General features: G+C 42.9%; 45 protein-coding genes and 3 pseudogenes (1 of these 48 running past the window's edge). 19 read left to right on the forward strand and 29 right to left on the reverse strand.

The window, feature by feature from the left end:
* Positions 1-309: GTPase family protein (locus YWE_RS0104445; protein ID WP_029093430.1), on the reverse strand; the 309-nt coding region annotated here is incomplete at its 3' end.
* Positions 310-505: 196 nt separating this feature from the next.
* On the opposite strand from YWE_RS0104445, the gene YWE_RS30330 reads away from it, so the two are divergent.
* The 8 genes and pseudogenes from YWE_RS30330 to YWE_RS30340 all read left to right on the forward strand — a co-directional run.
* Entirely contained in the window at positions 506-649 is a 144-nt protein-coding gene (locus YWE_RS30330; protein WP_154661402.1) for a hypothetical protein, read from the forward strand.
* 513 nt (positions 650-1,162) lie between these two features.
* Positions 1,163-1,891: a DUF4123 domain-containing protein gene (locus YWE_RS26615; RefSeq protein WP_051323195.1), complete on the forward strand. Its 729-nt coding sequence runs from the start codon at positions 1,163-1,165 to the stop codon at positions 1,889-1,891.
* A gap of 71 nt (positions 1,892-1,962) precedes the next feature.
* Entirely contained in the window at positions 1,963-3,246 is a 1,284-nt protein-coding gene (locus YWE_RS0104455) for a hypothetical protein (protein WP_029093431.1), read from the forward strand.
* Positions 3,236-7,120 carry an RHS repeat-associated core domain-containing protein gene (locus YWE_RS26620; RefSeq protein ID WP_029093432.1) on the forward strand — a complete coding sequence of 1,295 codons (3,885 nt, stop codon included), beginning with the start codon at positions 3,236-3,238 and terminating at the stop codon, positions 7,118-7,120. The genes YWE_RS0104455 and YWE_RS26620 overlap by 11 nt, the downstream gene beginning before the upstream one ends.
* Before the next feature lie 4 nt (positions 7,121-7,124).
* Positions 7,125-7,649 (forward strand): SMI1/KNR4 family protein, encoded by a 525-nt coding sequence (locus YWE_RS0104465; RefSeq protein WP_161628763.1) that lies wholly within the window; start codon positions 7,125-7,127, stop codon positions 7,647-7,649.
* Between the two features lie 397 nt (positions 7,650-8,046).
* Positions 8,047-8,583, forward strand: a complete 537-nt coding sequence (locus YWE_RS0104475; RefSeq protein ID WP_029093434.1) for an SMI1/KNR4 family protein — start codon at positions 8,047-8,049, stop codon at positions 8,581-8,583.
* A gap of 181 nt (positions 8,584-8,764) precedes the next feature.
* Positions 8,765-8,908, forward strand: coding sequence for an RHS domain-containing protein (locus YWE_RS30335; RefSeq protein WP_154661403.1), 144 nt, complete (start codon positions 8,765-8,767; stop codon positions 8,906-8,908).
* Positions 8,893-8,964: pseudogene (locus YWE_RS30340) on the forward strand (transposase domain-containing protein); the annotation flags it as partial. The gene YWE_RS30335 and the pseudogene YWE_RS30340, both read left to right, overlap by 16 nt.
* Positions 8,965-9,081: 117 nt before the next feature.
* Here the strand turns inward: YWE_RS30340 and YWE_RS0104480 are convergent.
* The 8 genes and pseudogenes from YWE_RS0104480 to YWE_RS29475 all read right to left on the reverse strand — a co-directional run bounded on the left by YWE_RS0104480 (position 9,082) and on the right by YWE_RS29475 (position 12,806).
* Positions 9,082-9,591, reverse strand: a complete 510-nt coding sequence (locus YWE_RS0104480; RefSeq protein ID WP_036015104.1) for a hypothetical protein — start codon at positions 9,589-9,591, stop codon at positions 9,082-9,084.
* 26 nt (positions 9,592-9,617) lie between these two features.
* Positions 9,618-9,941 carry an STAS-like domain-containing protein gene (locus YWE_RS0104485; protein ID WP_036015107.1) on the reverse strand — a complete coding sequence of 108 codons (324 nt, stop codon included), beginning with the start codon at positions 9,939-9,941 and terminating at the stop codon, positions 9,618-9,620.
* A complete protein-coding gene (locus tag YWE_RS0104490) occupies positions 9,931-10,794 on the reverse strand; it encodes a hypothetical protein (protein ID WP_227659961.1) in 864 nt (287 codons plus the stop codon). Before YWE_RS0104490 ends, YWE_RS0104485 begins: the two co-directional genes overlap by 11 nt.
* 254 nt (positions 10,795-11,048) lie before the next feature.
* On the reverse strand, positions 11,049-11,213 hold the full coding sequence (locus tag YWE_RS30345) for a hypothetical protein (RefSeq protein ID WP_154661404.1): 165 nt from the start codon (positions 11,211-11,213) through the stop codon (positions 11,049-11,051).
* Positions 11,210-11,473, reverse strand: a complete 264-nt coding sequence (locus YWE_RS31845; protein ID WP_029093438.1) for a phage antirepressor KilAC domain-containing protein — start codon at positions 11,471-11,473, stop codon at positions 11,210-11,212. The genes YWE_RS30345 and YWE_RS31845 overlap by 4 nt, the downstream gene beginning before the upstream one ends.
* Positions 11,460-11,657: pseudogene (locus YWE_RS26625) on the reverse strand (single-stranded DNA-binding protein); the annotation flags it as partial. The pseudogene YWE_RS26625 and the gene YWE_RS31845, both read right to left, overlap by 14 nt.
* 399 nt (positions 11,658-12,056) lie before the next feature.
* Entirely contained in the window at positions 12,057-12,506 is a 450-nt protein-coding gene (locus YWE_RS0104510; RefSeq protein WP_051323197.1) for a DUF2787 family protein, read from the reverse strand.
* A 90-nt stretch (positions 12,507-12,596) separates the two neighbouring features.
* Positions 12,597-12,806, reverse strand: a complete 210-nt coding sequence (locus YWE_RS29475; RefSeq protein ID WP_071605826.1) for a helix-turn-helix transcriptional regulator — start codon at positions 12,804-12,806, stop codon at positions 12,597-12,599.
* 127 nt (positions 12,807-12,933) lie between these two features.
* Between YWE_RS29475 and YWE_RS0104515 the strand changes: the two genes are divergently transcribed.
* On the forward strand, positions 12,934-13,674 hold the full coding sequence (locus YWE_RS0104515) for a hypothetical protein (protein WP_029093440.1): 741 nt from the start codon (positions 12,934-12,936) through the stop codon (positions 13,672-13,674).
* Positions 13,675-13,702: 28 nt separating this feature from the next.
* Here YWE_RS0104515 and YWE_RS0104520 read toward each other — a convergent pair whose 3' ends face one another.
* Together YWE_RS0104520 and YWE_RS31850 are read right to left on the reverse strand one after the other, a co-directional pair.
* Complete coding sequence (locus tag YWE_RS0104520; protein ID WP_029093441.1) at positions 13,703-14,905, reverse strand: tyrosine-type recombinase/integrase; 1,203 nt, start codon at positions 14,903-14,905, stop codon at positions 13,703-13,705.
* Between the two features lie 649 nt (positions 14,906-15,554).
* Entirely contained in the window at positions 15,555-15,770 is a 216-nt protein-coding gene (locus tag YWE_RS31850; protein ID WP_084166990.1) for a SapC family protein, read from the reverse strand.
* A 979-nt stretch (positions 15,771-16,749) separates the two neighbouring features.
* Between YWE_RS31850 and adiA the strand changes: the two genes are divergently transcribed.
* Positions 16,750-19,023 carry an arginine decarboxylase gene (gene adiA / locus YWE_RS0104525; RefSeq protein WP_029093442.1) on the forward strand — a complete coding sequence of 758 codons (2,274 nt, stop codon included), beginning with the start codon at positions 16,750-16,752 and terminating at the stop codon, positions 19,021-19,023.
* A 17-nt stretch (positions 19,024-19,040) separates the two neighbouring features.
* On the forward strand, positions 19,041-20,378 hold the full coding sequence (adiC, locus tag YWE_RS0104530) for an arginine/agmatine antiporter (protein ID WP_029093443.1): 1,338 nt from the start codon (positions 19,041-19,043) through the stop codon (positions 20,376-20,378).
* Between the two features lie 136 nt (positions 20,379-20,514).
* Here the strand turns inward: adiC and YWE_RS0104535 are convergent, their stop codons facing one another.
* Together YWE_RS0104535 and YWE_RS0104540 are read right to left on the reverse strand one after the other, a co-directional pair.
* A complete protein-coding gene (locus tag YWE_RS0104535) occupies positions 20,515-21,912 on the reverse strand; it encodes a sugar porter family MFS transporter (RefSeq protein WP_036015110.1) in 1,398 nt (465 codons plus the stop codon).
* Positions 21,913-22,517: 605 nt separating this feature from the next.
* Positions 22,518-23,420, reverse strand: a complete 903-nt coding sequence (locus YWE_RS0104540; protein WP_029093445.1) for a LysR family transcriptional regulator — start codon at positions 23,418-23,420, stop codon at positions 22,518-22,520.
* A gap of 113 nt (positions 23,421-23,533) precedes the next feature.
* Here YWE_RS0104540 and YWE_RS0104545 point away from each other — a divergent pair, with 113 nt between their 5' ends.
* A complete protein-coding gene (locus YWE_RS0104545; RefSeq protein WP_029093446.1) occupies positions 23,534-24,721 on the forward strand; it encodes an MFS transporter in 1,188 nt (395 codons plus the stop codon).
* Positions 24,722-25,362: 641 nt separating this feature from the next.
* On the opposite strand, the gene YWE_RS31175 is transcribed toward YWE_RS0104545, so the two are convergent.
* Positions 25,363-25,608, reverse strand: a complete 246-nt coding sequence (locus YWE_RS31175) for a hypothetical protein (protein ID WP_029093447.1) — start codon at positions 25,606-25,608, stop codon at positions 25,363-25,365.
* 214 nt (positions 25,609-25,822) lie between these two features.
* Here YWE_RS31175 and YWE_RS30050 point away from each other — a divergent pair.
* Positions 25,823-26,593, forward strand: a pseudogene (locus YWE_RS30050) (transposase).
* Between the two features lie 162 nt (positions 26,594-26,755).
* On the opposite strand, the gene YWE_RS28900 reads toward YWE_RS30050, so the two are convergent.
* From YWE_RS28900 to YWE_RS0104625, 12 genes are all read right to left on the reverse strand, one after another.
* Positions 26,756-27,862: a glycosyltransferase family 4 protein gene (locus YWE_RS28900; protein ID WP_051323198.1), complete on the reverse strand. Its 1,107-nt coding sequence runs from the start codon at positions 27,860-27,862 to the stop codon at positions 26,756-26,758.
* Positions 27,863-28,290: 428 nt separating this feature from the next.
* Positions 28,291-28,536: an IS1/IS1595 family N-terminal zinc-binding domain-containing protein gene (locus YWE_RS26645; protein ID WP_036015112.1), complete on the reverse strand. Its 246-nt coding sequence runs from the start codon at positions 28,534-28,536 to the stop codon at positions 28,291-28,293.
* 430 nt (positions 28,537-28,966) lie between these two features.
* Positions 28,967-29,770, reverse strand: coding sequence for a transcriptional regulator (locus tag YWE_RS28905; RefSeq protein WP_161628764.1), 804 nt, complete (start codon positions 29,768-29,770; stop codon positions 28,967-28,969).
* Positions 29,771-30,403: 633 nt separating this feature from the next.
* Positions 30,404-32,482 (reverse strand): ATP-binding cassette domain-containing protein, encoded by a 2,079-nt coding sequence (locus YWE_RS0104580; RefSeq protein ID WP_029093448.1) that lies wholly within the window; start codon positions 32,480-32,482, stop codon positions 30,404-30,406.
* A 37-nt stretch (positions 32,483-32,519) separates the two neighbouring features.
* On the reverse strand, positions 32,520-36,590 hold the full coding sequence (locus YWE_RS0104585; RefSeq protein WP_029093449.1) for a beta strand repeat-containing protein: 4,071 nt from the start codon (positions 36,588-36,590) through the stop codon (positions 32,520-32,522).
* A gap of 51 nt (positions 36,591-36,641) precedes the next feature.
* Positions 36,642-40,721, reverse strand: a complete 4,080-nt coding sequence (locus YWE_RS0104590) for a beta strand repeat-containing protein (protein ID WP_029093450.1) — start codon at positions 40,719-40,721, stop codon at positions 36,642-36,644.
* A gap of 39 nt (positions 40,722-40,760) precedes the next feature.
* Positions 40,761-42,053 (reverse strand): HlyD family type I secretion periplasmic adaptor subunit, encoded by a 1,293-nt coding sequence (locus YWE_RS0104595; RefSeq protein WP_029093451.1) that lies wholly within the window; start codon positions 42,051-42,053, stop codon positions 40,761-40,763.
* Positions 42,053-42,646 carry a hypothetical protein gene (locus tag YWE_RS0104600; protein WP_029093452.1) on the reverse strand — a complete coding sequence of 198 codons (594 nt, stop codon included), beginning with the start codon at positions 42,644-42,646 and terminating at the stop codon, positions 42,053-42,055. Before YWE_RS0104600 ends, YWE_RS0104595 begins: the two co-directional genes overlap by 1 nt.
* Before the next feature lie 14 nt (positions 42,647-42,660).
* Complete coding sequence (locus YWE_RS0104605) at positions 42,661-44,133, reverse strand: TolC family protein (protein WP_029093453.1); 1,473 nt, start codon at positions 44,131-44,133, stop codon at positions 42,661-42,663.
* Between the two features lie 91 nt (positions 44,134-44,224).
* Entirely contained in the window at positions 44,225-45,805 is a 1,581-nt protein-coding gene (locus YWE_RS28910; RefSeq protein WP_051323200.1) for a MotA/TolQ/ExbB proton channel family protein, read from the reverse strand.
* A 660-nt stretch (positions 45,806-46,465) separates the two neighbouring features.
* Entirely contained in the window at positions 46,466-46,942 is a 477-nt protein-coding gene (locus YWE_RS0104615; RefSeq protein ID WP_029093454.1) for a hypothetical protein, read from the reverse strand.
* Positions 46,943-47,504: 562 nt separating this feature from the next.
* Complete coding sequence (locus YWE_RS0104625) at positions 47,505-47,924, reverse strand: CoA-binding protein (protein ID WP_029093455.1); 420 nt, start codon at positions 47,922-47,924, stop codon at positions 47,505-47,507.
* A 184-nt stretch (positions 47,925-48,108) separates the two neighbouring features.
* Here YWE_RS0104625 and YWE_RS0104630 point away from each other — a divergent pair, with 184 nt between their 5' ends.
* Positions 48,109-48,567: a methylglyoxal synthase gene (locus tag YWE_RS0104630; protein WP_029093456.1), complete on the forward strand. Its 459-nt coding sequence runs from the start codon at positions 48,109-48,111 to the stop codon at positions 48,565-48,567.
* A 39-nt stretch (positions 48,568-48,606) separates the two neighbouring features.
* Here YWE_RS0104630 and helD read toward each other — a convergent pair whose 3' ends face one another.
* Complete coding sequence (gene helD, locus YWE_RS0104635) at positions 48,607-50,661, reverse strand: DNA helicase IV (RefSeq protein ID WP_029093457.1); 2,055 nt, start codon at positions 50,659-50,661, stop codon at positions 48,607-48,609.
* A 211-nt stretch (positions 50,662-50,872) separates the two neighbouring features.
* Between helD and YWE_RS0104640 the strand changes: the two genes are divergently transcribed.
* On the forward strand, positions 50,873-51,325 hold the full coding sequence (locus tag YWE_RS0104640; RefSeq protein WP_029093458.1) for a YccF domain-containing protein: 453 nt from the start codon (positions 50,873-50,875) through the stop codon (positions 51,323-51,325).
* A 41-nt stretch (positions 51,326-51,366) separates the two neighbouring features.
* Positions 51,367-53,550, forward strand: a complete 2,184-nt coding sequence (gene yccS, locus YWE_RS26660; protein WP_051323201.1) for a YccS family putative transporter — start codon at positions 51,367-51,369, stop codon at positions 53,548-53,550.
* A 51-nt stretch (positions 53,551-53,601) separates the two neighbouring features.
* On the opposite strand, the gene YWE_RS0104650 is transcribed toward yccS, so the two are convergent.
* A complete protein-coding gene (locus YWE_RS0104650; RefSeq protein ID WP_036015116.1) occupies positions 53,602-54,207 on the reverse strand; it encodes a TfoX/Sxy family DNA transformation protein in 606 nt (201 codons plus the stop codon).
* A 211-nt stretch (positions 54,208-54,418) separates the two neighbouring features.
* Between YWE_RS0104650 and sulA the strand changes: the two genes are divergently transcribed.
* Together sulA and ompA are read left to right on the forward strand one after the other, a co-directional pair.
* Positions 54,419-54,907 carry an SOS-induced cell division inhibitor SulA gene (sulA, locus tag YWE_RS26665; protein ID WP_051323202.1) on the forward strand — a complete coding sequence of 163 codons (489 nt, stop codon included), beginning with the start codon at positions 54,419-54,421 and terminating at the stop codon, positions 54,905-54,907.
* Positions 54,908-55,711: 804 nt separating this feature from the next.
* A complete protein-coding gene (gene ompA, locus YWE_RS0104660; protein ID WP_029093460.1) occupies positions 55,712-56,782 on the forward strand; it encodes a porin OmpA in 1,071 nt (356 codons plus the stop codon).
* Between the two features lie 106 nt (positions 56,783-56,888).
* Here ompA and matP read toward each other — a convergent pair whose 3' ends face one another.
* On the reverse strand, positions 56,889-57,353 hold the full coding sequence (gene matP / locus YWE_RS0104665) for a macrodomain Ter protein MatP (protein WP_029093461.1): 465 nt from the start codon (positions 57,351-57,353) through the stop codon (positions 56,889-56,891).
* A 198-nt stretch (positions 57,354-57,551) separates the two neighbouring features.
* Between matP and YWE_RS0104670 the strand changes: the two genes are divergently transcribed.
* Positions 57,552-57,671, forward strand: the beginning of a protein-coding gene (locus YWE_RS0104670; protein ID WP_029093462.1) for an AAA family ATPase. It continues 1,632 nt past the right edge of the window; the window shows 120 of its 1,752 coding nt (coding positions 1-120); the start codon lies at positions 57,552-57,554; the stop codon falls past the right edge of the window.

Genomic DNA, 57,671 nt, shown 5'->3' on the forward strand with positions numbered 1-57,671 from the left:
GTCATCACGAGACTGGCTTTCACCCACGCCAGGCAAGTCAATCAACGTTAAGGTTCGATGACCCCATGTTAAGTTGAAGCGTTGGGCTTCCCGAGTACATGATTCGATATCGCTAACGGGCGACAATTCTGCTTTAAACAGCGCATTACACAGGCTGGATTTACCCACCCCGGTTTTACCCATAATGCCAATAACGGGGTCATAATCGATAATGGACTCCAGACGTTTTAGGATACGTTGGGTAATGTCATGCGGAAGTGCGGTCAGTTGCTTTTCAATCAAGCGTAAGCCGGTGTGATATATTTTCATAAATAACCTTTCGNGTATTCAANATTTCATTAATAAAAACATATTCCTACAGAAATACGTTTCTCATGGGGGACATACACGTAGGTGATATAGAGCTAAACGCGGTTCCAAGTTAAAACGATAGACGTTTTGTTACCGTTTAAACGTACCGCTATTCATCAGATTGGCTATTCATCAGCCAGATAGCAGGCTCTTGGTGGTAGACGTATTAACGTCATTCGGGTTCTGGGATGAGAAAGGCTGCGGGGGCTGCTATCGTTGGCAAAATGAATGCATTAATGTAGCGTGGTCATTGATGATGGCTGCGTTAGGTTCAGTTATCCGTAATGCAGTACGCTAAACCGATATGATAAAACCCAAAAAACAGAAGATTACGGCCAAGAACCTCAGTCATATGATCCAAGGGATTGAATGTCAGGCGATGTATGAGCCTACCGCCTTGATTGATCGTTTGTACCAATGATAATCGTCACCCCCAGTGTCAGGATTGATCGTCGCTGACAATGACTGAAGTAAAAGAAATTTTAATCAATAAAAGTAAGAATAACTCACCAAGTTAACGGCATAATTATAATAAAAGTAGCGTTAAAGGGACATAGATCTCTCTACTGTCATTTATACCAGCTAGACGCCTTGCTCTTATTCTGGTGTTATAGTTAAAAAATCCGCCTCCTTTTTCGCTCGCTATCTTATTGTTGTTGATTTTACTTATTTTCACCCTAGGCATTGAGGGTAGAAATTAAGTGACTGAGCTGGAAACTGACAGGGTTAAGTGATAACTCCCGACGGCCTTCAATTTCATGAAGCTATTTCAGTATAGTCTTAATACGTATCTGTAAACAGGGATCCACAGATGAACCCATTACCGCTTAGCCAATGGATTGACATAACTGCCACATCCAATATGCAGCTCTATGCCGTACTCGCCAATACCGGAAACTCCCAAGCTATGCGGGAATATTACCTGCATGACGGAACCCAAACCCCCTATGGACTTTATTCTGGTACACCCTACGCCGACTGGTTTGAGGTGATGCCGATGGTTGTGCCGATCAGTAACAGCAGCCCGTTTTTGGATTGGGTGGCCAGTACGGAACATCAGGATTGGGGATGGCTGGCCCGCTCACCGTTTAGTCTTGAGACGATTGCCGAGCATATGCGAGGGCTGACGCAGGTCTTTCTTCCCACTGGTGAGCAGGTATTTTTCCGCTACTGGGATGGTGAGTATATGGCCGAGCACCTTCGTTACTTTGGCGATGACTGGCGGCAGGTATTACCGGCCTTTCCTTTCTATTGGGTGAATGGCGAACACTTTACCGTGCACATTTCTGCCCATAGCGAAGCAAAAACGTTTCCATGGTGGGAAGTGCCTCAAGGCTTGATCGACAGCATGTTGCAGAAAAGCACCAAGCCGCTGTTAGAGAGTACGTTGGAGATATTGCTAGAAGAGCATGGGGATGATTATTTACGATTTAACCTACCCACATTAACAATAAAAATTGAGCGCCTGTTAGCACAAGAAACCTCATTCCGAGATATGGATGGGTTATTGAAAAAGATCATTGCAGAGCTAGACATATAACGCGACCCATTGATTGTTCAATACAGGCAAACAGACAGTTATTTCATTAACACATTAGCAAGGATGTTTAAATGGACCTTCAGCTTAACAGTTTCGGTGGCAATTCAGATAATGCAGACCTGTGTAAAGCGTTGTTACTGACGTTACTTCCCGCGGATAAACTCCTTGAATCGGTCCAAGCAGAGCTTAAAACCTGCTTAAATGATTACCGTCAACAAATGAAAAGCCAGTGGAAGCAGGGACTGTATGGCATGGACCAGCAATTTACTGCGAACGAGAATGTTAAAGTTGAAAAAGCCACAACGACTTCGGGTAAAAAAATAGCCATCACCGCCAGTTGCCCGAAGAAATCGCTGGTACTTTATCATGGCTTCGAAACTGCCGGTCAATCTATTCCTTTTAAGGGGACTCAGTTTGAAATTCATGACGTCACGTGGGATGACAGTTGGACCGCGAAAGTGAAAGCGGCGTTTATCAAGGGGAGAATGGACGATGGCGAAGCATTGGTTTCTGAAGAGCAAGGTGAAGATTACAGTACCGAAAAGGGCGATAGAATTTTAGGTGAGGCAATCAAAATCACGTCGAGTGGCGAAATTAAAAATAAGTTAAACCCATCCAGTCCGAATCAATTAGATGAAAATGGGATGGCTGAAATTGAAGGGTTAGACGGCACGAAAGAGTACATCGTCATTTTTGAGCCAAATATAACCGAAGAAGATTTTAATACGCTGTATGCCTCCTATGACGTTGCCATTAAGAAATTTAGCGGGATACTGGCAACGTTCTGGAGCAAACCCGATCCTGAAAATTTCAATAAAACTCAGAAACAGCAATATGCTGACTTTTATGCCAGCGTTGTTGCCGGTACGTATGAGGGCAGCGATGTCGGTGAGAATCTCGCTGCGTTGATGAAAGGGTTACTTGAAGGTCTTTATGCCCTTTGGTGCGGATTACGGGACATCGCGCTGTGGGTCACCAATCCGATAAAGCAAGCCAAGACGATTAATAAGATAATCAGTAACCCCGACGCGATAAAAGCGCAGCTTGAGAAAACCGGTAAAAGCCTCGATAGCATATTAAGCATATTTAAAGATGAAGCCTTGATGTTCATCGTGATTAAGTCGGTGATAAGCTATTTTCAGCTATTAACGCCTCAGCAATGTCATGTCTTACTTTCTAATGGTTTTGGGCAAGCATTGCCTCAGATAATTATCTCTATCTTCCTCCCCGAAGTGAAAGTTGACCTCATTTTAGAAGGGCTCACAACCGCCGGTTCAACGAAACAGAATAAAGAAGACTATAAAAAAATGCAGGACAAGTTAAAAGATTTAGGAGGTCAAGCCAATGCCCAGTAGTCCACTGATGTTTAAAGGATTCAAACGACTCATTGACCCCATTCGCGAGATCCTCACCGAGGCGGCTGATAGCGTTGCCACGGCAACGGTACAAAGTAAACTGGCACGGGGTGGCGGGATCCGCTCTTCAGAACTGCAACGCGTTAACCTTGGCGGCACTCGGGCTACCGTGCATTCATCAGAAGTCACCATAGAAGGCACCCAGCTCACGACAACCTCCAATGTTCCTGATGCCAATAAACCTTCAACAAACCCTGCGGGTGACGTCAGTTCCGGTACGAATGACCCACTCAGTGGCGACCCTATCTCGATGGTGACCGGCGAAGAGCGCCTGACCTTAGTCGATGGCGTGCTGCCCGGCCTGATGCCGTTTACCTTTCAGCGCACTTATGCCTCGTCGGCGGTTGAAACCCTTAATGGCCTAGGCTTTGGTTGGAGCCACAGTTTAAGCCATCGGCTGCTGTTTGAAGACGGCCAAGTTGAGTGGCATGACCATGAAAATATCATTATTTCCTTTCCTGAACCGGTTAATGGTAAAGCGACCATCAGCAATCAGATGTCGGGTGCAGAGATTGCGTTAACCGCAGGTGATGGGATATATCAACTCACGCAGAGCCGAGGGCAAGGAATATACCGCTTTCAGCGGCAAGGGAATGAAGCCCGTCTGATTGCCATTACCAATCAATATGGGCAAGGCGTGACGGTTAAATACGATGCGTTTAGGCGAATTTCTTCCGTCATTCAGGAAGGCGCTGCGCGTTATCATTTTGACTACCATGTCGATTTTCCTGAGCTGATGACTCAGATCGTCCCGTCGATATATCGCGGTGCTGATTTCAACGAAACGGACGGCTGGCAGGCGCTGCCGCCCATCATGACCTACCACTATAATGATAAAAAACAGCTTATTAGAACAGTCTCTGCCAGTGGTGAGCAGGAGCTATTCGCTTATCGTGATGACCATGTGCTTATTCGTCGTGAACTGGCCGGTGGTGCGGTATTCCATTGGGAATGGGACGGTGAAGGCAAACACGCCCGTTGCCGTCGTCAATACGGTAACTTTGACCAGTTAGATATTCATTATCAATGGGATGATGAGAAAGGGTTATCCACCGAAACCCATCGGGATGGCACTCAACACGTTTATCAACACGACGGTGCCGCTCGGCTTATTTATGAAAAAAATGCCGCAGGCCATGAGATACGCCAAACCTTCGATGACAAAGGCCTGTTAATTTGCCGTCAAGAGGCTGACGGCAATAAAACCCATTACGAATATGACAGCGATGGTCACCGGGTGGGCGTAACGTACCCAGATGGTCAATCCGTTCGCTACGACTATTTTCTCGGCACATTGCGGTTTATTCGCCATTTTGGCGAATTAGGGAAAGAGCAGCGCTGGGCCTATCACTATAATGACCAGAATGAAGTCAACTGTCAGGTCTCACCGGGCGGGCAAGAGACGCATTATCATTACGATGAACAGGGCAAGATAGCCCGCGTCGACTATCCGAACCAAACCCACCAATCCTTTCGTTGGGATACGTTAGGCCGTTTGGTTGAAGAGGCGCTTAGTCATGGCGGTCTTCGCCATTATGAGTACCAGAACTTATCCACTCAGCCCTCAAAAGTCACCGATGAGCACGGTCAGGTTATTCTCTATCATTGGGATGCGGCGGGCCGTTTAGCCGAACAGACCTTCCCCGACGGCACGCGCCGCCAATATACCTACAACGCTTACGGGAAAGTGACCTCATTCACCGATGAACTGGGGCGAACTACCCGGTATGACTACGCGGAGCCGCTGCATTTATTAACCCGTAAACAGCTACCCGACGGCAGCGAACTGCATTATCGTTACGACAATACGCACCTTCAGGTGAGCGATATTATTAACCAAAAAGGCGAGATTTATCATATTGGTTATACGCCAACCGGCTTAATGAGCGAAGAGATCGGTTTTGATAACGCCAAAACCACCTACGCTTACGACCGCAAGGGGCAGTTGGCCGCGAAGTGTGAGTTCGGCAATGAGCATGACAGCGAGCCGTTAGTCACTCACTATCTGCGCGATCCGATGGGTCGGGTGTTAATAAAAGTGCTGCCGGATGGTACCAAAGACCGCTATCACTACGATGAATTTGGTCAGCTTCAGCAAATTTTAGACGACCAGAATAACGTGCTGGCGTGGGAATATAATCAGAACGGCCAACTGACGGCGGAGCATCAGAGCTGGGCGACGATGCGCCATTATTATGATGATGACACCGGTCAACTCAGGGCGAGTAAATTGCCCGATGGTCAGATGATTGATTATCGCCATATTGATGGGCAACTGCGGGGAATGACGTTAGACGATAATCCTATCGCGGCCTTTAATTATGATAACGGCGGTCGGGTGCGCGAGCGTCGTCAGGGCAATGGGCTGGTTAACCGCTATCAATATGACCATCTCGGGCGTTTAACCGAACATCTGTTGCGTGAAGGGTTTGAAGATAATCCACAAACCTTATGGCAGCAGCACTACGGCTACCAGGCTGACGGTGAATTAACCACCATCAGCGGTAGCAATGCCCGAGAGTATCAATACGACCCGATTGGACAACTGATTAGCGCGGGCGACCCGCAGGCCAAGGCCGATGAGCATCATGCCTATCACGTTGAAACTTTTCAGTATGATGTAGCAGGCAACCGCATTAGCGGCGAAGGCACAGTAGACAATGCTGCAACTGGTAACCGTTTATCCTTCTTCGGCGACCGTCATTTTGAATATGACCGATTTGGCAATCTGATTGCTGAACGCCGGGGCACCGAGCATAAGTTGCTCACCACTTACGAATACGATTGCCGCCACCGGTTAATTAAGCACGTCTCGCCAAATGGCCGAGTCTCCACCTATACCTACGACCCCTTTAACCGCCGCACCAGTAAAACGGTAGACGGAAAGACTATAGAGTTTATCTGGCAAGGCAGTAAGTTAATTGTTGAGTGTTCCGATAAAGACACGGTATGGCGCAGTTACCTGTACGAACCGGGGACGTTCCGGCCGCTTGCCTTAGTCGAGGGCAATGCCAAAAAGAATCAGAAGATTAGGACTTACTGGTATCAAAATGACCATCTGGGTACGCCGCATAGCTTAACGGATAGTCTCGGTGGACTGGTCTATAGCTGTAGCTATAATGCCTATGGACAGGTTCAAACGGAAACTCAGCATCAGCAGGAAGAGCGCGGGCTAAGAGTTGAGACTAACCTTCGTTTTCAGGGGCAGTATGCGGATGAGGAAACTGGGCTCTTTTACAATTTAAATCGGTATTATGATCCGGCCTTGGGGCGGTATTTGACGGCTGACCCGATTAAGTTGGTGGGTGGGTTGAATTCTTACGTTTATGTTGATGGAAACCCTGTGAACTGGGTAGACCCGCTGGGGTTGAAGGGAATGCCGGGTTCCGAGACGAAGCCAACTGGCGATAGAAGTCCTGAGCCTAAGGTGCGACTACCCAGAACAAACGGACATTGGGAAGGAGAACCAGGAAATGGTAATTGGTATTCTGATTTACCTGAAGTAAACGAGGTTACTGGCGGCGAACCCATCCCGTTTAAGAATGGACGCCCAGATTTTTCTAAGTGGTCATTCAGTGATATTGAATTCGAACCAGGACTGTTAGATGGTAGTAATCGAGATTTTTCAGCAGTTTATGTAAAGGTTAAAGATGCAATGAGTCTCCCTACAAATAATTCTGCAAGAAATTATTTAAGATCAAAAGGAATAACGCCACATCATCTAAGTGATACTGTCATACAGTTATTACCTACGAAATTACATGGTAAGATACCACATATAGGTTCAGCATCAGATATGAGAAATGGTGGGTAATGTTATGAAAAATTCCAGTAAGTTATATCTTGAATCATTCTCTGGAGAGAAAACTGAAATCGAAGAGATCGATTTTAGTAATGTATTGTCATCCGAACATAAAAAGTTGCTTCGTGAGCATGATGGTGCAATAACTTTCACTAATGGTGCGAGATTCAAAATCAAGAGGAACAAACGTCCTCAAGTCAGTGATAGCGATGGATGGGTTTCTGTCGATTTTTTGTTTGGTTTGGGGACAGATACGAATAGTCTATCTTTCAATAACATGAATAAACCAGAAGAACTCGAGGACGTTACGATTATTGGTGGGGTTCAAAGTGGTGACTTTATTTGCATTAAAAACGATAATGGAAGTGTGTATTACTGGTACCATGAGTCATTTAATGAAGATGAATCGCTATTTTATCTATCTAAAGATTTTAGTGAGTTTTTCAACAATCTGGAACCAGATGAGAAACTTGATCCGGAGGTGGAAAAAAGAGTGAAAGGAATTGTTAAATGTGATCTTGGTTTTTTAAAAAATTTGTAACAGATTATACTTTTATCGTTAGTATGTTATGGACTATCACTGATATTTACCTATTATTTTTGCAGGTAACATTCAGGTGACCGGTGCCTAATGTCAAGAAACCAAGTACACTGGCAGGGTAAACTCGGTAATGGTAATTGGTATTCTGATTTACCTGAAGTAAACGAGGTTACTAGGGGCTCCAGCTCCTTTTAGGAATGGACAACCAGATTTTACTAAGTGGCCGAAAGGTGAAATTGAGTTTCCTGAAGGGATGTTAGACGGACGTGATGCAGACTTTGATAAGGTTTATATTAAGTTGAAGGAGTTAGGCGTTAGAAAAACAAGACTCAAGCGAAAAATTGGTTATCTATTGAAAAAATCACTCCTCACCATCTAAAATGAGGAATGCTACAAAATGAATTTAGATAATTTTAAACAACTGCACCCTTATCTATTTCGTAAAGAGTCAACTAAATTAGTTGATTATGACTACTACCATTTTTTTTCTAAAGATTATATTTCATTAATACAATCCTATCAGGGAATGATAGCATTTGAGAATGGGGCTGTTTTTAGAACAAATTCAAAAATTCCAATAATTACTAAAGGGTATATTACGGTTGATTACCTTTATGGGGATTGCAAAGATGAAAATGGTCTAAAATATAATATTGTTGATGCATTCGATATCATGCCTGATGATAATTTTCTCTCATTTGGGGAGTGTCCCGGGGGGAATAAAGTATGTATTCATAAAAATACAGGTAATGTGTATTTTTTCTGGCACGAAGCCCCCCATGATGATGAATGTTATTATTATCTGACTTCTAGTATAGATATGTTTATTGAAAATCTTGAGACCGATCCTGATGATGAGGATATACAAGACTTAAGCAATGTAAACGTTTCTCATAGTTTACTTGAACTTATTAAAAACTCTAAAAATAAATAATGGGTAAATTTAAAAATCACCAAAAGTCAGTTTTTGGTGATTTTCTTAATGCATTAGTTTCAATATTGTTCAATTGTAGTGCAATCGCTTAGCCTTCTTTGGCGATCACCATTTTGAATATGACCGGTTTGGTAATCTGGTTGCTGAATGTTCAGATAAAGATACGATCTGGCGTAGTTATGTGTATGAACCTGACAGTCATCGACCTTTGGTGCTGGTTGAAGGAAATGCCAAAAAGAATCAGAAGATCCGGACGTATTGGTATCAGAATGACCATCTCGGTACACCGCACAACCTGACCGATATTCAGGGACTTGCAAACTGAACGGAGTGGAACCGGATCGCTACTTTACCTATGTGCTTGATGTTATTGCAGACTAGCCGGTAAACAGGGTCAGCGAACTGCTGCCGTGGCGCATCACACTACCTGTGGAATAACTCTCTTCGTCAATACGGTTATCGCTGGACGCTTACTATTTAAGCCAGTTGGAAGCATTATCAAAAATTCTGGTTAGGTCCCAAACTAGCGCTCCATTCTTCAAGCGTTTCATCTTTCAAAGGCGGATATTTAAGCTCAAACTGCTTAAATACATGAGACATCAAACTCAAGCACTTAGCTGTTGATTCATTGCCTTTTTTTGATAATTCATGCGAGCGCAGCATTTTTATTTTTTCGCAATCTAACGTAGCCGCCTTGTGAACCTCTGCAATGAAATTTAAATCAATAGAAAGCCCCCTAGAAATTAACACCTCTAAATAGTGATTGATTTGATTTATTTTACTCATGGCTAATATTGTATGCATCTGAGAATTTTTATTTTTAGTTGCGCCAAGCCAATAAGATAGACTTAGATCAGATAGCTCATTCAGTAACTTGACTACATGGTCAACAGTTGATTTACTTTCTGCTCTTGTGGCTAGTCGCTTGGCATTTCTATAAACTATATTCCATGTAAAAAAAACAAGAATTATGCTTGTTAAGCTTAGCATCCAAGAATATTCAGACATCGAAACCATCGTTTACACGCCCATCCCTAATTTTGCGGTGTAGCTTTATTAATTAAGTTATCAACTAAATTTTTATAAAATGATAAGTCAGCCTCAACAACTAGGCGTTTTTTAACTTCATCTTTCGCTATGTACTCTTTTCTAATTAATCCACCGATTGACTCCTCTAAGAAAGACGAACCAATGCCAATAGAAATCCCCCTAAGATCAAGCAAGATGTCTTCATCACTATTCTTGAATGCAGGGAGTAATATTTCTTTTCTAAAACGCTCCCCGTTATCAGGACCATCTGACGACCAGCGTCCGAAGGGAGTGTTCGAAAAATTTTTAAGTAAAATGTTAATCATCATTTTTCCCCCTGTTAGGAACCAAGCTCCACTCAACTAAAGTACCCGGTATTTCATCGTCTTGATACAACGTTTTGGGTTGGCTTTCATTAGAACCATAATGATATTTTGTATGCCCAGTAAGAATAAGCAAGCTTTCATTCTTTGCACACCCAACACCTATCGGCCTTTTGATATCTTCGGAGCCATTTCCCCTGCCATTATCGCCAGTACACGTATTTCCCTGTGTCATAGCCTCCGTCACAGCATTAAGCTCTAACATTCGTTCAGCCGCTTGTGGTAAGGCTAATGTATTACAATACGAACGCGTTATCCCCATTCCAAGATCACATATTATAAATACAACTTTATCTTTTGAAGGATCAAACCAAGCACATTGCCACCATCGAGATCCTTTCATTACCTTAATATCAGGCTCAAATATCAATGAGTTATATGCATGATGGTGAACATTCAGCATAGCTTCACTTATCCCTGAGGTCAGTAATCGAAATTGTGTAGACGTAAGCTGAGCTCTTTCTGCTAAAAATAATGCCGTAGCACTTGAATGCTCTGACGGATTAGTTGAAGATTGAAAATATCTCCCTTCTTTTGTTAGGTTGTCAAGCTTCCTAAAAGTTCCAGCCATTAAAGCTTTAGATAAACCCGTTGCAACAATCCATCGATGACCTTCAGGATTTTCATTTTTCTTAGGGAAAAGCACCCTAACATTTTGCCCTGCATTCTTGCTATTAGCGGATAATTGAGCCCTATTAACTATAGCAAATAACAACAATGATGCCGATGCAGTAGCGTACCGCACCTTAGATAAGTCTATAGTAAGAGCCTTATTATCGCGAAATGCAATTTGATTCACTAGTCTCAAGAACTCAAGGCAATTACTTCTGTAATCATGCGTCTGTAAGCAAAACACTTCTGGAGCGACTAACTTTGGTTCAGTCATATTACTATGTGAATCAATCCGTTAATTTATAACATAAAAACCATTATGCTTTAGTTGGTTTGGATATACAATCGCTCAAAATGCGGACTTGATTTGGCTTGTTCATAGAATATGAAAGAAGTAAGTGCATATCAGCCTTGATTTAAAAGGGGCTTTCGCCCCTTCCCTTATGTTGCTTTCAACTTTGTCACAGGCTTAATATCTTTAACAAACGTGAATGTTAATATTGTAGTCTGTCTAACAGCAGACATATCAATACCATCCTGACATTGAGCTATCAAAGTTAAAAGTGCCAAAATACTTGCATATTTATCCTCAGGGCCTATGTTCATGATGCTGCCCCGCAGAGTAGTTGAGATAACTTAGTTATCCCCTTTGCTGTGACAAGAACTTGCTCAACTACTTTCTCACTACCATCGCTTCGTGAAACGGTCGTTACTTTATGTTCCAAGCAGCCCTGCTGAATTTTGTCCTGATAACCAACCCACAACTTGCCACCAGTGCGGCGATAAATCCAACGATGTTCTAAAAGAGTATTGAACATAGTCCTTGGTTGAACCTGCAGGTGCTTGGCAGCATCAGTAATACACATACTGCCCTCTGTTTAGCGCTGATAACCGGTCAACAAACACCTGATAGCCGGTTTGTGCTACATCGTTCTTATCCGTCCATTGCTTGACCTGCATATTACCAGACACGCTGATTAAATCACCTTTCTCATGGTTGGCGATTATCTCAGCTAACGGACCAAAACCCACGACGCCCAGCCAGAAAGCGACCTGTCCATCTGTTGCGCTATGGTAAGGTCACAAGACTGCCAGTCGCCCCATAGATATTTTACGGGTAGCTCAGTCTATTTATCTTCATGAAGTTGACAATCGACAAATACACCAGCATGCATAAAGCCAAAGACAATCCTATTTTTCCACCCTAGGATCACTGTGCATTTACTGGTTTTTCCATCCGCTTACCACAGAATAGATACTCTATCAGAGTGTGATAGTCATTAAAGATATAATTCCGTCGCTGAAATAGTTCATCAATAATGATTCTTATCGATAAAACAATAAATAGAATATCGTTAGGCATTACAAATGTGGTGTTGGAACGGGGCTAGATAGAGGAGATTGAAAAAGCTAAATTAAGGTCATCATGCAGAATGTCTTAATAGGTGCTTATGCCTCCTCAATGCTGGTCTTACACTGATAGACATCATGGGAATGGTAACGGCAGAAGTTACGTTGCCAGAGGCTATATAGGGGGCTGTAGGCAGCAATTGGCTCAGGTGTCATACCAAGCTGGTACCCCAACTCCCGACTAAAGTCGAAATCAATGGCATAAGTTGATTCTTGGCCAAACGGTGTAGCTATATAGGTAAACTCGGTTACGTAACAGATATGCCAGTGATTTTCCTGTTTCCTTTCTATCCTAATTTCCACAGGGCGGTAACCGCCCGATTTTGCCGTATAGTCCGGATTGCTGTAATTGAGCGTGATACTGAAGACCTTAGGGTGACGTTCAATAACGTTGGCTAGCAATGTAATAAATGGTTTAAAAATCGGTAAATCACAGGTGATCGTTAAATGTGGTGTTTTTCGTTTTAGTCGTGTAGATTTTATTTTCATGAATATGTCTCATTTTTATGGTTTATTGTGAACAAAAAGAGAGGTGGCAAAAGCCACCTCTCGGGTTTTAGTCATATTTGGCGATTTATTTTAGACTGGTGTGTGGCGTAGCATTAACCATTCATTCAGCGCTGACTCCAGCCAGCCAACAGATTTTTTACCTAACGGAATCTGTCGCGGAAATGTTGGGTCATACCGGGGTGATTTGGGATTGATCCAGTCGTAAATGGTGGATCGTGCCACACCAATTTTCTGTACGACATCACGTAAACGTAAAATTTTTATTGTTTGTCTGGACATAGATGCTTGCTCTTCGTGGCTTTAGGGAACGGTCTGCAGATTACAACGATTTAAAATATCATTAAATCGCTCTGCCAAAAGTACTTTTTTACTGTAAGCACTTCACATTCACTTTTTTGGTAACAATATGAGAAATAGTAATTTAGACATTTTGTTTGAAACGCTTTCTGATGCATTTGAATACTGCATTAAGAACATAGCGAAGGGTTCTAAAGATTCAAGAAAATATGCCGAAGAGACTAGCGAGTCATCCATGAGTCGGTACAGAAATAATGCTAAAGAAATTGTCGATAAGTATAAGAATGGTAGGTATGTAGACGAAAAAATTGACTCAAAAGGTGTGTATGTTGCCAGAAGAGAAACGACAATCCAAGAGTATATAGACAGTGCGACAATGAAGGCATCTTTTATCAGTGCCTTGTATGCCAAGTATGATGGCTTTCAAGGTTATCTTCCGCTTTCCTTTGTATGCCACCAGTGGGGAACCCATCAATATCACAACGGTAAAAAAACTGAGGGACGCAAGTTTTTGATTGATGCATTAAAGTTTGTATATATGTGGTCAGGTGCCGTGGAGGTTTTAGATATTAAAGATTACGCGGAAGAAATTAAGCAAAATAAAATCAATGCCGCCAGTGAGGGGGGAAAGCATAGAGCAAAAAAATACGACCCAATAAAAATTAGGGTTGTTGAATTGCTGAAGAAACGTGCACCAGAAGGTGGCTGGAAAACAAAAGCAGCAGCCATTGAAGCCTTGAGCTCGGATTTTGAGGATTCTTGGGATAAAATGCATAGGACTATTGAAGACTGGTCCAGAAATGATGAGGAAATTAAGAGTGTCTTTGCTGTGGTGGTTCAGAAAAAATAAAAGCGCCCCGAAAGGCGCAGTGAAAACGCTATTCTACTGAAGAAAACACATAATCGGCCCATGCTTGCATCATTGAGCGGCGTTCATCCAACAAATCAGTGCGATGATAGGCTGCTTCAGATTTATTCTTGATAGTGTGGGCCAGAGCTCGCTCAGCTATATCGTGAGAATAGCGATGCTCACTACACCAGTCTCGAAAGCTAGAACGAAATCCATGGGCAACAGCATCACGGCCTGGGGTATCACTGATAGCCTTGGTTCTACGCAAAAAAGAAGTCAAAACCATATCAGTTAACACCGTTTGTTTTCTTGGTGAAGGAAAGACTAACTCCTCATGTAATCCTCTCATTTGCCCAAGTATTTCGACAGCTTGGCTAGATAGCGGTATCCGATGCTTTATACCACTTTTCATGCGACTCGATGGAATGGTCCAGATGTTGCGTTTAAAATCAACTTCGCTCCAGCGCATAGCTCTAGCCTCACCTGAACGACTCGCAGTCAGAATCGTGAATAGTAACAATGCGCGGGTAACGTTATAGCGATCGGTACTATAGACGCGAGAGGCTACATATAAAGGAATGACCTTCCAGGGCATCGCCGGTTGATGTTCAGTGCGTATGCTAGCACTGACCTGCTGAGGAAGAAGATGGTCAACAACATCAACAGGGTTAGCCGAGCAATGCCCATGAGCCCATGCCCATTGCATGACTTTATGGATACGTTGCTTAACTCGGCTTGAAGTTTCAGGAAGCCTCATCCAAAAAGGGCGTAGTACGTCAGCTACATTTGCTGGAGTGATTTCGTTAAGAAACACCGAACCTAAGACGGGAAACACATGCTGTTCAAGAGTGGATATCCATTGTTTGCCGTGTTTCTGATTACGCCATCCGGGTAGTAATTCTGTGTGGACTTGTCTGGCGGCCTCTTCAAAGGTGGGAATAATAACTTTAGTGGTTTTTGCTTTTTTGAGCTCAAGCGGGTCATCACCAGAAGCCAATTGTTCGCGCATGGTTTGAGCCAATCTGGCTGCTTCAGCAATGCTTATCTCAGGGTAACTACCAAGACCAGCATTCCGACGTTTTTGGGTCACAGGGCTGACATAACGAAGCACCCATTTTCCATGGCCTTTTATAGAGGACGGATGAAGAGCTAAACCCGTTATTCCACCATGTGGGAGGGGCTTGTCATCAGGCTTGATATGACGAGCTTTAGTATCAGTAAGTAGTGCCATGAGTTGAAAGTTCCACTATTTTAAGTATACCACCGGTATGCCATTCAGTATGCCATTAGTAAGCGGCTTAGTTAAGATAAGGTTAAGTTGTATTGGACGAAAAACCAGGTAAGATGGCCGTATGACTGGGGTTTGTGCGATGAAATTAGTTTTCATTGGACTCATGAATGGCAGACACCTCCTCCGCCAAAAAATTCAACGGGTTAGCTTAGGCTAGCCCGTTTTCGTTTCATCTCTTAGCATATTCACTTAGCATATTTATGCTTAGTCGCTCTACTTTACCTATCCTTAGCCCCCCCTATTCAAGCCATTTTTCTATAATAAAACACACCAAAAACTCAGAGATTATTAAGATGGCTTCAACAGCTTTTATCATTTGCCCGATCTTCGCCGGCGTATTGATTGCGGCTCATCCTATTTTTTAGCACCGTCCGTTAGTATCGCTTTCCTAATTTTCAGTAAGTGACGGTTAAGTTCTGAAGGTGACATTATTCTTTTCTTTGTGGTCATCACTGCAATCTCTCTCATTGTTAACGCTATTGGCTATCCAGCAAATGAGCAAAGATCCATCCTAAGTAACCTTTTGATTTAGCGTCGCTAACTGCTCGCCGCTGGAGCTGCGTATATCTGCACTACGTTTTTCCAACAGTTAGTACTCAGTCAGCAAATTAGTAAACTCGCGAGTGCATTCCACCTCTAAATTAAATCCATTCGTAAACTGAATAGTTTCGTTTAAAAACTCACTGTTGGTGTCATCGTCGTTAAACAGGGCCTTACCCTTTTCACGACTAAAACCAGCACAGTTCGCATCAAAACACAGCGAGAACTCTTTTGATCTCCGATCGGAGGTAGCATAACGACATATAAATGCGTCACTCTGCCGCCGATCGCTGAGTTTAACAAACTATTTGTTCGCCAAGATGTTATTGCCAGACAAACAACCAAGCTTTTCTCGACGAAGCATTAATCGATAGCTAAAAATAATCATCGATAGATATTAAAAGGATTCCTGACTATTAATAGTCATAAAATTTCCCAACCGCTTGTCGTTTATTTGATGTAATTAAAACATGCCACATTGTAATGCTAAGTTGCCAAAATAGTTATTAATATACTGTCTTACTATTGTTTGATTGGAATAATAGAGTTATTAAAACACAATCAAAAAAAATAATGAAAATCATTCACAAAACACAACCCAACCCATTGAATTAAATAAAATAATATAACCAAGGTCATTAGCGGAGATCAAAAAAGGATAATAATGATTATTATTAATACTGTAATCCGATTGTTTATTAAGCGCATCTATGAATATAAATACAGTATTTAATTGATTAAATTTTGATCATTAGAAATAATCATAGAAACTTTTCACATAAAAATAACTCACCAAGCAATAAAGTTAAATAAAAGTTAAATAAATGAGATAAAAAAAGCCAATATTCAATAAACACAAAAACATCAAATGTTAAATCATTATAAAACCGTTAAAGTATCATGGATAAGTAATTTTTTAACGCTTATACATTGCGGATTAATTAATTCAGGACTACATTTAAAAGCGTCAATAACAACCGAATAAAAATCAACCAAATACATTTAGTCAAATAAAGACAACGGAACTTTAAATATACAAGATATTCAGCATATATAGATATACTCTCATAACTTACATTTAAACAATCAACAGAGGAATATTAACACACAAATTTGATACATCATTATTAATACTATAGAACCTCACTATCAATTAACGCCAGACCTTTACACCGCTTAAATAGCAATAAGACAGTGGTGTTCCCCGTTGCACCGAGAACAACGTTCTCTAAGGAAATCATGATATGAAAGTATTAATTGTTACTAATGAAGTAGGTAGCTTGTATCATAACCATTATATTGAAAATGCCGAGTTACGTTTAATTGAAGCACTAACGAAGCAAGAAATTGAAGTAGTGACAGCCGATTCTTATGATGATGGTTACACTATTTTATCCGCCAATGAAGCTTTTGACAGTTTACTGATTAGTTGTGCGCTGATTGATGAACAACAATATATTCAAATCCATCAACTACTCAATAAGCTGTTTGAACGTCAGAATAACGTCCCGGTTTTTTTGCTAAGTGACCGTGAAAAATCAACATTTTTACTTAACCGGGACCTGCTCGAAAAAATCTCTGAGTTTGCCTGGATTCTGGAAGATTCAGCAGACTTTATTGTCGGTCGGGTAATGGCTGCAATAGAGCGCTACCGTCAACAATTGTTACCACCGCTGATGTCTGCATTGGTAAAATACAACGGTATACACGAATACTCTTGGGCGGCACCTGGCCATCAGGGCGGCGTTGGTTTTACTAAAACCCCCGCAGGGCGTTTTTACCATGACTATTATGGTGAAAATCTCTTTCGTACTGATATGGGTATCGAACGTGCATCTCTCGGTTCACTGCTCGACCATTCAGGCGCGTTCGGTGAAAGTGAAAAAAATGCGGCTCGCGTATTTGGTGCCGATCGATCTTATTCCGTTGTCGTCGGCACATCAGGTTCGAACCGCACCATAATGCAAGCCTGCATGACGGAAGATGACGTGGTGATTATTGACCGTAACTGCCATAAATCAATTGAACAGGGACTAATTTTAACCGGAGCCAAACCGGTTTATATGGTTCCTAGCCGTAATCGTTATGGCATCATTGGCCCTATCTACCCTCAGGAAATGCAGCCGGAAACCATCCAGAAAAAGCTACAAAAAAATCCGATTACCGCCAACATGACCTCTCGCAAACCTTCATATAGCGTAGTGACTAACTGTACTTATGACGGTGTTTGTTACAATGCAAAAAGAGTTCAGGAACTGTTAGATAAAAGTACCGATCGCATTCACTTCGATGAAGCTTGGTATGGCTATGCGCGTTTTAATCCAATCTACACCGACCATTACGCTATGCGTGGTAACCCACAGGACTATCAGGGCGCAACGTTGTTTGCTACTCATTCGACCCATAAACTGCTAAATGCGTTATCACAGGCCTCTTATATTCACGTGCGCAATGGGCGTAGTGCGGTAGATTTTAATCGTTTTAACCAAGCATATATGATGCACGCCACCACCTCTCCGCTCTATGCTATCTGCGCATCAAATGATATTGCGGTATCAATGATGGACGGCAACAGCGGCCGGTCACTAACTCAGGAAGTTATCGAAGAAGCTATCGATTTTCGACAAGCGATGGCCCGTCTCTACCATGAATTTGAAAAGGATGGAGATTGGTTCTTCAAACCTTGGAATCAGGAAGTCGTCACGGATCCAGCTACCGGTAAAGAGATGGCTTTTGAAGATGCGCCAACCACATTGCTGGCTACAGAGCAGAGTTGCTGGACCATGCGGGCCAATGATAAATGGCATGGATTTAAAGATATTCCTGATAACTGGAGCATGTTAGACCCGATTAAGGTCAGCATATTGGCACCGGGAATGGGTGATGATGGGCGGCTATTAGAACAAGGCGTTCCCGCTGCACTGGTTACTGCATGGTTGGCACACTACGGTATCGTGCCAACCCGCACCACTGATTTTCAGGTGATGTTCCTGTTCTCAATGGGGATAACTAAAGGGAAATGGGGCACGCTTATTAATACCCTGCTCGCGTTTAAACGTCATTATGATGCTAACACACCACTTCACAACGTATTACCAGTGCTAGTAAAACAGCACCCAGATGTTTATCAGGTGATGGGATTACGCGACCTCGGCGATAAAATGTTTACCTATCTGCGAGAAAATAATCCCGGAGAAAAACTCAATCAGGCCTATTCAGGGCTACCCGAAATGGCAATGACGCCGCGGGAAGCCTACCAGGCAATTGTGGCGAATAGAGTCGAATTAATCAATATTGATAATCTGGCTAACAGAATATCGGCCAACTCCATTATCCCTTATCCACCGGGCATTCCAATGCTGCTGTCAGGTGAAAACTTTGGCGATAAAAACAGCCCGCAAATCGGCTACCTGCATGCCCTTCAGGCATGGGATCGCCAGTTCCCCGGTTTTGAACATGAAACTGAAGGAACCGAAATTATTGACGGTGTTTACCACGTGTTGTGTGTAACAGAGTAAAAACGCAGAGGTGAACAATGTCTACAATAACGGATGCAAATAAAGTTGGTCTGATCCCAGTCACTCTTATGGTCGCCGGTAATATTATGGGTTCAGGGGTATTTTTGCTGCCAGCAAGTCTGGCATCAACCGGCGGAATTGCCATTTTAGGCTGGCTTGTTACCATTATCGGCGCGGTAGCTCTGTCAATGGTCTATGCCAAAATGTCATCTCTGGATGATAGTCCCGGCGGCTCTTATGCCTATGCGCGTCGGGCATTTGGACCATTTCTCGGATACCAGACTAACGTTCTGTACTGGCTTGCCTGTTGGATTGGTAATATCGCCATGGTGGTTATCGGAGTGGGTTATCTCAGCTACTTCTTTCCGATATTAAAAGACCCAATGGTACTTACGCTAACCTGTACCGCAGTATTATGGATATTTGTGTTTCTCAATATTGTCGGCCCAGCCATGATTACCCGTGTGCAGGCAGTTGCCACAGTTTTAGCTTTGGTACCTATTGTCGCCACTGCAGTTTTCGGTTGGTTCTGGTTCAGCGGTACCACGTATATGGATTCATGGAATGTTAGCGGATTAAATACCTTTGGCGCTATTCAGAGCACCTTAAGCGTAACGCTCTGGTCGTTTATCGGGGTAGAAAGTGCCTCCGTTGCCGCCGGAGTGGTAAAAAACCCGAAACGTAATGTGCCAATTGCCACCATTGGTGGCGTATTAATTGCCGCCGTATGCTATGTACTTTCCAGTACCGCGATCATGGGAATGATTCCGAACGAAGCACTAAAAGTTTCAGCATCCCCCTTTGGTGACGCAGCCAGAATGGCATTAGGTGATACTGCCGGTGCCGTGGTTTCATTCTGCGCCGCCGCCGGATGTCTTGGTTCATTAGGCGGCTGGACCTTACTGGCAGGCCAAACGGCTAAGGCTGCCGCAGACGATGGCTTATTTCCAGCTATTTTTGCCAAAGTAAATAAAGCAGGAACACCGGTTGCTGGGCTATTGATTATTGGTGTGCTAATGACGATTTTTCAGCTCAGTAGTATCTCACCCAATGCAGCCAAACAGTTTGGTTTAGTATCATCGATATCGGTTATCTTCACGCTGATACCTTATCTGTATACCTGTGCAGCGCTGTTGTTACTCGGACACGGGCACTTTGGTGACACCCTTATGCGCTATCGGGCGCTCACCTTTATTGCCTTCATCTATTGCATCTGGGCGGTTGTCGGTTCAGGCGCGACAGAGGTAATGTGGACATTAGTTATCATGATGGGTATTACCGCCATGTATACCTTTAACTACAATACAAAACATAAGGCACCATACCCGCTGGAGGCTCCGGTAGATAAAGGCTAAACAGTTTAAAACAACCCCATTCCACGGTTAACCAATAACCATCCGGTTCAACTGTCCGGAACAAAAAATAAGGCATATAACATCAGTTATATGCCTTATTTTTTTAACGGTTAAACCTTAGTGAAAGCTCAGGTGCTTACTTTGATCCAATCATCCGTAGCGGTTTGCCTTCCATCAGGTTTTTCTCAATATGTTCCAGAGAAATGTTCTTAGTTTCAGGAATAAAGGCCAGCGTCAGGAAGATGAAGATCAAATTCAGTAAGGCATAAACCCAGAAGGTATTTGCACTGCCCAGTGAATTCAACATGGTAAGGAAAGTCATACCTACAATCATGTTGGCAATCCAGTTAACCGCCGTAGAACAGGTAATACCGAAATCACGCCCTTTCAGTGGTTGAATCTCTGAACACAGTACCCAAATCAGCGGGCCAGCACTCATTGCAAAGCCAACAATAAACATCAGTAATACTCCGACAGAGAAGTACTGTTGCCATACTGATTCAATGCCAATATGCATCATTAAGCCCAGCGACCCCATACCTAATGCCATCACGATAAAACCAAGAATAAGCGTAGGTCTGCGGCCCCAACGATCGACCAGACCAATAGCGATAAACGTGGCCAGAACGTTTACTAAGCCGACAATTACCGTTCCCCACATTTGTTCATGAATCGTGTTGTACCCCGCCAGATCAAAGATTTTTGGCGCGTAATACATAATGACGTTCATACCGGTGAATTGCTGCATAACCTGCAATAAGATGCCTAAAAATACGGCCCGACGAAAATTTTTATTACTGGTAAAAAGTGCCCAGCCGCTCTGCTTAACCTTCAAGCTGTCACGAATTTCTTCCAGCTCATTTCTGGCTTCATCATTGGTTGAACGCAGTAAGAGTAGAACTTTTTCTGCGGTAGAAATCCGACCTTTAATCGCCAGCCAACGCGGGCTTTCCGGTAAAAACAGAACGCCGACGAACAAGACTACGGCTGGAATGGTAATGATCCCCAGCATCCAGCGCCACTGGCCACTGTAGCTCAGGGCAGTATCTGACAGAAATGCAGCCAGGATACCAATAGTAATCATCAGCTGATACATCGAGATCATACTGCCACGAATATGCTCAGGCGCGATTTCTGATAAATATAGCGGAGCCGTGAAGGAAGCGATACCAACCGCCAGGCCTAATAGCACACGAGAGATAATCAGAAACTCAACGCTCGGCGCAAAGGCAGAAAGCAAGGAACCGACGACAAACAGTACCGCCCCAATCAACAGGCTATAGCGCCGCCCAAGACGGAATGACAGCCACCCGCTGCCAACCGCGCCAACCATCGCACCGAACATCATGGAACTCACTACCCACTCCTGCTGTTGGGTAGTCATCTGAAAAGCCTCAGTAATAAAAGGAAGTGCACCGGCAATAACGCCGATATCCAGACCAAACAACAACCCGGCCAATGCAGCAAGAAAACAAACAAAGAAGGTCATTGTTGCTCTTGATTTTGCCGATCGCTCAATAGTTAACTGACTCATACTATTTACCTCATTTATTCGGAGGGGGACTTTCTTCATATTCTAGCGAGTTTATTCAGATGAAAAGTGCGGGGTGTCACATAAATGTAATCGGTTACAAAATTTGGAATTTACCACTAAGAAAGATAACGATCACAAGAAGCGTAAAAACTCATTCATCCTAGTAAACAGGGGTTTTAATTCTGAATTTACTGAAAGCAGGAAAGATAACCATAAATTAATCCATATAAATCCTATATGTAATCGCTTTCAATTTATTGTTTTAATACAGATTAAAATGAGATATTAATCACATTTACCAACTCAGTAAGAAAGGAAATAGCGACAAGATACAATGACAATCACAAATAATTGAGATTTAAAGCAGCAGAGGAAATGCGATAGAAAAGTCTGAGGCATAGCCCACTTACCGCGGCTAAAAAGACTAACCGAGAAAGCGAATCACCAAGTAATCGTTATTATCGGCTTAGATTTCTCATTTCAGACCGATAAAGCCTAAAGATGATAATACGCCATACCAGAGAAATATCGCAGAGCCCTGCTCTGGCATAGCCAATGTTGGCGATGTTTATATGCGTTATCGCCTGATTACCTAACACAACGCGTTATAGGATATCCAATTTTGCGTCAGGCGAAAAAAAATCGCTCAAAAAATCAATAACCGTACGCGTTCGTTTTGCCAGCCACCGGTCGGCTGGCCAGAGTAACGATAGCGTTTCTTTGCGAATGGCATACTCATCCAATACGCTGCACAGGCTGTTGTTTACCAACGCGGGTTGTATAACATAATCCGGCAACCAAGCCAGCCCCATTCCTGATAAAGCAAATTGCATTCGAGTTTGAGTATGATTACAAATCAACGTTTTTGGGAGAAGCATACTTTCGGCATCGCTAAACTCCCTGAGCTGCCATGTTTCCAGTTTTCCACTGTGGGGAAAACGGTAATGCAAACAAGGATAGTTTTTGAGGTCATTAGGATGGTGCGGAATACCAAAGCGGTGTAAAAAATCAGCCGATGCTACCATCTTGGAACTAAAGGTGGTTAACGACTTCATTTTTAATCTGGAATCCTGAATAGTTCCACTGCGTATAACTAAGTCAAAACCTTCCTCAATCACATTAACCAGCCTGTCGGTAAACTCCAGCTCCAGCTCTAGTAATGGATAAGCGCGCATTAATGCCTCAAAAGCAGGTAATAATGGAGTTTGTTCAGCCAGACTAATACGTATCGGACCGGCAATTAAATTACCGGAAGAGACGATCTCTTCTTCGATTGCACGAATTTCAGCTAATACACCTAAGCTACGATGATAAAGCTGAGTTCCTACGCTGGTCAGCGACACACTACGCGTACTACGCTTAAATAACTGTACTTTTAATCGGGATTCAAGCTTGGCTATGCTTTTACTGATGGTAGAAGGTGCAACACCACAGCTACGTGCAGCAGATACAAAATTCCCCTCTTTCACTACCTGTATGAAGAAGTTTATTTCATTAAGATTTTCCATCTCGCCACCACTAATGAATTTTATTCACCAAAGTAGTGATTAAAGCACTATTTTTCATCAATAGTAATAAGTTTAAAGTACTTTATCTAAAGACATTAACCCGAGTGATAAAGATGAAAGCATTACTTATCCTAATGATGGGCGCATTTGTATCCCAAACGACTGAATTTTTGCCTATTGGCTTATTACCTCAGCTAGTCAGCGATTTACAGGTTTCCCCTGAATCAATCGGGTATCTGGTGACCGGATACGCATGGGTGATCACGTTAACGTCCATACCATTAACCTTACTGACCCGTCGATTCGAACGGCGCAAATTATTTTTATTTCTGCTGGGAACAATAACCGTATCTAACGGAATGGCCATTATTTCTCACTCCTATCAGATGCTGATTGTACTGCGTTTTATCGCAGCACTTGGGCATGGTGTTTTTTGGGCTATGTTGGCGGCCTATGCTATTCGGGTTGCACCTAATATGCCAACTAACAGGGCAACTGCCATCGTTTTTGCCGGAATTTCAATCGCCAACGTTATCGGTATTCCTATTGCTAGTTTTATTGGTGAGAAGTTTAACTGGCAGGCTGGATTCGGTCTGTTCGGATTATTGGGGCTATGCACTTTTGTCGCCGCTTTTTTATGGCTACCATCGTTCAACAATCCTGTTATGACTGATACTAGCGATACTAACGGTTCAAGGTTGTCACACCACAATAAACTGCTGTATGTAGCAGCGTTAACTACCTTAGTCGTGATTAGTATGCATTTTACCAGCTATACCTATATCACTACGTTGTTGGATAACCCGATGAATATGACCGCCTCTGAGAAACCCATGATGTTATTCATATTTGGTATTGCAGGCGTGGTTGGTATGTTACTGGCGGGCGGGTTAGGCAGTAAGCCACTGCAACTTTGCGTTGCTGCGACAGTCGGGGTTTTGCTGTCACAAATGATGATAACTCAGCCTGGTATGGGACCTTATATGGCAATATTTGAAGTATTTATCTGGGGCTTATCAATCTCAGTGCTAATTGTCGGATTACAAGGCTGGTTTTTGCTGTTGTCCCCCAAACATCCTGAAACTGCCTCAGCGTTATTAGTCACCACGTTCAATCTCGGTATTGGCTCAGGTGCCCTTGCCGGGGGCCTTATTCTTACTAAGTACGGTAATATGGCAATATTATATTTTGCGATTGGGCTAGGCGTGCTGGGGTTGATGAGCTTTAGCCTGGCCGGTTGGTTAAACAGAAAGCGTACTAACGTATTGTCCGTGTCCCGCAACGCTCAACACGATCCCTAGCATTTACCGGACTATTGAGAATCTTGCTCTTTCACCTTCCATCTTATTGAATAGATGAAACAGCAGGCACAAGGCTGATTTTGGACGCCACACCTTCCCAATCAGGCAAGACTCGCACCCGTTTGCCATTGTGTAGCGTCATTGGTTTATCGCACCATCATGCGCCGGCAGTCGCCACTGGTCTCAATATCGCCGGGTTCAACGGCGGCATTGCTGTAGAGAACACTGGCCTAGTGAGTACTGCATGGGTCGGAGCAGCGATAGTCGTATTGGGTATATTATGGGTGCTGATTCAGATTTCCGGCGCCAAAAACAAGTGCTCTTATGGTCTGTCCTCAAATTGAATTTATACCTGTTATAAAACCATACCCTCAAAAACCGACGATCTAATTAGGCCGGCGGTTTTTCTTTAAGCCCCAACCGACAAACATCCGCTGTTGGCGCCTGCGGTAAGATATTGTCATCAAGTCTCAATATTAATTCACCATGCCACGCGTCGAAAATAGAAACCAACAATCACTGCCGTAACACGCTTTGGATTATTCTTAATTGCAGTACTCTACTGTCATGATCCGATAAAAACGTTGATGCTACTTTGGAAGGTATTAAGAGCGATTTATCACTGAATAGATTTGTGGTTACTAACTTTTAGGTTTGAATTCACGTAGTTCGCCAATAACCTGAATTCCGTATGATCCCCCCATAAATTTGAAGCTGCGTATCGTCCCAATCTTTTCATAACGTTCGCCGGGTTTTATATCAGTAATAGCACAAGCCGGAGACCATGACTCGGCACGCCCCCTGCAAATCAACTCTTCAAACACCACGTCTTCAGTAACAAATCGGGGCAGAAGGAAATCTAAAAATTTCTTAAGCGACATATTCATAAATGCAAATTAAGCCAAGGCTCCTAATTAATCCATTGATTATTATAACCATACTTAACGCTTGAAATGTCATCACTTAATTGTAATAAAATCTACCAATGTAAAATTAAGTAAAATATTAAGCTATATACAGACCAACATTAAGGCCATTCATCCGGAAATCCAGCATATTAATAAGTGGAGTTTTCTCGTAATCTAAACTGAAGAGATTTCTATGAAAAAAGCACGTTTTACCGACAAACAAATTATTACCATCCTTAAGCAAGCGGAGGCTGGAGCGCCTGTTTCTGAGCTGTACCGCGAATATGGCATGTGCAACGCCAGTTTTTTATAAATGGCATTCACGATAGGTATGGATGCCTCCGTGATGAACCGTTTGAAAGAGAAGGAAGAGGAAAATCATCGTCTCAAAAAATGTATGTCGAAAAACGACTGAATACAGAGATCAGTAAGGAGGCTACGGCAAACAGTGGTTGGCTAACTGATAGATATAAATGACAGTCAGCGCAACTGGGGGATTTGATTTGTGCTTTTTATGCCTTCGTAACGTAAAAACTTTAGATTTAACCACAAAAGGGTTTACCGAGTTTACTGCACGTTGTCACTGAACATACAAATAAAGTCGAAAAAACGCCTGAAACGGGATAAACCCGAACCACTGACGGTACTTGAAACGGGCAATGAATGTTGGTCAATGGACTTCATGTATGATCAGTTGTCGGATAGTCGTTCAGCCCGTTTATTGAATATCATTGATAACTTTAATCGTGAAGCATTAACTATTGAAGTGAATTTTTCCCTGCCGGCCAGTCTGGTTGTGAGAGCACTAGAGCAACTTATTGAGTGAAAGGGAGATCTGGACAGTACACTATGATTGGCTAAGACAATACCTGTTTTCATCGCTGGATGAATTACAGGACTATGCCACGCGGTGGCTAATCACTAACGCCCGAGTATGGCGTTGAATGGCTACATACCAATGTAACATATACAACGAATGGCCTAATTCTACTTATAACCTAGGTTAAAGATGGAGGACTACCATAATACGAATCTAAGAGCATTCGCCAAGTGACATAAAATGTCTGCCAGCTCCATATACCCAGATAAATAATTATCTACTATCTCCGAATAGCCGTATTCTATCTCATTGATTGCTATTAATAGCCTCGTTCGACATAACAGCATCATAAACCCGTTGTGTTTCTAATATCATGTTTTCAACACCAAACTCAAGTTGTGCCTTCGCTCTGGCATGTTGTTTCATCTTGGTTAAAGCTAATGGATCCATCATATGGATATCGGTTAAGAGTTTAGCCAGTGCGACTTCATCGCCCACAGGTATAATCCATCCATCTTGACCTGATTCGATATTCTCGGATAATCCACCAAAGTTACTAACAATCACAGGAAGCCCCGCAGACATCATTTCCCGACAGGCGAAACTGATAGTTTCCACAGCATCGGACAGAACAAACCCAATATCACCATTCAATAAGATCGAATAGGGCTCTGGTGTAAAACCAGTAAAAGTCACCTGTTCAGGCAGCCAATCACCTCTGCAGCGCTCAAGGCGCGTTGCTATATCGGGTAAATCGCCAGCTATAGTGACAGTAAATCGACAACGTACTGGCTCTGGCAACAATTTGAGAGCATTAATCAGATAATGCCAACCTTTGTATCTTGATGTACCAGCAATACTAACCAGTCTTATTTGCTCAGACGAAACGATTGTTGTAGGCATTTGCCAATAATCAGTATCAACTCCATTGCGAATGACCGTGATTTTATCAGATCGAACCGGAAATCCAATTGACTGGTAAATAGACTGACTGACAAAAATAATAGCATGGTTGGCCTTCATGAATCGCCACTGCGATATCAGGCCTCTAATAGGAAATGCATTGTGCTTAGTGAATATCTGTTTGAATTTTCTGCGGCTAAATAGCCGTGCATAAGTGACTAAACGGTTATCTGATGAGCCGTTGGTATGCACAATATCAATCTCATAGTCTTGAATTATCGCTAGTAGCCGCCTTAGCTGAATGATGATATTGACTCCATCACTTAACTTTCCCGGAAACTCTAACGGAAGAATATTTGCTTCGTTATCTCGCTTTAATGACTGATAAAGATTACTGCTCTCTGGGCAGGCTACATAAATCGTATGAGTGTCTTGCTTAAGTAGCGTTCGAATATAAACATCGTGGCCGCCACCGCCGGCGACATGGAAGTTAGTGTAAAGAATATTCATGGGTATCTAATATACAGAATGTGGCCGACGGCCTTGTAATACGGATACGGTATTATATCTGACGCAACTTTATGTATCTAGTAGATTTAACTATTTGAGTTGATATATTGGTTCATTTAAATCATCAATCAAAAGGATGGTATCTAATCAATTATAGATAGCATATCTTGGGGCTGATGGGGCTGAGCTTAAGAAGCAATTTAAACCTGCGATATTTTTACAATATGATATTCAAAGCTCGCAGAGAGGCTTCTGATATACCAATTTCATAACCTAACAGCCCTAACTCATTGTCATATGCCCGAGACGACATCAAAGGCTATTTAGGTAACTATTCAGGCATGAACTGACAATTATTCAGTTGTGATAAATAATTGTCAGTTTAAGTAGAGCAGCTAATGTAGCTAAATATTAGGCTTGAACCATGTTCAAGCACCGGCCATTTCCGCATAGCGCTGGGGCTGAGGAGTTGCCTGAGTAGAGTGCTTCTTGGGTGCAATCTCTTCAGTTAACGATACCTCCGGCTGGCTGACATTATAAATATATTTGACCTGAAATGTTTTAACGCAGTCAGTGCAATAATAACGCTGCATCTTAGTTGATTTACCACTACCATGCTTACGAACATGTTCTACACTGCCACAAAACCTACATGGAATTACTTTGATTTTCATTTAATTAGTTCCCTCTTTAATATAAAAGAAATAAAAGTCTTATAATGAATATTGGTAGCCATTATCAGGCATATAGATATACCCAACAATATACCAACCATACAATTATGGATATTTGATAAAATATAATATGGATTAAATTATAATAACAACTCAGCACCATAAAAAGCTGAATATTGATATTCGTTTTTTATAGTTTTTTACACCTCTCAATAATAAATTTAATGACTATAACTCCAAAATAACAAGAAAATACTGAATTATGACTCAAAATTGTTCAGTTAGCACAGCTAAAACGCCCACCTAATTATTAAGATTTTATAAGGGTAAATAAGAAATTAATTATGTAAATCCAAAATTATTTATTAAAATATGATAATCAAAACACAGCTATAGCAAGCCTAACTAATAATAATCCATAACAATAATGTTATGAGTTAAGAGCTTTACAAGAAAATGACCGTTGTTCGGTTACGGAGCAAAGTGATGCAAATGTCTTGCTACCATAGTTAACCATAATAAACTGATCATTTTTACAACTTATATTATTATTTTTTATTATAGAGTCTATATCTTCAGTAGCTTTTCCATTTAATTCATCCGGTAAAGGGTAAAACTTATATATCGGACATATATCAGATTCAGCCGTAAAGAAATTATTCTTAACGCTACGGGTATCCATAGTAAAAAACAGAGCAATAAAAGTTAATGATACTAAGGCCAAAATGCTACAAACAACGTAAAGCATTTTATATGATGGCTTAGTAGTAATTTTTTTATTCACGTCGTCTGATTGAGCTATATTTTGACTCAATAGTGACTGCTGGTTGATATCCGTTAATTCGGTACGATCTTGAGTTTGAGAGAGAATCTCCGTCGTCAAGTTATCAAGTTCTTGATACACAGATTCTAAACGTTCATTTTTATCTTCAGCTCTCGGGGTATCACCATTATCATCCATTAACATTACTGGCACTTTTTCGCTAAACTTAAAACCTACCTTTGGTATAGTAATAATGACTTTATCCGATAGGCCAAAAGAAACCAGACTCTTTCTTAGCTGACTAATGTAATGATTCAAATTACTATTAGAAGAAACTAATCCGTGATTATCCCACACGTTTTGAAACAGAGAGTCTCGTGAGACAGTCTGCCCATAGCTGTATAATAACTCGTATAATAATCTGTTAGCTGAGTTAGATAATATCACAGCAGACATCTCATCCTGTTGCATAACTAATGTTCTATCTTCTGTATTAAATACAATATTATTGTTTATAAGGTATAGCATAGCGATCTCACCGAGTATCTAATTGCATAATAGCTTTACTGATATTTTCATAAAAAAACTTCAAAAAAGTTGATCTTTATAGTGAATAATATGTAAAACCATGACTATTTAATAAACATTACTCACTATATCTTGATTAAAATCTGGCTATAGCTTTTCACGTCTACACTAGCGATTTTTAGATTATATGAGTAAAAACCAAAGAATAAACCTTAATAGACAAAAAGGTAAAATAAAGACATAAAAACCGATAAATGATCATTTTACAGGATTAAGTTTCGAATTAATCACTGCATTAACATTAAGATTTTAAATAAGCATTTCACAGCAAATACAGAACCTTCCGCTTAGCAGGCCAACAACAAGGCGATGAAGAGTAAAATCTTCATCTCTACAACTGAATTTTTGATGAATAGAAATATTGAAAGGCTACGTTCTAGTGACTCATAGCATAAAGTGTATTATTGAGTAGAATAATTTAGGCGGATGAATAGAAGAGATAAAAAAAGCCCGATAAAATTTAATTTATCGGGGCTTAACTAACGTGCTGGACTTTAAAGTCTTCAATAAGTGTATTTATTTTTCTCTTCGCGACTGTAGGTATTCACTAAAATCATTTCTATTGCCATCGAATACTATTTTTCCTGCATTTAGCATAATCACACGGTCAACTAAAGCAACAAGATTAGCTCTGTCTGTGGCAATTAAAAGGCCCTCTCCGGCTTTAGCACGCTGTTTTAATTGTTCAATTAAAACCAACTCAGATGCCGGGTCTAAATGCGCACTAGGATTATCCAGAATGCAAAATTTACGTGGTGATAGAAGTAACCGGGCAAGCGCTAATTGTTGTTTCTGTAATGCCGTAAGGGGAATCGGAAGATTTCGCCAATAAGTCTCTAATCCTTGATTAAGGAAAGGCAACAGGCTCGTTAAATTAACCTGTTTTAGAATATTTAATATGTCGTCTGACTGAGTCGATATGACATTATCCAGCGATAAGTACTCATATAACGTATCACCAATGACTTCACTGTCCTGCCAAGAATAATGAACGCTATCACGCATTAAATTAACATTACCGGATGAAAGTAACAGTCCATCCCATGTAATATGCCCGCTGTTAGGTGATAAAAGCCCGAGCAATAACTTTAATACGGTGCTCTTTCCGGCACCGGCTCCGCCAACAATAGCGACCCGTTCTCCTGGTTCAATACGGAAGTTAAGCTGATTAATACAAGGCAAAGATGGATGATATTTAAAATCTAACTGAGAAATTCCCCAGCCATTTTGAGGCCCATGATATCCGGTCAGTTCACTATCACTACCTTTATAATGTTCACTAAGCAATTGGTTTGTTTCAGTCATAGACTGACGCATACGTTGCAAATTGGGTAATAAATGCATTAAAGAAAATACAGGTTGCCCTAAACGACCGGCGATAATAATAGTGGCAAATAGCCCGGCCGGAGACATTCCGCCGCTTTGGACCAGATAGAATGCACCAATAACGGCTAGCACCGTCTGCATATTCATTAATGCCATCAACGAGGCACTACATTTATTCTGCGCAATAAAGCGAGCCTGCTCTGACTGCTGCGCTTTTTCATTAGCACACAGGAAGCGCATAGACGCGCCTTTATAAGCAACCGTTGCCTGATAGTTTTCTAGTGAGCCGGTAGAGAAAGGAACCTGTGCATTCAGCACGGGAATCTTTTCACTTTCCATATAATAGAAAACAACCCGAACAATGGCACAGATAAAAATAAATATCGGAACCAGCACTAACCATCCGGCTATTGCTGCAATAACGATAAAATAGAGAATTGAAAAGGCTAAATCTAACGCCGAACTGGAGAATAACCCCAAACACTGCATACGAAAGCGATTCCAGTTATTCATCGCTTCCAGAACGCCCCTGCCCCAGCGATTATTCCGATCGGGAGTAACATGAATCAGATCCCGGATAAGTCCGGGTTCAAGCCGCTGCTGCATCGCAGTCAGGAAGTGGCAGCCCGTTTTAACCCTCTCCATACGGAAAACATATTCCACCAACAGAGCGAGAACGACCACCACGGATAGCGTCCATAGAGAAGCATCAGCATGACCGGGAATTACCCGATCATAAATCGCGTTCAAATAGAGCGGCATCACAATCGCTAACAGGTTAATCACCAGAGTCGACCACAGCAACCGGGTCACTATTTTTCCTTCCTGCTCACCTAATTTGAATAGAGAACGCCAGCTCAGCAAATGCTTTTTCTCTAATGGCACGATACGCCATGCCATTTTCTCCGGCAGCAACATCGCTTGCCCGGAGGTACTCTTAAGCTGCAGATTACCACCAGCCTTGGCTGTTACCCATACACCGTCGGTATAAAACAGATATACAGCGCCATTTAATACTTGATGCCCGGGGCTGCAAGGTAAGGCTTCTATATCCAGATTTTTTTTGGCTAACTCAAACCAGACTTCTGTGCTTGTTTTCGCTGATAGCTTATCTGCGCTTTGCTGCCATTCCCAACGAGCGACCGGCAAAGATAGCGCGGTCGCTGCTTCTGCCAGGCTATCCCTTAGCGAGGCATTACTTATCGGTGGTTTCACAGAGTCCTGATACTGAACGTCAGGTTCATTCTGTTGATTAACATCAATACTCATAAATACATATCTCTTGGTATGCGTCTCGCACGACACATTACGCCCACGACCAGGTAAAGTTTTGCTCACCGTTATTCCATGTTTGGTGATTGCTATCACTGGAAGTCAGATTCCAACCGCCCGTAGGATCGATGTGCACAGTATCTCCGGCATCGGTGCTTAAGCTAATAGATGATTTAGCTAAAGCGCCGCTAAACAGGCCGGTAAGCTCAACGCTGAGGGTGTCATTCTGACCATCAGCAAAATCCAGTTTTTCAATATTAGCAATATGGAAATTGCTGTCGCCAAGCGTGAATACCCCCCCGCTACCGGACTTCTTAATAACATCAGTTCCGGTGCCACCATCAAGTGTGTACTGGTGAAGATCCAAGTTATTCGTGATTTCAAATATGTCGTCTTTGGCTGAGCCGGTAATTTTAGAAATAGAAATCAGCGTATCCAGACTACCGTGACCGTCCTGAACTTGCCCGGTGGAGAGATTAGCGACAATACCAGCCGGTGACAGACTGTAATCTGCGGTCACAAAGCCATCACCACCAATCAGGGTATCATTCCCCCCCATCCCCATCAGAACGTCATCACCACCACCACCTTTAATCACATTACTGCTGTTATTACCGTTTAAAACATCCGCATAAATGGTACCGGTAATATTTTCAAAGCTGGATAGAACATCGGTGCCATTAACGCCTTTATTGGCGGAGCTGATTAAGAGATCGACACGGACGGCAGCATTTAACAGACTATAGTCAATGGTGTCAGTTCCACCTTCACCATATAATCTGTCATTTCCGCGACTACCGTACGCATAGTCATCACCAAGACCTAAATAAATGAGATTATTACTATCATTGCCATAAATAGTATCTTTGTAACTTGTACCGATAATGTTATTAATGCCAATCAATGTATCTTGAGTATTATAGCCATCTTGTGAGGTTATCCCGGCCTGAAGATCGGCCGTTATACCTCTGCTCGTTGTGACTGAGCCATAGTACGCGTAGGCTGCTGTACTATTATTGCCATTTAACGTGTCGTTTCCTGCTCCGCCATCAAGGTATCCGGTACCGTTCAAGACATCGTTATATGACGATCCCCTGAGATGAGTAATTCCGTTTAAGATATCTTGTCCGCCAAAACCGTTATTGCTACTCACACCTTTACCGATACCATTCTGATTAAGGTTGACGTCAACCCCCTGAGTTGCGCTGATATATTCCACCCAGTCCGCGCCACCACCGCCGGTAATAATATTACTGCCACCGTTAGCGCGGAATATATCGACCCCAGTACCGCCAATAAACTCATTACTGCCGGTCATACTGCCAACAAAATAGCTGCCGCTTGCCGTATTTGCTGATACTTTTTCGATGCCACCAACAGATATAGAACCGTAATTCAGATTAGTACCATTACGCCCTTCAATAATGCCGCTCGCCAGATTAATGGTTAAACTTCCGCTAAGTGTTCCAAAATTAAGGCTGTCAAAGCCCTCGCCGCCATCAATAGCAGAAACACCGGCGGTAACGATAAATGAATCATCGTAAGCCGTGCCGACAAAGCGATCGAACTGGGTAAAATTATCTGTACCACTGAGCCCTTTTTGCACGGTACGTGTCACCATATTGACGGATACTGCTTCGCTCAATCGACTATAGTCGAGAGTATTGCTACCGATACCACCATCAATGATATCGTTGCCTTTAGAACCGTAAACTCGGTCATCTCCTGCACCAGTGCTGATAGTATTATTGCTATCATCACCTTCAATCACGTCATTCCACGCTGAACCGATCAGATTATGGATATTAGCCAACGTATCCTGACCACCGGCTCCGTTATTCGTTGCCATGCCCTGATTCAAACTGAGATTAATTGCGGAACTCACATTGCTATAGTCCAGCGTATTAATGCCCGTCCCGCCGTCAATCATGTTATTACCGCCGCTACCGGCAATAATCAGGTCGTTTCCGGCCCCGGCATGAATAATGGCGTCATTCGCACCCAGCTCAATCCGGTCGTCAAATGCTGAGCCGATAATGCCGCTGATACCATCAAACTGGTCAATACCACCGAAGCCATTGATATAGGCCCGACTGTCTTTCAAACTAATATTAATGGCGCTTAATGCATGGCTATAATCAACGCTATCAATGCCGCCGCCACCGATAAACGCATTGTAGCCGTAGCCGGCAATAAACAGGTCATCACCGATTCCGCCGTCTAAAATTGCCCGGCTGCTTTCATTGCCACCAACAATTAACCTATCGTTACCGGCCCCGGCCTGAATATAAGAGCTACCGTTTCCACTCACTATTTGGTCATCAAAGTCTGAGCCGATGATATTTTGGATATCAATTAAGCTATCAGTACCACCGAAACCATTACTGACCGTATTTGTCGTTAAATCGGCTGAGATGCCTGATGTTGAATTGACGTAACTGGCCGTATTAACACCGGCGCCACCGTCAAGAATATTATCGCCGCCCATACCGATCAGAATGTCATCGCCATCTTCACCATAAAGGACGTTATTATTTTGGTCACCGATAATCAGATCGTCATGCTGGCTGCCCATCACATTTTGAATATTGCTTATGTGGTCAGTGCCGCCGTTGCCATTATCCGTCGCCTGGCTTGAACTCAAGTCAACGCTAACGCCGGAGCCCGCAGTTTGATAATTGAGGGTATTTATCCCACCGCCGCCGTTGAGAATATTATTCCCGCCGCCACCGATTAGCGTATCGTCACCGAGTCCGCCCTGCAGGTGATTGTTCTGGCTATTACCAATAAGCACATCGCCATAATCGGTACCAATCACATGTTGAATATTAGATAGCGTGTAATTCCCGCCACCTGTAGCAGTGCCCTTATCCAGATCAACCGTTAACCCTGCGGTTATTTTGCTGAAGTCGACGGTGTTATTGCCTGCTCCGCCGTCGTAGCTATCATTTCCTTTTCCGGCAATAATCAGATCGTCACCGGAACCGCCAATCACGCTGACATCATTCGGTCGTGCGGCAAGCTGTATTTGGCCTTCACTACTAATTAATGACGTTGGGTTATCTACCACGCTAAACGTCATATCCTGTTCTTTAGGCTGGCCCGAGAGGTCGGTAAAAGAGACGTTTACCGTGAAAGTATCGTATTGATTCTGTGGATAAGTGAGCAAGATTTCGCCCGGCATCAGACCATATTCATTACCTTCGGCTGTGCCACCAACAATAACCTGATATCCGCCAGGTAAGCCGGTTACGGTGACTTTACCCGCCGCCTCATCAAACCGAATAATCCGGCTGACCATTCCGTCAGCCAAATAGTTAGAATTTTGGGCATCAATCGTCCAGTTGGCACTTTCCTGTGATAAATCAACTAACGTCGACTGATACTGTTCACCGATACCGCCGCTTACTCGGGCACTATCACCGCCGGTTCCCACCTGATAAGTGTGAGCACTCGGGTCCCGCCATCCGTTTACTTGTAATAAGGTCACCTTAGGAAACGTGATCGTTGGCTCGGTCGGCCCCGGAGGTATTGGCGTCGGTTCAATCGGCGATGGAATATCGCTTACCTGAGTATGCTCAACCTGTGGTGAACCTGAGCTTTTATGAATCAAAGGAATTGAATCATCAATAGACTGGCGTTTAGTCAGTACTGACTGTACCGGGACGTCTAACTCTGCATAGGTTGAGTTTTCTGACTGCTCGCTTTCGCCACCGCCCTGACTCTCGACCCTGATGATTTCTTCAACTACGACTTCTTGCACCACGTTACCGTCCAGGCGGGCTTCCGGATTAGGGTTTTCCGGTGCTTTATCCCTTTCTGGTGAGATGTCCTGTATGGTTGCTAACGCAATTATTTGCTCTGAATCCAGCGTTTTACCATCGCTAAACGTCAACCTGAACAGCCCTTTATGCAATGAGGCTAACTCAGCGCCCATCGTTAAAATCAGTTGCTGACCACCGGACGTTTCAATAATCAAATCAGGGCCACTGATCAGCAGTTGTACCCCATCCTGACTCCAGGAAAGCGGGATCCTATTTTCCGCATAGGTAAAAGGCACCATTGATTTAGGGATATCGCCCAGCACCGGTAAGTTATTACTCATGATTAAATCCTTTTATTCTGTTCATTATCACTCTATTGGTTAACATCACGGCTAAGCCCACGTGTGGTTAAACGTCTGGCTACCGTTACTCCATGTTGTGCTGTCTGCGTCGTTGGCGACTTGGTTCCAGCCAACTCCGGAAAATTGAACAACATCAAAAGAGTCGGTATTCAGAGAAATAGAGGAAGTTGCCCCATGACCGGTAAACAAATCGTTGAAGTTGATATTAATGTTATCAACGGCCCGATCGGCAAAGTCAAAGCGTTCAATATTGCTGATATTGAAATCAGAACCGGTTAAATTGAAGGTCTGCCCAGCACCGCTCTTTTTCAAAGTATCGGTACCCGCACCGCCATCAATAGTGTAATTTTGAAGATCGGCAACGCTTGTGATGATAAATGTGTCGTTATAGGACGACCCCAGCACTTTATTGATTTGAACCAGAATATCGTTACCGCCAAGGCCATCAGCCACCATTCCGGTACGCAAGTTGGCAGTAATACCTGACGTTGAGGTTTGGTAGCTGGCCGTAACAAAGCCATTGCCACCGATCAGCAGGTCATCGCCGCCGCCGCCAATCAGAATATCGTTACCGCCGCCGCCGGTAAGAATATTATCACCGGCATTTCCGGTCAGAACATCATCAAACTGGGTTCCGGTCAGGTTCTCTACCAATGCCAGAGTATCTGTTCCGTTAACCCCTTTGTTAACAGCATTGGTGGTCAGATTTGCGTTGACGCTCGCATTTAACAAACTGTAATCGACGGTATCAATACCATCACCGCCGTTTAATGAGTCATTACCCTTGCTGCCAAAGATCAGATCGTTACCGTCATAGGTATTAATAACGTTGTTGTTGTTATTCCCATATATAACGTCACCACTGTCACTACCGTATATCCTATTGATATTAATCAGCGTGTCCTGACAACCATAGCCATCGTTACTGACAATTCCTGTACTCAAATCGGCAATAATTCCGGTGCTGACTTCCCGGTAGTAGGCAATGGCCAGAGTACCGGTTCCTTCCAGTGTGTCATTACCATTACGACCATTTAGAATGCTATTACCTGCCAGATAATCGTTATATGACGATCCTTGCAAATACGAAATGTTATACAGAATATCTTTGCCGCCATAGCCATTGAAAATAGAGCTGCCATTACCATTGGCATCGACTCGAACGTCAACCCCGGCTCCTGAGTTGGCATAGGAAACCCAGTCAGCACCGCCGTTACTGCTAAAGGTATTACTTCCGCCCATCACATAAAAAGTATCATTACCCTTGCTGCCGACGATTGATACACCGCCGCTGGTACTGGTATAAACAACGCTGCCAGCATTCGCCACCGCATTAGGTAATATAATTTTTTCTATTGAGCTTAAATACTGTTCGCCGAAGCTGGCACTGGCCGTGTCGGCCTGATAGGCGCGCCCGCTGCGCAGGTCAACGATAATTCTGACGGTAAGCTGACTATAATCAACCGTGTCCATACCTTCGCCACCGTTAATCGTAAAATTGCCCTTAGGCATAATAAACACATCGTTACCCGAAGATCCGGTGAGTTGAGTAAAACCAGAGAAAGTATCCTGCCCGCCCTGTGATTTAGTGGTTTGTCCGTTAATCACATCAACCGTCACGCCACCGGTCAGGCGGCTATAATCCAACTTGTTAGTACCTTCGCCACCGTACAATAAATCGCTGCCCAGTGAGCCTAAAATAGTGTCATTGCCGTCACCGCCATAAATAATGTCGTCGCCGTTACCGCCGCCAATCACATCATTAAATTTGGTGCCAATAACCTGATTGATGTTGGTCAGGTTATCCTGCCCGCCAAAACCATTATGACTCACCATTCCCGTGGTTAAATCCACATTGATTGCGTTTGCCGCTGAACTGTAATCAATGGTATTAAAACCAGAACCGCCGTCGACGTGGTTGTTACCCGAACCGGCAATAATCGTGTCATCACCGCCCCCGGCATTAATATGATGATCGCCATTGCCTAACTCAAAACGGTCGGCAAACCCGGTTCCGATAATCGATGAAATACCGTCCAGCGTATCCATGCCACCGAAACCATTATCATAAACCTGCCCGGTAGTCAGATTCACATCGATGCCACTACGCGCCTGACTATAATCTACGCTGTCAAATCCGCCACCGCCGATAAACTGATTAACACCGTTTCCGGCAATAAACAGATCGTCGCCGAGACCGCCGTCGAGTATCGCCCGACTCGCCATATCACCTTTAATCATCAGGGTGTCATTGCCTGCACCGCCGTCAATATGGGAATATCCACGGCCGCTGGAAAGTACATCATCAAACGAAGATCCAATCACTTTCTGGATATTAACCAACGTATCCGTTCCACCAAAACCATTATTGGCCAATCCGGTAGATAAATCGACGCTGACACCGGCGATATCTCGTTCATAGCTCACGGTATTGATGCCCGCACCACCGTCAAGATAGTTATTACCGCCTAGTCCGATTAATATATCGTCGCCTTTGCCCGCTTGAATACGGTTATTACCGCTATCGCCGATAAGGATATCGTCATAGTCACTACCGATAATATTTTGAATGTTAAGTAAAATATCATGGCCACCGGCACCGTTATTACTGGTACTCCCGGCACTGAGATCGACGGAAACGCCGCCTGCGGCGCCCGCATAAGAAACCGTATTAATTCCACCACCGCCGTCCAGCGTATTATTACCACCGCCGCCGCTAAGCAAGTCATTACCGGTTCCGCCGCGCAATATATTATCAAACTGGTTACCCATCAGCGTATCGCCGTGGTTTGAACCAATGACTTGCTGAATATTAATCAGGCTATGCTGTTTGTTACCTCCGGCGGCAAAAGAAGTAGCTCCCTTTGATAGGTCGATGACCAGCGCCTGGGCCGATACTGAATAGTCCACGGTATTATGCCCGGCCCCGCCGTCATAAATACCCTGCTGGTGGCCGGCAATAATATGATCGTCGCCACTGCCCCCCAGCACGTTAACGTCATTCATCACCGTCCCAAGCTGGAAACGACCATCGCTGTCAATATTGGTACTTGGGTTGTCAACAATAACGAATTTTGCACTCTCTTTAACCTGAACCCCGGCGGTAGAGGTATAGGTAAAATTCAGCTCAAACGATGCTTTATTGCCTTGCGGATAGAGTAGCAATAGTTCATTTGGTTTCAGGTTATATAGTCGGCCTTCCGGACTGTCAGCCGTAATCAATGAATAACCGGTAGGTAAACCGCTAACGCTAATATCGCCGCTGCTGTCATCTAATCGCAGTACTCGGGCAACCATTCCCTCTGGAATAGTCTGATAGTTATTGACGTTAATCGTCCAGTTAGCCGTTTCACCGGAGAGGTCAATTTTGGTTGACGCATACTGAACCGCCCAGTCACCGGATATTGCGGCTTCCTGATTACCACTGCCACCATTCCAAATATGGTTTTGTGCATCCGTAGTCCCTGCAATCTGCATCAGGGTTAAGGGCATTGTCGTGACGTCATTTTCATTCGGATTTGGGGTAACGCCCGGTCTTTCCGGTGGTAATCCTGGTTCGATGAAATCGCCCGGGCCGGATACCTCAGGCATAGAACCTGATGATTTAGACATAACCAATAATTGACTGATAGTCTGTTGATCCGGAAGAGGTAAGATATTGTCTACCTCAGTTAGGGTGACATCTTCCTGCCCTTCGCTTTCTTCCGCAACCGCCCCGCCGGTATTGTCTTCAATAATGACCTGGTTAACGATCTCTTTAATCACGACTTGGTCTGGCTGAACCTCGACCGTCGGCTCGCCTTTGACCTCTTTACCTGCACGGTTCATGCCGGGCGCTTCGGTATCAATAGCGGCCTGACTCAGAATATCATCTGAGTTGATCACCGTGCCGTCACTAAAACTCAGGGTAAATAAATGTTGGTTTAAAGAGGCCAGCTTCGCACCCAGTGGCAGAACCAACTGTTTGTGCTCCCCGCTTTGAATAATTAAATCCGGACCGCTGATCAGCAATTCAACCTGATCAAAAGCCAGCGGGATATAGTTATCCGCATAGGTGATAGGAATAATCGAAACGGCCGGCGACGCCGGCAGTGGAAGTTCATTTGTCATTATCAGTTCCTTTTATCTTGTGCTGTCCTAAATCCCTTTTTATGGTTCAGACAGGGCTAATTTTGTATTATTTAATAATGGCTTGATGAAGTATTCTAACGGTGTCCGTTTGCCGGTAAGCAGGTAGGCATCGACCCCCATCCCGGGGTAAATCGTTTTATCATATTGCTGCTCCGGGACTTCAACGCTAACCAAATAATATCGGCCATTTTGCTCATCGCTCATAGCATCGGCGCTGATCACCGTAATCTTGCCGTCCAGCGTATTGGCATAAGAAGATCCAAATGCACTGATGTGCAAACGAGCGGGCATTTTCTCCCAAATGCGATCGCGGTCTTCCGGTCGGACTTTTATTTCGGCAATTAGCGGGACTTTTGAAGGGGCAATTTCAATCACTTCGCCACCGGACCGGATAACGGCTCCGTTGTGAGCGACGAAAAGCTTTTGTACCACGCCATCAACCGGGCTAACAATGCGCGCATTTGCCCTGCGCCCTTCGCTGGCGGTATTTTGTACATCAACCCGGCTTAAATCGACTTTAGTCTGGCTGAGTTGCTTTTGAGAGTCTGACATAAAGTCAGCTAATGCTTGATTAGAGCGCGCCTGATATTCATCCAATTCACTTTGAACTTTAGGCAATCTTAGGCGTGCTTCATTCAGCGAAGTTTGAACCTGCTGTAACTCTGAGCGCTTTTGTAATAATGAACCTTCAGCGGCTGCACCTTTGGCCACCATCGCGCTGTACAGGTTGACCTGACTTTGGGATAAAGCGAGCTGCTTGGTTAAGTCGGTGACTTTGGTCATCAATTCAACCTGCTGTGCTTTACGCTGATCCAACTGGGCTTTATTCACCTTCTGCTGCTCACTTAGCGCTGTCTGACGAGATAAATAGAGCTGGTGTTCACTGTTAATTATTTTATCAGTCTCATCATTACCGGTAAGTTCCGGCTCAAACGTCGTACCGGCAAGTTCGTGTTGCAGACGTTGTTCACGTATGCGCAACGCAATGCCTTCCACTTCGTTTTTAGCGAAGTCTTCACTGACCAAACTATTATCAATCACGGCGATCAATTGCCCTTTGGTGACCGTTTCCCCTTCATGCACCAGCAACTGCTGTACTACTCCGCCTTCAGGATGTTGCAATAGGAGGTTACGGCTCTCAACACGGATGACTCCGCTGCCTTTAACCAGCACGTCAAGATGAAAGCAAAATGCCCAAATGAAAAATAGGAAAAAAGCCAGCAAGGTGTAACCCGCAATACCTTGCGGTAACCATCTGGCTATGCGCCTGAAAAATATCAGGCTGCGGTCGCTGACCATCCTTTCAGACACTATAATCCTCCGGCGGCAGCAGGCGTACTTTCCACGTTAACGCTTGGAATTTGTGCCTCATTCAGATTAGAAGAGCTGATGACATCAGGCTTTCTCACCGATGAAGTTGCAGGTTGTTTAATATAAACCGCAGCAAAATCTTCCTGAAAAATATTAACCGAAGAGTTGTTTATCGTTGCTTTCTTAGTTGATACTCCATGCTGTTGCATTACGCGCAGCACTTCCAGACAGCGATCGTATTGCAGCGTCAGGCTAACACCCATTTGCTTGCCTTCTTTAGCGGCCGCATAGATAGTCACCCCGTTCTGCTCAATAACCTCTTTATTCTTTTCTAACCAACTAATCAGCTCTTTCTGATTTTTAGAACCCAAATAGTTCTGGTTAGAGTCCAGAATCATACGCAGTTCATTTGGCCTGAGCTCTTGTGAGATTGAACGAATCTCTACCTGGCGTTGTTCACTGAGTTTGATACCCACATTCTGTTGAGCAACAATCAGTAGTACTTGGAAAATCATTGAAATAAGCAAATAAACCAGCAGTAACACCGTCATCATGTCGACATAAGCTGGCCAAAAATGTCCATTCCCTTTCATATTATGCTTCCCTTTTAGCGTAGCTTAAGCGTTTTAATACCGTTGTCGACCTGACCGGAAAGCAGATACAGTCCTAATGCCGACAGGTAATAGTCATACTGAGATGTAACACGACCAACATTGGCGTTAAAGAAGTCTGTCTGTACGCTAATCAAATCATTCAGGCTACGAGTACCTAAACGAAACTCGTCCAGATAGAGGTCTTTAGTACGACTGGCATCATTTTTAGCCTGACCTTGGATCTTCCACATGTCTTTAGCACTGAGCGCATCATTTGATAAGTTAAATGCCATTTCGCTGATATCACGCTGCAGTTGACCATACGTGGCTTCTGCTGCACGTAAACGGGCTAAAGCCTGACCGATACGCGAGCTATTAATCCCACCGTCCAGAACCGGAACGCTAACCTGTAAGGCAACGTTGCCCCCCAAATAGTTACCATCTAAACCGTCTGGGTTTTGAAAAGGCTTTTTGTATGCGCCAACCACATCAACGCTCGGATAGCGCGCCGCTCTGGCTGCAGAAACATCTTCTTTAGCACTGTTTAGCTCGGCTAAACGTGCCTTGATATTTGGGTTATCTAACTGAATGGCGCTAATCATGGCGTTAAAATCAGCGTTTGCCGGAAGATCGTCTAATCCGGCCATTTCGACCGATATCTCTTGCCCCAGCAGGCTACGTAACTTTTGCTTGGCTTTAGCAAGCTGAAGGTCAATCGTTTTCTGACGATTGAGCGCATTGGTTAATGCTAACTGTCCTCTGATTAACTCTGACTGAGGTGAACCACCGCCAGCAACCCGAACATTCAAGGTATCAACTAATTCGGAGGTCACTGCGACATGATCTTTGGCTGCTGCCAGTAGCAGGGTATAGCGACGTACATCGAGATAAGCCTTGGTTGTATCAAAAGATACCGAGTTAAACTCACTGTCGGAGCTAAAGGTTGCTGATTGATGGATCTGATTAGCACTGCCAACAGCATGGCTGGTACGGCCAAAATCCATTAGGTTATATTGCAGCGTAAGCTGCATCTGCGCATATTCATCAAAAGATTTAGAGACCTGAGAGCTTCGATCAGAAATCCAATCCGCAGTTTTGGCCATGGCCTGCAGCTTAGGGTAATAACCGGCTTTAGCTTCATCAATGCGCTGTTCTGCTTCATCAATTCGGGCACGACTAATCACTGTACGTAATGAATAATCCTGAGCCTGCTGCAATGCAGCTGCCAGCGAAAATGTCCCTGAGGCTGACGGTGGTTTAAACATCTCTTCTACCGAGCTGTCCTGAATCAAAACCGGTTTAGGGGTTGAAACCGGGCCTGATAAGTCAGGAATACCGGACCCTGATGAATTCTCGGCAATATCACGACTTTTTTGCTGGCTAAGCGCAGACTGTTGTTTTTGAATACTGTCTGTTCCGGTGCTGCATCCTGAAATAAGCAGTGCGCACAAAGCCGAATAAGCTATTGTTTTTCTTTGTATCTTCATGATCTTATAAACATCCCTGTCACTTCCTTAACATTCAGTCCTTGCGAATAAAATCCTTTATCCCGCATATGGATATGGCACAAGCAAAAAACTAGTTGGTTTCAGACAGTACTTTTTCCGGGTTCTCAATCTGAGGACTACGCTGTTCTGTTGTGAACATGTCACTCGCTGAAAGCATGGATACGCGGGCTTCTGTCACTTGGCGAATACATTCAAGTAATGCATTGTTCTGTGATTTAACCGCATCAACAATGCTTTCTGACCCACCGGCCCCCATTCTTAAAATAGATTCAAGCGTCAGTATCTGCTGGCGCCCGCCCTGCATTTCTGCCCGCAACCCTTTCAGACTTTCGGAAACCTGCTCAAAAGTATCGCCAACCTGAATTCTGTTCTGATTCAGATAGCCACTGCATTCGATCAACGCATGCTTCATCTGTTTCAATGAGGTACCGGAATCCTGCGCAAGGTTAATCAACTCATCTTGCTTATAATTTTGCTTTCCAGCCTGTTGATTTAGCTCACTCAGTTCATAGTGAATATTGTTTAAACCTTGAGATGCATTTTCCTGAACAAGCAGAGATTGATGCAGTAGCTCACCATTAGTCGTCAGGTGCTGATTAGTGTTTTGTAATGCCGTAACCAGACCAGCCTGTTGATTAAGCGAGCCCTGCAGAATTTCAACAATATGACGGTTATGGACATCAATAGCCTCCATCACGTGTTGATGATTGTTTTCTAGATTTTCCAGCGCTGTCTGTTGCCCTTCAGCGATAGCCTGCTGACTGGCGAATAATTTTTCTTGGCAACTCAGCAGCTTATTCAGATAGTTAACGCTTTCATACTGCTGGGCTTGCTGGACCTCGGTAAATTTAAGAATTCCCCGCAGCAGACGCTCAACTTCATAATTAGGACCAATACCGCCCGGTGGTGCATAGCTGGCTACGCCATATTGCCCATCGGCCAGCGCACTGGTGAAGCCTTGGTCATCAGTACCTGCTTCAGAAAGTTGTGCATGTACCCAGTTATCAATATCAGAATATAAATGCTCTGATGTGGTACTGAGCATATGGGCAATCAGGCCCATAACCAGAGAACCTAATAGCCCGAGTAGTGATGCCGTAAATGCTGCAGACATACCACCTAAAGGTGCAGCTAAGCCGTCCAACAGTGCCGATATTTCGCTGGTACCAGAACTCATTACGCCGATAGCTGACTTGATACTCCCCATGGTCATAATCAGACCAATAAAGGTCCCTAACAGACCCAAACCAACCAGTAATCCTGAAAGATATTCAGCGCCCGTCACTTTTCGGGTTAAAGACTCTCGTAACGATTGCAGCAGAGCAGATCTGACCTGGCTATTTGAATGAACCAGATCCGTTACGCGACTCTGCAGCAAACTAACGGCACCACGCAAGCGAACCGGTGACGAATCAGATGAGTTTCTTTGCGTAAAACGACGCCAGTCTCTGATACCTAATACCAGAGAAATCGCGACAAAGAATGCATATAGTACGCCGATGATCTGCACGGCGATGATACTGGTATTAACTAATGGCGAATGGTCTATCGTTACCAGTAAGTCCTTGGCAAAGAAGACATAACAACACACAATCACGGTGAGTATGATGAATACAAATCGTAATGATTGATTTGCTGATTTTAACGACATAACTTCAATCCCTTAATAAATTCGTTAATTATTTTTTGGTGCATGGACCATTCCAAAAGACAAAACTGCCTTCTCATCAAATATTTAATATCTGATGGATAATAATTAGTCTGAAACACATCAGATGTATCATGCAGACTTCCGAATATTTACGGATAGGTACACAGATACTTAACAAAATAATTATTTAACTCTTTCTAATTAAACATATTAACAATTTGTATTGTTACCATTTAATACACAGGACTTAGACTCAACGCCTGATACCAAGAAATTACCTAGATGAACCTGACTTCACCAGAATCACCTCGGCCTCATTAGCATGAGTCGTAGTCTCAAAACAATCCATATATTGCAAGCCTAAACCAGTCGTAATAATGGCAGATAATACCAATAACCCTATCAAGAATAGAGACTTAACTAACGGATTAGATACATATAGATTTTTATTCTAAAAACCACCAATCGCACACTCTTTAAAACAAATATTCAGCTTATTGTATAATTTTATACTTCACTCAGATCGGACCAAACAACGCCTTAATCTATTAACCTTTAAATATATTAGCGACCTAACCATTTAACTCTAAATATCATAAATTAGTACAATAATTCACCACTCAAAGCGTATATCTATCCCTGGTATTGGCTATAGAACGGTTAAAATAGGCAAAAATATCTCTCAACGGTTATACGCCGATTCAAGCAAAACAAAATTCTGTATGAGCTATAACCATACGTTCTCTCTGTATCAAACCGGTAGTCAGAGAAATTTGGTGTAACCGTTTTAACCCGGCTATCACTGAATAAATTCAGTTTTACCTGATCTGAATAGTCAATACTCGGAATAACAAAAACGGCGCCATAAAACCCGGAGATATCTGTCTTATCGATATTATTTATTGGCAAGGTGTCAGGCTGATTTGATATATTATTGCTACCGTGAAGTGCACCATGATCGCTACCGATATTGGCATTGACGGAAAAACCAGCAGGCAAGGCAGGGAAAGAGATAAGAGAATACAACGACCAAAAAGCATTTTTAGTAACGCTTTGATCTTTACATTTAGATAAGCCGGGGGCTATCTGCCCTATACATCTTGTTAAGTTTTGTACAACGTAACAGATCTTATTCATCGGTTCATTCCCTTGAGCCTACTCAAATCCATTATATGAGTATAAAAAATAGATTAGCAATCAATTCATATAAAATTCGAATTACAATGTATTTGAATTAATTTTAAAGAACTTAATTCAAAGGTAATTAAAAATATTATTTATCAACAAATTACAAACCCACCCTATTGGGGTGTCCGCTAAAATTCAGGATGCTGAGCTAATCGCATACACTATAGCAAAATAAAAATCTAAAACAACCACGAAAATAGTAGTTAAATAATAGTTAATGTTTAAATCAATTATTTCACGTTCATTTAATAATCGATGCAAGAATATACACAACAATTGATTAATAGAATAATATCAGTTAAAAATCAACGTGGTTGAATCAGTTGCTATAACCCAATAATTATCATATCAATGAATTGAGAATGAGATGAATTTAATGATTTTGTCTATGTTAATCATCTTAGTCGAATAGTTTTTATTTAAAATACAAAGACTTTGTTTAAAATGTAAAGCATGTAACATAAAGCCGGTGATAAAACCGGCTTTATATCGCATCAAACAATAAAAAATATTAAACGGGCTTTTCCATCCCTAACCGCTTGATCTCTAGCTTTGGACACAGGTCCATAATAACGTTTAACCCGGCCTCTAAAGCAAGCTGCTCAGCCTGATGATTAATCACGCCAATCTGTAGCCAAAGTACTTTAGCCTTTATCGCGATAGCTTCTTCAGCCACGCCATAAGCTGCTTCAGAATTGCGAAACACATCAACCATATCAATAGGAACAGGAATCTCTTTCAGGCTGGCATAAACCTGCTGGCCCAACAACGTTTGTCCTGCCAGTTTAGGACTAACAGGGATTACCTGATATCCTTGAGCAAGTAGATAGGCCATCACTATATAGCTATCCCTGGCCGGTTTATCACTGGCACCGACTAAAGCAATGGTTTTAACCTGTTCGAGAATAGATTGAATTTCATTGTTTTTCATTTGTATCACCTGAGTGGAAACGTTGTATCAGTTTTAGACCTTATTGCCCTATCCGGTCAAATGTTATAGTGAGAATCAACGGCTATTATCAACCAGATGCACACTTTTATACTTTATCGCTTCTTTCTGAAACTGAGTTTCAGTAATCTATGAGTATCATTATTTAAACGAGACTGAATAACACATGCAACTGACTACGCGCACCATTTCGGTAAGAAAACATATTGCTCTGGTAGCTCACGACCATTGTAAGCAGGCATTGCTGGCATGGTCAGAAAAAAACAAAGCCACTCTGGCCCAGCATGAACTTTACGCAACCGGCACTACCGGTAATTTAGTACAAAGAGCAACCGACATTCCGGTTCATAGCATGCTCAGCGGCCCGATGGGTGGTGACCAGCAAATTGGCTCCTATATTTCAGAAGGCAAAATTGACGTTTTGATTTTCTTTTGGGATCCGTTGAATGCGGTGCCCCACGATCCGGATGTAAAAGCCCTCTTAAGACTAGCAACCGTATGGAATATTCCGGTCGCCACTAACAGATCAACCGCCGACTTGTTAATTAAGTCGGGGCTGTTTGAAAAAGAAATTGTAATAGAAATACCTGACTATAAAAAATATTTAGAAGATCGCTTAAAGTAGTCAATACTACTAGAACTGCCCGGAGGCCTAACTGGCCTCTTAGGGTTTTCTTTTTACCGTTGCTCCAATATCAGACAGCTGTTTAACAAACACCGACGGTGATTCGGTATTCTGCATCAGCCAAACCTGATGCTTCGCTCGGGTCAGCGCAACATATAGCAGGCGTCTTTCTTCCGCATCTGGAAAATGGTCAGTCCCAGGCAATAATACTTGCTCAATAATCGAAGCGTTCTCTGGTGCAGGAAAACCATCTTTACCGGACTGTAATCCAACTATAACAACATAGTCAGCCTGTAAGCCTTTACTGGCATGAATAGTCATAAATTCAATATTCAATTTAGGCCAGCGAGTCGATGCTTTCTTAAGTATTTCTGGTCGGGAATAGTGATAACGACCCAGCACCAATATTTTCTCTTCCGACTTAACATAGCTGCTGAGTTTGTTGAATAATCCTTCAAGCTGACTATCCGGCAGAATGATAATGGGGTTTTTCTCCCCCTGAAATACGCTGTTCATCTTTCTTTTTAACTGTAAAGGATTTTGCTGGATATAGCGGCTGGAAATATCACCAATTCCTTGGCTAAAACGATAGGTCGTATCTAGAGAACATTGTTCACCAATACCAAAAACTCGGCTGAAATCGGCAATGAGAGCCTGCTCTGAACCACTAAAGCGGTATATTGATTGCCAATCGTCACCAACGGCAAATAGGCTGGTATCCGGTCGTTGATGACGTAACGCATTAACCAATGCTGCACGCTGCGGCGAAAGATCCTGAAATTCATCAATCAGAATATGTTGCCACGGGCTGACAAACTTTCCTTTATTAATAAAATTAACCGCCTGATGAAGTAAGCCAGAAAAATCAACCGCCCCTTCTTCCTTTAGCGCGGACTTCCAAGCTTTGAGTAGCGGTGCGAGTAAGCGTATTTTCTTTTGAAAGTCACTTCTCAACGTTTCTGGAGCCAGAGCAATCAGATCGGCCTGGCTTCCGCCTTGAGTTCGAATTAGCCCTAGCCAATAATCCAGACGAATGGCTAATCGGTCAGATAAGTAGCTATTTTTCCAAAACGCGCCGTCATCAAGCTGCCAGTCCAACTCCTGAGATAACCAGTTTCGCCAACCTGAGGCCTGACTCTTTTTCTCACTACACTGCTGTTGCCATTGTTCAATTAAAAAATGGCGGCGCAGTTTAGCATCAGATTCAAGCTTACTGATAATCGGTACTTTTTTACTGCATTGCTCGATAATCTGTAATGCTAATGCATGGAAAGTCTTAGCCTGTATATCGGGCTGCTTTAATCTCTCTCCAATACGCAAATTCATCTCATCGGCGGCTTTGCGGCCAAAAGCCAGTAGCAGTATTTCATCAGGGCGAACTTCTCCACGGTGTAATAACCAACCGGCCCGGGCAACAATAACCGATGTTTTGCCGCTTCCGGCTCCGGCTAATACTAACGCGTTCTTCTCACCGGTAATCACCGCCCGGCACTGCGCTGAATTTAATGGTCTAGCCTCTATGCTGTCAAAAAACTCATGATGCTCAGTCAGCATCGCATCGACCCAGGCTTTATTCGCCGCAGCGACCATCTCTGCGCCAGACCTAAGCCATTTCAGACAAAATTCATAGTGAGGCTGGCACAGCTTGAACTCTGAAAGACGAGCAACCGGCAGAGGAATGGAACTGAGCATGGTCTGAATTTCTGCCTGAATCTGTGCCAGATCTTCATGGGTTAGCCAACGCTGTTGCTGTAACCGATCTAAAATACATTGTGATTGCTCACTTAACACTTCAGCCGAGATGACGCTCATCTCATCGCCCCACTGCTGCCAGAGCGTATTTAGATGATGATAAAAATGTTGGGTTTCACGCCATTCCGTTCCGTGAAGACGAACAACTTTCTGTTCCGGGAGTTCAAATTCAAGCTCTCCCCAAACTAATCCCCGCTTGCAGCGAATGGCCAATAGTTGATTAAAGGGAATCGTGTAGGCGTGTTTAGGCCCGCTAATCTCAACACCCGCATTAAGCATTTTGACCTTATTATAAGGGTGCTGAGCAAGATGTTGCCCAACAGATGTTGATTTCAATTCCATAGCGTTACGCCGTACCCTTTGTCATATCACTTCGCCCAATACTCACCAGTTTACTCTTTATTGCGACTATCACTCTAGCCGGAATAGGGAAAAAAAGGCCATTTTATCGCTGAAAGTGTGAATGATGACTTTTTCCATTGAGTAAAGTGACATAAGCCGTAACAATAGCCCATTATCTATTTTATTTATTATCATTGTCCGGAGTCGTGTAATGCGCAGTATATTAAATATACTAAATTTTATTCTTGGCGGATTCTTTACTACCTTGGGCTGGCTACTTGCTACAGTTCTTACCGTAGTCTTTATTTTTACCCTACCGTTAACCCGTTCATGCTGGGAAATTACCAAACTCTCACTGTTTCCCTTCGGCAATGAGGCGATTCATGTTGACGACCTTAATCCCGAGCAGCGTAGTCCATTAAGAAATGCCGGCGGTACGGCACTGAATATATTTTGGTTTGTCTTTTTTGGCTGGTGGCTATGTCTGAGCCATATTTGTGCAGGTATTATGCAATGCATCACCATTATTGGCATCCCGGTTGGCATTGCTAACTTTAAAATTGCGGTTATTGCGCTGTGGCCCGTTGGCCGCAGAGTCGTTTCTGTCGAAGTTGCTCAGCAATCCAGAATTGCTAAAGCCAAGCGCCAGTTCGAGCAACGTTAATGCCGGTTGAAAAAGCCATCCGATAACAAAAAGGGACTGATGTGACGTCATTTATCTTAACGCTACGACGCTATTTCTATAACAGCAATCTGCTGTATAGCATTCGTATCTTTATTGCATTAACTGGCGTGATATTTGTCCCTTGGTGGATGGGTGATAGCCTGCTGACTATTCCACTCACTTTAGGCGTGGTGGCCGCAGCATTAACCGATCTTGATGACAGACTCACCGGAAGGTTACGTAATCTGGTTATCACGCTGTCATGTTTCTTTATTGCCTCGGTCTCGATTGAACTACTTTTTCCTTATCCATGGCTGTTTGCTCTTGGCCTGTTGTTTTCTACCGGCGGATTCATCTTATTAGGTTCTCTGGGGCAGCGGTATGCAACCATTGCATTTGGTGCACTGCTTATCGCTATCTATACCATGCTCGGAGTCTCTATGTATGACTCCTGGTACCAACAACCGGCATTACTATTAACCGGCGCAATTTGGTATAACCTGATTACCCTATTAGGACATCTGATTTTGCCGATCCGACCGCTTCAGGATAATCTTGCCCGCTGTTTTGAGCGCTTGTCACAATACCTTGATGCTAAATCGGCGCTGTTCGATCCTGATGAAGAAAAACAGTTTACTCACCAATTGATCAACGCCACCATGGCTAATAGCGCATTGGTTGATACCCTTAACCAAACTAAAATTTCTTTACTCACCAGGCTAAAAGGCGACCGGGGTCAGCGTAATACTCGCCGGATGCTTCACTACTACTTTGTTGCGCAGGATATACATGAACAGGCCAGTTCTTCTCATGCTCAGTATCAGCAATTAAGTAAAAAATTGCGCTATACCGATATTCTTTTTCGTTTTCAACGCCTGCTGACCCTGCAATCAAAAGCCTGCTCTAAGATTGCCTACTCGATCAGATACCAACAAAAATATGTTTATGATACCTATCTGACTCAGGCTTTAGTTCATCTTGATAAGAGCTTATCCAACCTCGAGGCCCGAAATGATTTACCTTTATCGCTACTCCAATCGTTACGGCATCTGCTAAAGAATCTAAAGGCTATTGATGCCCAGTTAAGCAATATTGAATCAGAGCAATCGGTAAATACCGAAACTATTCAGGACAATAAGCTGGCCGATGATAAGCTCACGGGCTTAAAGGATATATGGTCAAGGATTTCGCTTAATCTGACGCCACAGTCGGTACTGTTCCGGCATGCGGTCAGGATGTCTATCGTGCTGTGCGTTGGCTACGCCATTATTCAACTGGCCGAACTACAAAACGGCTATTGGATTATGCTAACCAGCCTGTTTGTCTGCCAACCTAACTACAACGCCACCCGTACCCGCCTTACATTAAGAGTGGTTGGTACGCTGGCCGGTATTCTTCTCGGATTACCCATTTTATACTTTGTCCCCTCCCAAGAAGGACAGCTGATACTGATCGTTATCAGCGGTGTACTATTTTTTGCCTTTCGCCACGTACGCTATGCCTATGCAACGATGTTCATTACCCTGCTGGTGCTATTTTGCTTTAATTTATTAGGGGAAGGATTCAGAGTAGCGCTACCGAGAGTTATTGATACTTTTATCGGCTGTGGTATCGCTTGGGCAGCTGTCAGTTTTATCTGGCCGGACTGGAAGTTCAGGCATATATCACAGGCTTTAGACAAAGCTATTCACGCTAACTGTCGCTATCTGGATGCTATTTTAGAACAGTATCATCAGGGGAAAAATAACGGCGTTGATTACAGAATTGTGCGTCGTAATGCTCATAACTGTGATGCGGAATTGGCTTCGGTTATTTCAAATATGGCGGCAGAACCAAAGAAAGACAAACAACAGATAGACCGTGGATTTCGCCTGCTATGTCTTAACCATTCTTTGCTGGGATATATTTCAGCATTAGGTGCACATCGTGAACGGTTAACCGACAGCCCGGAAATATTACAGCTGCTGGATGATGCCGTTTGCTATATCTCAGACTCGCTGGAATCCGATCCGAATAACGTTGAACGGATCTCTCCATTATTAGAGAGTATTAACCAGCGAATTACTGAGCTGGACAGCACGTCTAAAAATCGGAATCAGTTAGTTACACAGCAGCTAGCGCTGATTATAGGGTTGTTACCCGAATTTATATCACTATCTCACAATATGTGTTCTGTAACGGATAACAGAACTCGACAACCGAATAATAGCAGCGCTAACGCCTGAGTAAATAAAACGTTTGAATAGATAAAAAACTGGCGTCATTTGATCAACTATTTAGTAGCACTTCAGGTGTTCTAACAGTTCATTGCGTATTGATTCAGGCAATGCCGCAGAATGACAACCTTCTATTGCGCCGGCTAAATAAAACAATAACTCGGAACTAACATCTTTTTTTATCGCCCTAACCCTTATATAGCTATTTATGGCGCCGAAGTTAATTAAATCTCCAACGCTAATAATGCCGGCTCTCCTTAACAGGCGTTCAATTGATATATTGAGATTTGGTAAATCTTTGAGTCTGGCCCCTTCTGGTTTACTCTTCTCTTCAATGTCATTTATCGCCGCTGAAAGTGAGTAACTCACTAATTCATCCAATAGCTCGCGCTCATTCCATAATGATTCATTAACATGGAAGTAACGCATCAATACTGGGGCCCCTCTTTTACGATAAACAAACTGGGCCATGCCGTGGGTAATAAACACCGTTTCCAAATTTCGGTTAGCCCTGAGATAAAATTTTCGCTCTGATACTAACCCGAACATCACTTTATGTTGGCAAATGCCATATCCGCCAAACATCGAACGTGAGGTCAGTTTTCCTAAGCCACTAAAATATTCGATGACCTCACTCACTAATTGCTTGGTCTCCTTCCTGTCCACTTTATCTCCTCATATCAATACATTGATCGTTAATTAATGGAACTGCTTACCTGAATAATTAATTTCCAACATAACTAAATTACAAAAAACATCTAGCTTTAATAATCAGTTAATCGGGATTTCATTACAAATTTGCGATACACCCTGAAAATAGTTGATTTTCGGCCACACCTCATATACTGTATATAAACACAGTATATAAGGAGGCGCTATGATCACTCACTTAACGAAGCAAATGAATAACAACTCTTCGCATACAATGCCCCACGTTATGGGTGAGAATTCAACTCATCTTAGCCATACCGGTTTAGTCAGTGAAATCATTTATGATCCGCAAAATCCATTTACCTTTCACCTACTATTACCTTTTGTACAGCAATTAAGTCACCAACCGCGCTGGCAACTTTGGCTCGCCCCTGACCGCCGAATCAACCGTTATTGGATAAATAGCTTAGGATTACCGGCACAAAAGACCATTAGCTTAAGTTCTCTATCTACAGAGAAAAGCGTCGAAATGATGGAAAAAGCGCTTAGTAGTGGCAACTTTAGTAGCGTTATTGCCTGGCTACCGGTCATAACAGCGGAAATCAAAGAGAGATTGCAACATGCAGCTAAGCTGGGGGATTGTTATGGCTTTATTTTACAGCCATCCTCTATGGTTCAGGTTAACCTGCCATTTAACAATATGCATTGGCACTAAACATATTCTCCAATGGAAAAATAAGACGGGTATATCTTAATATCCAAATGAAACTATTACGCGGGCAATATCTTTGCAACTTACGCCGCGCCAACTTATTCTAAATACCCTATAGTCTTAGAGGGGTATCTGGTCAGTTACTTAGATAAATGAGTAAGCTACTCATAAGAAAGTTAAAAAATGCATAATTATACCGTTGAGGTAAATATTCAATTATGAGTATCTTCATTTCAGCGCTTTCTAGTATTAAATTGTCAATAAGTCAACTATTGAGCAATTCATTTCTTGTTTGTCCGAATATTAATCTTTTCACTTCATTTCAATATATTACTAAACAATACACATCATCTTTAATATCAATAGCTTGAATTATAATAAATATACTTACCTGACATTGATTAACATGAAATTTAAATGTAATTTAATGTTACAAACAGTAATCATCTTAGAGCACTAAAAGCTAAATACCCCTAATAAAATTATTTGTTATTAATCCCAATTCGAACTTAAATGCATTTGAGAATTATTCTGTACACACAATGAGTGTTTATTAAATAAGTGCTATTAGTGAGTTAGGTATGTTAATATTGTTGCCAATCAAGATATTTTTGTGTGCTTTTGACACGCAAGACTTGTAACTTTTCTTACACGTTGTAAACTTTACCTTGATTGGGTTGTTTTATAGATCTAGATTCTCGATGTCTGTCATGGATTGACATGGGTACTTTAACTTCGAACTTTAAAACTAGATTTGTTTAACACTAACTTATATCACTACTATTTTAGATGATAACGAGGCTCAAAATGAAAAAGACAGTAATCGCATTGGCAATGGCGTTCGCTGGTTTTACTACAGTAGCGCAAGCAGCTCCATTAGATAACACTTGGTACACTGGTGCTAAAGTTGGTTGGTCTAACTACCACGACACCGGTTTTTATGACAACACGCTGAACAACAGCAATGACCAACCACACCAATTAGGTGCTGGTGCCTATATGGGCTACCAAGCTAACCAATATTTAGGTTTTGAATTAGGTTATGACTGGTTAGGTCGTATGACTTACCGTGGTGCTGATAGCGGCGCGTTCAAAGCACAAGGTATTCAACTTGCTGCTAAATTAAGCTACCCAATCATGAACGACCTTGACCTGTACACCCGTTTAGGTGCTATGGGATGGCGTGCAGATACTACTTATCATCCATCAACTGGTGGTGAGCATAAGAACCACGATACTGGCGTTTCTCCTCTGGCAGCAATCGGTGTTGAATATGCAATCACCCCGAGCATTGCTACCCGTTTAGATTACCAGTGGGTTAACAACATCGGTGACGGTGATAGCATTGGTACTCGTCCAGACAACGGCACCCTGAGCTTAGGTGTTGCTTACCGTTTTGGTCAGACTCAACCAGCTCCAGTTATCGCAGTTCCAGTTGTTGAAACTAAGCGTTTCACGCTGAAATCAGACGTTCTGTTCGCGTTTGCTAAATCAAACCTGAAGCCAGAAGGTCGTCAAGCACTTGATCAACTGTACAGTGAGTTGAGCTCAATCAACCCACAAAACGGTTCTATCGTTGTTCTTGGCTTTACTGACCGCATCGGTTCAGAGCAAGCTAACCTTAAACTGTCTGAGCAGCGTGCAAATTCAGTTGTTAGCTATTTAGTCTCTAAAGGCATCCCAGCTGATAAGATTTCTGCTCGTGGTTTAGGCAAAGCTAACCCAGTTACCGGTTCTACCTGTGACAACGTTAAAGCTCGTGCAGCGCTGATCGACTGCTTAGCGCCAGACCGTCGTGTTGAAATCGAAGTTACTGGTGCTAAAGACATCGTGACTGAAGTTAAAGAAGTTGTTCAAGACGTTAAAGCAAAAATGTAATTTGCTTTCTGCTTGACACAAAAACCCCGCTTCGGCGGGGTTTTTTTATGGTTGGTCAAGCTGTAAATTTTATCAGGCAAAAGACATATTCTAGTATTCCAACAAACTATTTATCGTTGTTATCGGAAGTCAGAATTGCTTTTAAATCCTGTTTCAATAATGACATCTGATTGGCGTACTGCTCTTTTCTTTCTGCATCTTCAATCAGTTGAACAATAGTTTCCGACAGGGTAACGCCCCTGCGCTGCGATAAACCGGAAAGTCTCTGCCACACAAGAAATTCAAGATCGATTGATTTCTTGCGGGTATGCTGCTGCTCAGCGTTAAAATGACGCTTACGTCGAGCCCTGATAGTTTGCTTTAACCGATTGTCTAAATCTGGATTAATGTGTGCATTAATCCATTCCTGAACCTTATGAGGCTCATTTTCCAACCGGAGTAGTTCATCAATAATCTCTTGAGCTGCGCTGTATTCGATGTAGCGTGTGATTGCTTCACCTTCTCTATGCTTTTTAACCAGATATTTCCATTTCCAGCCGCTTTCTAAATTATCTAACTGTTGATATTTCATAAAACACCCGCTGAGTGACCGCGTAACATTTCTAGCATAGCAGCTTTTATCGCCATCTGAACATCCTAATAGCATATGTTTTAGCGCCATTGGCTATAATATTTATCAGACAAACACCTAACTGCATTACTGGTGGTATGAACTCCGCGCGATTCTTGTATAATCGCGTTTTCCTTTTTGAATAAAACAGCGAATACTTTGACTATCAACCGACTTGAATGGCAACAGCTGTTGCCGAATACCTCTGACTATGCGGACATTTTCGAACGAGAATATCGTCGCGAACCGCTGGACATTGAAATAACACAGCCGCGTCTA

This window comes from Budvicia aquatica DSM 5075 = ATCC 35567 (assembly GCF_000427805.1).
Classification (GTDB): Bacteria; Pseudomonadota; Gammaproteobacteria; order Enterobacterales; family Enterobacteriaceae; genus Budvicia; species Budvicia aquatica.

Coding starts and splice junctions, on each gene's coding strand:
- YWE_RS26615 (WP_051323195.1), top strand. CDS start 1,163: ATGAACCCATTACCGCTTAGCCAATGGATTGACATAACTGCCACATCC.
- YWE_RS0104455 (WP_029093431.1), top strand. CDS start 1,963: ATGGACCTTCAGCTTAACAGTTTCGGTGGCAATTCAGATAATGCAGAC.
- YWE_RS26620 (WP_029093432.1), top strand. CDS start 3,236: ATGCCCAGTAGTCCACTGATGTTTAAAGGATTCAAACGACTCATTGAC.
- YWE_RS0104465 (WP_161628763.1), top strand. CDS start 7,125: ATGAAAAATTCCAGTAAGTTATATCTTGAATCATTCTCTGGAGAGAAA.
- YWE_RS0104475 (WP_029093434.1), top strand. CDS start 8,047: ATGAATTTAGATAATTTTAAACAACTGCACCCTTATCTATTTCGTAAA.
- YWE_RS0104480 (WP_036015104.1), bottom strand. CDS start 9,591: ATGTCTGAATATTCTTGGATGCTAAGCTTAACAAGCATAATTCTTGTT.
- YWE_RS0104485 (WP_036015107.1), bottom strand. CDS start 9,941: ATGATGATTAACATTTTACTTAAAAATTTTTCGAACACTCCCTTCGGA.
- YWE_RS30345 (WP_154661404.1), bottom strand. CDS start 11,213: ATGAACATAGGCCCTGAGGATAAATATGCAAGTATTTTGGCACTTTTA.
- YWE_RS31845 (WP_029093438.1), bottom strand. CDS start 11,473: ATGTGTATTACTGATGCTGCCAAGCACCTGCAGGTTCAACCAAGGACT.
- YWE_RS0104510 (WP_051323197.1), bottom strand. CDS start 12,506: ATGAAAATAAAATCTACACGACTAAAACGAAAAACACCACATTTAACG.
- YWE_RS29475 (WP_071605826.1), bottom strand. CDS start 12,806: ATGTCCAGACAAACAATAAAAATTTTACGTTTACGTGATGTCGTACAG.
- YWE_RS0104515 (WP_029093440.1), top strand. CDS start 12,934: ATGAGAAATAGTAATTTAGACATTTTGTTTGAAACGCTTTCTGATGCA.
- YWE_RS0104520 (WP_029093441.1), bottom strand. CDS start 14,905: ATGGCACTACTTACTGATACTAAAGCTCGTCATATCAAGCCTGATGAC.
- adiA (WP_029093442.1), top strand. CDS start 16,750: ATGAAAGTATTAATTGTTACTAATGAAGTAGGTAGCTTGTATCATAAC.
- adiC (WP_029093443.1), top strand. CDS start 19,041: ATGTCTACAATAACGGATGCAAATAAAGTTGGTCTGATCCCAGTCACT.
- YWE_RS0104535 (WP_036015110.1), bottom strand. CDS start 21,912: ATGAGTCAGTTAACTATTGAGCGATCGGCAAAATCAAGAGCAACAATG.
- YWE_RS0104540 (WP_029093445.1), bottom strand. CDS start 23,420: ATGGAAAATCTTAATGAAATAAACTTCTTCATACAGGTAGTGAAAGAG.
- YWE_RS0104545 (WP_029093446.1), top strand. CDS start 23,534: ATGAAAGCATTACTTATCCTAATGATGGGCGCATTTGTATCCCAAACG.
- YWE_RS31175 (WP_029093447.1), bottom strand. CDS start 25,608: ATGAATATGTCGCTTAAGAAATTTTTAGATTTCCTTCTGCCCCGATTT.
- YWE_RS28900 (WP_051323198.1), bottom strand. CDS start 27,862: ATGAATATTCTTTACACTAACTTCCATGTCGCCGGCGGTGGCGGCCAC.
- YWE_RS26645 (WP_036015112.1), bottom strand. CDS start 28,536: ATGAAAATCAAAGTAATTCCATGTAGGTTTTGTGGCAGTGTAGAACAT.
- YWE_RS28905 (WP_161628764.1), bottom strand. CDS start 29,770: ATGCAACAGGATGAGATGTCTGCTGTGATATTATCTAACTCAGCTAAC.
- YWE_RS0104580 (WP_029093448.1), bottom strand. CDS start 32,482: ATGAGTATTGATGTTAATCAACAGAATGAACCTGACGTTCAGTATCAG.
- YWE_RS0104585 (WP_029093449.1), bottom strand. CDS start 36,590: ATGAGTAATAACTTACCGGTGCTGGGCGATATCCCTAAATCAATGGTG.
- YWE_RS0104590 (WP_029093450.1), bottom strand. CDS start 40,721: ATGACAAATGAACTTCCACTGCCGGCGTCGCCGGCCGTTTCGATTATT.
- YWE_RS0104600 (WP_029093452.1), bottom strand. CDS start 42,646: ATGAAAGGGAATGGACATTTTTGGCCAGCTTATGTCGACATGATGACG.
- YWE_RS0104605 (WP_029093453.1), bottom strand. CDS start 44,133: ATGAAGATACAAAGAAAAACAATAGCTTATTCGGCTTTGTGCGCACTG.
- YWE_RS28910 (WP_051323200.1), bottom strand. CDS start 45,805: ATGTCGTTAAAATCAGCAAATCAATCATTACGATTTGTATTCATCATA.
- YWE_RS0104615 (WP_029093454.1), bottom strand. CDS start 46,942: ATGAATAAGATCTGTTACGTTGTACAAAACTTAACAAGATGTATAGGG.
- YWE_RS0104625 (WP_029093455.1), bottom strand. CDS start 47,924: ATGAAAAACAATGAAATTCAATCTATTCTCGAACAGGTTAAAACCATT.
- YWE_RS0104630 (WP_029093456.1), top strand. CDS start 48,109: ATGCAACTGACTACGCGCACCATTTCGGTAAGAAAACATATTGCTCTG.
- helD (WP_029093457.1), bottom strand. CDS start 50,661: ATGGAATTGAAATCAACATCTGTTGGGCAACATCTTGCTCAGCACCCT.
- YWE_RS0104640 (WP_029093458.1), top strand. CDS start 50,873: ATGCGCAGTATATTAAATATACTAAATTTTATTCTTGGCGGATTCTTT.
- sulA (WP_051323202.1), top strand. CDS start 54,419: ATGATCACTCACTTAACGAAGCAAATGAATAACAACTCTTCGCATACA.
- ompA (WP_029093460.1), top strand. CDS start 55,712: ATGAAAAAGACAGTAATCGCATTGGCAATGGCGTTCGCTGGTTTTACT.
- matP (WP_029093461.1), bottom strand. CDS start 57,353: ATGAAATATCAACAGTTAGATAATTTAGAAAGCGGCTGGAAATGGAAA.